The organism is Bacteroides sp. CAG:633 (genome assembly GCF_000435115.1).
Classification (GTDB): domain Bacteria; phylum Bacteroidota; class Bacteroidia; order Bacteroidales; family Bacteroidaceae; genus Bacteroides; species Bacteroides ndongoniae.
The window spans coordinates 1-57,671 of record NZ_FR883080.1 but is presented as its reverse complement, the minus strand read 5'-3'; the positions used below and the strand labels follow the sequence as shown (position 1 = coordinate 57,671).

Sequence of the window (57,671 nt, the reverse complement as noted above, 5' to 3'; positions counted from 1 at the left end):
GGGCTGGCGTCCTTGCCAAACTGGCGCTGATAGACGATGTTGATGGTCGAGGCACCGGTGCGCCCTTCGTGCAGATAGGCTTCTTCGCGACTGAGGTGCAATCCGTGGCGTTCCATCACTTTGTGCCACGCGTCGGCATGGTAGGGCATGGAGTTGAACAGTACACCGTCCATGTCGAACAGGGCGGCTTTCAGTTGCAGGTGGGGATAGCCGTGTTTCTGTAGATAGTCGGATATGGATTTTTCGAACATAATAAGTTTTTAAGTTATACGGAATGAGGAGTTGGTAAACAACAGACAGCGCAGACAAAGGCAGGAGGGGAAATAATGTCTGTTCCGCTTTGCAGGGAACGGTGTTTTCCATCTCGCTGCGCTTGCCTGCGCTGTTGTCAGTATCTGTCTTTTACAGTCTTGCTCGGATAGCCTTCGACTCTTCTTCGTAACCAGGCTTGTTCAGCAGAGCAAACATGTTCTTCTTGTAAGCTTCTACACCCGGTTGGTTGAACGGATTTACACCCAGCAGGATGCCGCTGATACCGCATGCCTTTTCAAAGAAGTACATCAGTCCGCCGATGCTTTCTTCGTCGAGAGCCGGAAGTACGACGCGCATGTTGGGTACACCGCCGTCTACGTGTGCCAGCTGTGTGCCAAGTTCGGCCATCTTGTTGACTTCGTCCACGTGTTTGCCGGCAAGGAAGTTCAGACCATCCAGATTGGCTTCGTCAGTCGGAACAGTCAGTTGGTGCTGAGTCTTTTCGACAGAGATAACGGTTTCGTAGATGGTACGTTCGCCTTCCTGAATCCATTGTCCTATAGAGTGCAGGTCGGTTGAGAAGTCAACGGCTGCGGGGAATATACCCTTTCCGTCTTTACCTTCTGATTCACCGTACAGCTGCTTCCACCATTCGTTGAAGTAGTGAAGTTTGGGATTGAAGTTGACGAGTATCTCGATTTTCTTACCGTTCTTGTACAGTTCGTTGCGGGTAGCAGCGTACAAGGCGGCAGGGTTCTCAGCAAACGGAACGTTAAGGCCGCAAGCCTTTTCCATAGCAGCTGCTCCGGCTACCAGTTTTTCGATGTCGAATCCGGCAACGGCGATAGGCAGCAGACCTACCGGTGTCAGTACCGAGAAACGTCCTCCTACATTGTCGGGGATGATGAATGATTTGTAACCTTCGCGGTCGGCTGTGACGCGGGCAGCACCTTTCTTGGCATCGGTGATGGCTACAATTACTTTCTTAGCCATTTCTTTACCGAGCTGGTCCTCGCATTGCTTCTTCAGCAGGCGGAAAGCAAGAGCCGTTTCGGTAGTAGTACCCGACTTGGAGATGTTGATAACACCGAATTTCTTTCCTTTCAGGTATTCGGTCAGTTCGTATAGATAATCTTCACCGATGTTGTGTCCGGCAAAAAGAATAACGGGGCCGTTCTTCTTTTCCTGCAACCAGGCGAAGCTGTTTGACATGGCCTCGATGACAGCACGTGCACCAAGGTAGCTTCCGCCAATACCGGCTACTACCACTACTTCGCAATTGTCGCGCAAAACTTGTGCGGTAGCTTTCAGGTCGGCCAAGTGTTCCGGCGTGATGGAAGAAGGCAGATGCAGCCAGCCAAGGAAGTCGTTACCCTTGCAGGTACCGTTTTCCAATGCTTCTTGTGCAGCCTTTACTTGGGCTTCGTAAGCGGAAATGCTTTCTTTGGAAACAAATCCAAAAGTTTTTTCAATGTTCAAACTAATCATAATATTCTAATTTTTAAGTTCGTAGGTTCTTTATTAGCCTTTACAGACGTTGTGCATGGTCTGTCTGTCGGGTATGAATATTACCGGAAAGAGTCTGTCAGCAGTTTGATCTCGATAGTTGGCGAAATGCGTTCGTACAGGATATTGTAGACGGCATCGAGGATAGGCATATTGACGTGATAGTGCCTGTTGATTTCCTTGATACACTTGGTGCCGTAATATCCTTCGGCTATCATTTCCATTTCTATCTGGGCGCTTTTGACGGAATATCCTTTACCAATCATGGTACCGAACGTGCGGTTACGGCTGAAGTTGGAGTAGCCGGTGACGAGCAAGTCGCCCAGATAGGCGGAGTCGTACACGTTTCTGTTCAGGGGATATACCGTTTGCAGGAAGCGGTTCATCTCTTGTACGGCATTCGACATAAGCACGGCCTGGAAGTTGTCGCCATATTTAAGTCCGCTGCATATACCGGCGGCAATGGCGTATACATTCTTCAACACCGAACTGTATTCGATGCCGGCTACATCGTTGCTGACGGAGGTCTTGATGAAACTGTTGGCCAGTTGCCGGGCAATGACGCAGGCTTTGGCTGTGTCGGGACAGGCTATGGTCAGGTACGAAAGACGTTCCAAAGCCACTTCTTCGGCATGGCAAGGTCCTGCCAGTACGGCAATGTTCTCGGCGGGCACGTTATACTCCTTGGTGAAGTATTCAGACACGATGAGGTTGTCGTCGGGGACAATACCTTTGATGGCGGTAATGATGAACTTGTCTTTGATTTTGGTCTTCAGTTTCTTCAGATGCGACTTCAGGTAGGGTGAAGGAGTCACGAAGATAAGGGTATCCGACTCTTTCACTACTTCATTAATATTGGAACTGAAGTTGATACGTTTGATATCAAACTTGACGCCAGTCAGGTAGGCAGGATTATGGCCGAGTCGTTTGAAATCGGCAATGCGGTCGTCGCGCCGCATGTACCAATTGATTGACTCGGCTTGGGCTAACACCATCTTGGCGATGGCGGTAGCCCAACTTCCTCCGCCCATAATGGCTATCTTTCCGGGTAGTTTCATTATTAATTCTTAATTCTGCCAATCCATTCCGTTACGTCGTTGACGGTCGGGTTGTTCAGCTCAAGTTTATATTTCTTGTTGATGCCACAGATGTCCATATGTAACTTTTGCGGGTTGACGTTGGCCATGTCGGCAATCTGGTTATAGCCGGCTTTCTGGATAACGGGTACCCATTCCTCGGGAATGCCGAGTTCGATGTACTTGGCTGGTGCATCCTTCGGAGTAACCTTTTCGGGACGCATCTGCGGGAAGAACAATACTTCCTGTATGAAGGCTTTTCCTGTCATCAACATAGTCAGACGGTCGATACCGATACCGATACCCGACGTAGGAGGCATACCATACTGCAGGGCTTTCAGGAAGTCCTGATCGATGAACATGGCTTCGTCGTCTCCCTTCTCGCTCAGGCGAAGCTGGTCTTTGAAACGCTCTTCCTGATCTATCGGGTCGTTCAGCTCGCTGTATGCGTTGGCCAGTTCCTTTCCGTTTACCATCAGTTCGAAGCGTTCGGTCAGGCCGGGTTTGCTGCGGTGCATCTTGGTGAGCGGGCTCATTTCGACGGGATAGTCGGTGATGAAAGTAGGCTGTATGAAGGTGCCTTCGCAGAATTCGCCGAAGATTTCGTCAATCAGCTTGCCCTTGCCCATGGTATCGTCGATCTCCATCTTCAGCTCACGGCAGATCTGACGGATTTCGTCTTCACTCTTGCCTTCGAGGTCATATCCAGTCTTTTCCTTGATGGCTTCGAGGATAGGCAGACGGCGGTAAGGAGCTTTGAAGCTGATGGTCTTACCGTCAATCTGTGTTTCGGTGCAACCGTTTACAGCAATACAGATGCGCTCCAGTAACTTCTCGGTGAAGCTCATCATCCAGTTATAGTCTTTATATTGTACGTACAGCTCCATGCAGGTGAATTCGGGGTTGTGGTTTTTGTCCATACCTTCGTTGCGGAAGTTCTTACCGATTTCGTACACACCTTCGAAACCGCCTACGATGAGGCGTTTCAGATAGAGCTCTGTTGCAATACGCAGATACAGGTCGATATCGAGCGAGTTGTGGTGGGTGATGAACGGACGGGCACTTGCTCCTCCGGGGATAGATTGCAGGATGGGAGTCTCGACTTCGGTATAGCCGGCTTTGTCGAGCACGGCACGCATGGTCGATATGACTTTCGAGCGCTTCAGGAATGTTTCCTTCACACCGTCGTTCACGATGAGGTCGACATAGCGTTGGCGATAACGCAATTCGGGGTCTTCGAACGAGTCGTAGGCTACTCCATCTTTATATTTTACGATAGGCAGCGGCTTGAGGCTTTTGGCCAGTACAGTCAGCTTTTTGGCATGTACGCTGATTTCGCCCATTTGGGTACGGAATACGAAGCCTTCGATGCCGATAAAGTCGCCCAAGTCGAGCAAACGTTTGAACACGGTGTTGTACATGTCTTTGTTTTCATCAGGGCAGATGTCATCGCGGGTGATGTATACCTGGATACGTCCTTTGGAATCCTGTAGTTCGATGAAGGATGCTTTTCCCATAACGCGACGGCTCATCATACGTCCGGCAATGCTTACCTGACGCGGTTCGTCATCGTCTTTGAATTCAGCTTTTATGTCGGTCGAGAAAGCGTTGGTTACATACTCTGCTGCGGGATAGGGCTCGATGCCCATCGCGCGAAGTTCATTCATACTGTTGCGGCGAATGATTTCCTGTTCACTTAGTTCTAAAACGTTCATATCGTTAAATTTCACTCTATTTGGGTACAAAAGTACGAAACATTTTTTTAATAATACTATTTTTTGTCTCGAAATGACGCCAAAGGGACGCCTTATCTATGCTCTTTGTTTTTTTATTCTCTATTTTTAACCATTTGTTTACACTTCTACCCGATGAAAAAGAAGTAACTTTGCGCCCGGATTGAATAAATGAGAAAGATATGACAGGACAACAAAAGACACCCACGGCGTTGGGTACTGAAAACATTGGTAAACTTCTGATGCAGTATGCCGTTCCGGCTATCATCGCAATGACTGCTTCTTCACTGTACAACATGGTAGATAGTATCTTTATCGGACACGGAGTTGGGCCGATGGCCATTTCCGGTCTGGCTCTTACCTTCCCGTTGATGAACCTGGCTGCGGCTTTCGGGGCGCTGGTGGGTGTGGGAGCGTCTACACTGATATCGGTCAAGCTCGGACAGAGAGACTATCAGACGGCGCAGCGGGTGCTGGGCAATGTGCTGGTGCTGAATATTCTGCTGGGTGTAGGATTTACGTTGGTGGTGATGCCGTTTCTGGACCCGATACTTTACTTCTTTGGCGGCAGTGACGAGACGGTGCCTTATGCTCGCGATTATATGGAGATTATTTTGCTGGGCAATGCCGTGACGCATTTGTATCTCGGACTGAATTCGGTGCTGCGTTCGGCCGGCCATCCGCAGAAGGCTATGTATGCTACCATAGCTACGGTGGTGATTAATACGATTCTCGACCCGTTGTTCATTTACGGTTTGGACATGGGTATCCGTGGAGCGGCTGTGGCTACTATTCTGGCTCAGATCATTGCCCTTATGTGGCAGTTCAGGCTGTTCAGCAATCGTGACGAACTGCTTCATTTCCATCGGGGGATTTTCCGGTTGAAACGTAAGATTGTGTTCGATTCACTGGCCATCGGTATGTCGCCGTTTCTGATGAATGTGGCTGCTTGCTTTATCGTTATCCTTATCAACCAGGGACTGAAACGGTATGGGGGCGACTTGGCTATCGGTGCTTTCGGCATTGTGAACCGTTTGGTATATATTGTGGTGATGATTGTGATGGGACTGAATCAGGGCATGCAGCCGATAGCCGGATATAACTACGGTGCCCGACTTTATCCGCGTGTGACAAAGGTGCTGAAGCTGACTATCGTTTACGCCACGGCAGTTACGACGTTCGGCTTTGTGGTGGGCATGGCGGTACCCCGGTTGGTGGTAAGCATTTTTACGTCCGATGCTGAACTGATCGATCTGTCGGCTCGCGGATTGCGCATCATTGTGATGTTCTTCCCTATAATCGGTTTTCAGATGGTGACTGCCAACTTTTTCCAAAGTATCGGGATGGCGGGGAACGCCATTTTCCTGTCTTTGTCGCGTCAGTTGCTGATTTTGCTTCCCTGCCTGCTGATTTTGCCCCGCTTCTGGGGGGCCGACGGAGTGTGGTTTAGTATGCCGGTTTCTGATTTTCTGGCCAGTCTGGTGGCGGCTTTCATGCTGATTTGGCAATTCCGCAAGTTCAAGTCGGCTGCAGCTGCGTCAGATGCAACAATGGGGTGAGCAACCTTTTTCTTACTTTTTGATGGTGTTTTCCTTCAGAATATATATATTTGCTAGTGCAATAAAACTGAAAATAGATTATGGATAAATTTGTAGTCAATATAGGGCGTCAGTTGGGTAGCGGCGGACGCGAAATCGGCGAGAAACTGGCCCGGCGTTTAGGTATCGATTTTTATGACAAAGAGCTTATCAACCTGGCTTCGGAGGAGAGTGGCCTGTGCCGTGAGTTTTTCGAAAAGGCTGATGAGAAAGCGTCGCAAGGCATGGTGGGAGGCATATTCGGGATGCGTTTCCCGTTCTTTAGCGATGGTGTGCTTCCGTCGATGAACTGTTTAAGCAACGATGCCCTGTTCAAGGTGCAGAGCGACGTCATCAGGAAGCTGGCTGCGGAGAAATCGTGCCTTTTCGTGGGACGCTGTGCCGACTACATCCTGCGCGACAATCCGCGTTGTGTCAACGTGTTTGTATCGGCTTCGCGCGAGGACCGCATCGCGCGTCTGTGCCGTTTGCATGGCATTTCTGAAAACGAAGCCGAGGAAATGATGAACCGTGCCGATAAGAAGCGTTCGGAGTATTATAATTATTATAGTTATAAGACGTGGGGAATGGCTTCGACTTATCATCTGTGCATCGACTCTTCCGTACTTGGCATCGAGAAGACGGTGGACTTTATCGAAGAGTTTGTCCGCCTGAAACTGAAGTGATGCCGAAAGCGCTGGCATGCGCTGTGCGAAGGTTTCGTATAATAACTGTAAGTAAGTCTTTTTCTTACGCTCACAGATTCTTCGGATGAAATTGCAATCTGCTGATTCTGAGGATTCTGTGTCCTCTGTTCGATGCTATACGACTTAGAGTGCCTCAGTATACGACTGAGACCCCCTAAGTATACGACTGAGGGTATCTCGGTATACGACTGTGATACCCTCAGTCTTTTACTTTCTTTGGGTGTAAAAGGTTATGAATGCTCCGGATGATACGGAGCGTAAAAAGAGGGTGCCAAACTCAAAAATGGCTGGTATATTATAGATTTTAGGCACGGACTACACAGAAAAACACAGGGAAAGGAATAAGAATAATCCGTGAAATTCAGTGTAATCCGTGCCAAAAGAAATTTATTCCCTTATGGGGCACGCCTTCTGCCGTTGGCGAATATTGTCTTTTGCCGTTACATCATTGCCAGTAATATCATCTGTCCGGCCAGAATACGCAGAAACATAGTCAGCGGGTAGACGGTAGAATAGCCTACCGACGGTGCATCGTTACCCGAAATCTGGTTAGCGTAGGCCAGTGCAGGTGGGTCGGTAGTACTTCCGGCAATAAGACCCATCAGCGTAAAGTAATTGACCTTGCAATATAGTCGGGCAATGATTCCGATAATCAGTAGCGGGATGACGGTAATCAGGAATCCATATCCTACGTAGTACAGTCCGTTTCCGTCGACCACTGTTTGCACGAAGTGTTCACCGGCTTCGATACCCACGCTGGCAAGGAACAGTACGATACCTATTTCGCGCAACATCAGGTTGGCACTCATTGTGGTATAGGTGACAAGTTTCAGCTTATGTCCAAACCGTCCGATAAGGATGGCTACTACAAGCGGACCGCCAGCCAAACCCAGCTTGACCGGAGTAGGCATGCCGGGGAATGCAATGGGGAGACTTCCCAGCAGGATTCCAAGGAAGATGCCGACGAAAATGGTGATGATGTTGGGTGTGTCGAGACGTTTCAGCTGATTGCCAAGCACGCCGGCCACACGTTCTACGGCATCCTGCTGACCTACCACCATGACACGGTCGCCCACCTGTAGAATCAGATTCGGGTCGGCAAACAGGTCCATACCCGAACGGTTGACACGTGTCACATTCACGCCGTACATGCTGCGGAAGTGCATGCTTCCCAGCTTTTTACCATTGATTTCTGATTTGGTCACAAGGATACGTCGCGAAACCATAGGCATGTCCTGCTTTTCCCAGTCTACCTGGATTTCGCGTCCGATGAATGCAGTGACGGCTGCAGCGTCTTCTTCCGAACATACGATGAAGAGCTGGTCGCCGATGTGGAATTCTGTATCTTGGTTAGGGATGCTGACGTGTCCTTCGTGGCGAATGCGCGAGCAGACAAACGGACGGCCCAGGAAGTCTTTTACCTGCAACAGCTTTTTACCGTCGATCGATTCGTTACGAACCTCCAGGTGAAGCATGTGGGGCTGGTGCTTCATGTCCGATTCCTGACTCTGAAGCTCTTTTTCTTCCTTCGAAAGGTTGATGCGGAAGATATATCGTATGGCGATGATCGAAGCGATAATGCCGACAACACCGAGCGGGTAAGCACAAGCATAACCCAATGCGATGGGATCGCCCGTGTAATGCAGCTGGTTCAAAGCTTCCTGAGCAGCACCCAAACCGGGAGTGTTGGTCACGGCACCATATAGAATACCGATCATCATGGGCAGTTCCACTTGCCCGTTGGCTATGAAATAGATGGAAAGTGCTACTACAATGTTGAGCACGACAATACCCACAGCTAGCATGTTCAGTGTCATTCCCCCTTTCTTGAACGAAGAGAAGAAAGACGGTCCTACCTGCAGACCGATACAAAATACAAACAGAATCAGACCGAATTCGCGGATGAAGTGCAGGATGTGCGTTTCACCTGTGAAACCGAAATGTCCCATCAGGATGCCGGTGAAGAGGACAAACGTCACTCCCAACGATACACCGAAAACCTTAATCTTACCCAACAGCACACCCACCGAAATAACGAATGCATACAAGCAGACGATATGGGCGACTGATGTGGAATCCCATAACAAACTTTCTAACCAATCCATACTCCTTAATTAATGTGCTTTTTGAAATTTCGCGCAAAAATACTTAATCAAAAGGAGTTAACAAAAGTTTTTCTTACTTTTTATTTTGCTGTGTCGCGCGAGTGTAGAAAAAGAACTTCTTTTTCCTATTATCGGCTATTGTCGTGATATCTTCTTATCTTACCAGCTGGATGGATTCACGTCAGCTGTTCGGGGAATGTAGCTCTGTCTGGCAGAAAAACTATATCATAAAGTAAGTATTGCGTGCGAAAATTCCCTAAAAACTCTTTTTCTTTGAAGTAATTCAGTATATTTGCAAGTCTATTCACGACATTATGAATTGTATTCATCTTTAATTTTTTAAATAAACTATGGCAGACAGTAAAGAAAAACTCTTCTCGGACTTTTCTCCCGTCAGCACTGAACAGTGGATGGAGAAAGTGACAGCCGACCTGAAAGGTGCGGATTTTGAGAAGAAACTCGTTTGGAGAACAAACGAAGGATTCAAAGTGAAACCTTTCTACCGTAAGGAAGATCTTGAAGGACTGAAGACTACTGACGCTCTTCCGGGTGAGTTCCCTTATCTGAGAGGTAACAAAAAAGACAACAACGAGTGGCTGGTTCGTCAGGAAATCAAGGTGGATGATGTAAAGGAAGCCAATGCCAAGGCACTGGACATCCTGAACAAAGGTATCGACTCCTTGTCTTTCCATGTAAAGGCCAAGGAACTGAACGCCGCATACGTGGAGGCGTTACTCGAAGGCATTTGTGCCGATTGTGTAGAATTGAACTTCTCCACTTGTCAGGGACACGTTGTAGAACTGGCCAATCTGCTGGTGGAATACTTCCAGAAGAAAGGATATGATCTGGCTAAGTTGCAGGGTTCTATTAACTTCGATTACCTGAACAAAATGTTGTCCAAGGGTAAGGAGAAAGGCAGCCTGGTAGATACAGCCAAGGCTTTGATTGCCGCTACTGCTGCTTTGCCTCAATATCGCGTAATCAATGTAAACGCACTGACCCTGAACAATGCAGGAGCCTATATCTATCAGGAATTGGGTTACGCACTGGCTTGGGGTAATGAATATATGAATCTGCTGACTGAAGCCGGAGTACCCGCTGAAACCGTAGCCAAGAAGATTAAGTTTAACTTCGGTATCAGCTCTAACTACTTCCTGGAAATAGCCAAGTTCCGTGCCGGACGTATGCTGTGGGCCGACATCGTAGATTCTTATCTGGCCGAAGGCGACTGCAAATGTGCCGCTAAGATGAAGGTACATGCCGAAACATCTTCATTCAATCTGACAGTATTCGACTCTTATGTAAACCTGCTCCGTACACAGACCGAGGCCATGAGTGCTGCTTTGGCAGGCGTTGACTCAATGACAGTAGTACCCTTTGATAAGGCTTACGAGACTCCGAACGACTTCTCTGAGCGTCTGGCCCGTAACCAGCAACTGTTGCTGAAGGAGGAATCTCATTTCGATAAAGTAATCGACCCGGCTGCCGGTTCTTATTACATCGAGAATCTGACCGTTTCTATCGCTAAGCAGGCATGGGATCTGTTCCTCGCCGTTGAGGAAGAAGGCGGTTTCTATGCTGCTGTAAAAGCCGGTAAGGTACAGGAAGCAGTCAATGCAAGCAACAAGGCACGCCATGAAGCTGTAGCCAAACGTAAAGAAATCCTGCTGGGTACTAACCAGTATCCTAACTTTACAGAGTTGGCTGGTGATAAGCGTCCTTTGGAAGCTGTTTGCTGCTGTGGCGGACAAGATACTTGCGAGAAAGATGTTCCTTCATTGAACTTTGACCGTGCAGCAAGCGAGTTCGAAGCTTTGCGTCTGCAGACCGAAACTTCCGGCAAACGTCCGAAAGCCTTCATGCTGACTATCGGAAATCTGGCTATGCGTCAGGCACGTGCTCAGTTCTCTTGCAACTTCTTGGCTTGTGCCGGATACGAAGTAGTAGATAATTTAGGCTTTGCTACGGTTGAGGAAGGAGTAGAAGCTGCTTTGGCTGCCAAGGCTGATATCGTAGTACTTTGCTCAAGCGATGATGAATATGCTGAATACGCTGTTCCTGCTTTCAAGGCTTTGGACGGTCGTGCCATGTTTATCGTAGCGGGTGCACCTGCTTGTATGGACGAGTTGAAAGCTGCCGGTATCGAGAATTTCATCCATGTCCGTGTCAACGTATTGGAAACCCTGAAAGAATACAATGCTAAATTATTAAGTTAACAAGGGGACAAGGACACAAGCTGCAAGGAACAAATCCCTGGCAACTTGTCGGCTGAATCCTCGTCAACTACCAAAGAAGATGAGAAAAGATTTTAAAAATATAGATATATATGCCAATTTCAAGCCCGTTAACGGTGCTGAATGGCAGAAAGCCAACGGTATTCAGGCCGACTGGAAAACTCCGGAACACATCAATGTGAAGCCTGTTTATACCAAAGAGGACCTCGAAGGTATGGAACACCTTGATTTTGCTGCAGGTATTCCGCCATATTTGCGTGGTCCGTATTCTGTAATGTATACGCTGCGTCCCTGGACCATCCGTCAATATGCAGGTTTCTCTACAGCCGAAGAGTCAAATGCCTTCTATCGTCGCAACTTGGCTTCCGGTCAGAAAGGTCTGTCGGTAGCTTTCGACTTGGCTACACACCGTGGTTACGACCCTGATAACGAACGTGTAGTAGGCGATGTGGGTAAGGCTGGTGTATCTATCTGCTCGCTGGAGAACATGAAGGTTTTGTTCGACGGTATTCCTTTGAACAAGATGTCCGTATCAATGACGATGAACGGTGCCGTTCTGCCGATTATGGCATTCTACATCAATGCCGGACTGGAGCAGGGTGCCAAGTTGGAAGAAATGGCTGGTACTATCCAGAACGATATCCTGAAAGAGTTCATGGTGCGTAATACCTATATCTATCCGCCTTCGTTCTCGATGAAGATTATCTCTGATATCTTCGAATATACATCACAGAAGATGCCTAAGTTCAACTCTATCTCCATTTCCGGTTACCACATGCAGGAAGCCGGTGCAACGGCAGACATCGAGTTGGCTTACACCTTGGCCGACGGTCTGGAATATCTTCGTGCAGGTGTAGGAGCCGGACTGGACATTGACGCTTTTGCTCCGCGTCTGTCATTCTTCTGGGCTATCGGAACCAACCACTTCATGGAGATCGCCAAGATGCGTGCTGCACGTATGCTTTGGGCAAAGATTGTGAAACAGTTCAATCCGAAGAATCCGAAATCACTGGCATTGCGTACACACTCGCAGACATCTGGTTGGTCACTGACCGAGCAGGATCCGTTCAACAACGTAGGCCGTACTTGTATCGAAGCCATGGCTGCTGCACTGGGACATACACAGTCGCTGCATACCAATGCGCTTGATGAGGCCATCGCCTTGCCGACCGACTTCTCTGCACGTATTGCACGTAATACGCAGATCTATATCCAGGAAGAGACCAACATCTGCAAGAACGTTGACCCATGGGGCGGTTCTTACTATGTAGAGTCTTTGACTAACGAAATTGCTCACAAGGCTTGGGAACACATCCAAGAAATCGAAAAGCTGGGCGGTATGGCCAAGGCTATCGAAACCGGTATTCCTAAGATGCGTATCGAAGAAGCTGCCGCACGTACACAGGCACGTATCGATAGCGGTGCGCAGACCATTGTAGGTGTGAACAAGTATCGTCTGGAGAAGGAAGCTCCGATTGATATTCTTGAAATCGATAATACTGCCGTTCGTCAGGAGCAGCTGGAGAACCTGAAGCGTCTGAAAGAAGGACGTAACGAGGAAGAAGTTCAGAAGGCTCTGGACGCCATCACCAAGTGTGTGGAAACCAAGCAAGGCAACTTGCTGGAGTTGGCTGTAGAAGCAGCTCGTGTTCGTGCCACTTTGGGCGAAATCTCTTATGCTTGTGAAAAGGTAGTAGGACGTTATAAAGCAATAATCAGAACTATTTCAGGCGTGTATTCATCAGAAAGTAAAAATGATGCCGACTTCAAGCATGCTTGCGAGTTGTGCGAGAAGTTTGCTAAGAAAGAAGGTCGTCAGCCGCGTATTATGATTGCTAAGATGGGTCAGGACGGACACGACCGTGGTGCTAAGGTTGTAGCAACCGGTTATGCCGATTGTGGTTTCGACGTGGATATGGGACCGTTGTTCCAGACTCCGGCCGAGGCTGCCCGCGAAGCTGTTGAGAACGACGTTCACGTAGTGGGCGTATCTTCATTGGCTGCCGGACATAAGACTTTGATTCCGCAAATCATTGCCGAATTGAAGAAATTGGGTCGTGAGGATATTGTAGTGATTGCCGGTGGTGTAATCCCCGCACAAGACTATGACTTCCTGTACAAGGCTGGTGTAGCTGCTATCTTTGGCCCCGGTACTTCGGTTGCCAAGGCTGCTTGCCAGATTCTGGAGATCTTGATGGATGAAGAATAATCTTCTAAAAAGAGGATGAATAAAGGAAGGGATGGGAAGTAATTTTCCTATCCCTTTTTTGTTGGCTTTTAAAAAATATTGTACCTTAGCTCCGAAATGTCAAGAATGTATACTATGAAAAAAATAGTTTATGCCATTTGTTTGTTGGTTATGTTGATTGTGACAAAGGCACAGGCACAGTTCAATTCGGAGCTGAGTTTTGCCCGTATAGGTTTGGAGGAGGGTTTGTCGCAGAGTGCGGTACTAGACATTGTACAGGATAGTCAGGGGTGTTTGTGGCTCGCTACGCAGGATGGGTTGAATAAGTACAATGGTTATGATTTTACAGTATATCGTCACGATAGTCGGGATACGACTACACTTGCTAACGATTTTCTGTATGCACTGGACATAGATGTGCATGACCGATTGTGGATAGGTACCGAGTCTGGCCTTTCTTGCTATGATGCCAATCGGGATGCTTTCCGTAATTACAGTTTGAAAGACAGTTTGAACAAAAGACTTGCCGTTACTCATGTGGCTATTGTTGATTCATTGAGCCTGTTGTTTTTGGCTGGGAACCGATTGTATATGTTCGATGTTCATGAGGGCTTATCGAAACCTGCAGAACTTACTGGATTTGTCGATGTAGAGCAATGTTATTCGCTCACTCGTCGCGATTCTCTTATTTATATAGGTACAGATAAGGGCTTGTACATATATTCTGGTGGTAAAAAAGAGGTCAGAAAGTATTCATTCAAAGAATTAGAAAATTGTCGGATTTTGACCGCACTTATGCAGGCTCCTTCTTACTTGTGGGTGGCTACGGAAGGGCAAGGACTGTATCGTTTTGACCTAAGCGATGCCACAGTACGGCATTATACAGCCAGAGGAGAGCGCTGTATCGGATCAGACTATGTACGTTCGTTGGCTTTGGATCATTGGAACCGTTTGTGGGTAGGCACGTTTACTTCTTTGAATATTTACCGTCAGGAGGATGACACGTTCGAACAGTATGTGAACGATCCCTCCAATCCAGCTAGTTTGTCTCAAACATCGGTACGCAGTTTGTATTGTGATCGGCAGGGAGGCATGTGGATGGGAACTTATTTCGGCGGATTGAACTATTATCATGAACAGAAGAATCGGTTTCGTTATATTAGTCGGATGCCCGGTCGTAATTCGTTGAACAATAATGTGATTAGTTGTATCGTTGAGGATAAGAAACAGAATCTGTGGATAGGTACCAACGGTGGATTAAACCTATATGATAAGCAAAAGGGACTGTTTAGGGCTTTTACGACAGCGGATGGCCTTCCCTCGAATGACATCAAGGCTTTGCAGGTGGATGAAGAACGACAGGAGGTGTACATTGGCAGCCATGCCGGTGAATTCAGTATCCTGCATGTGCCAAGTGGGCGAATAGAGAACTTTATGCCGTCGGATAGGGTGACTGATGGTCGTAGTGTGTATACTCTTACTCCTAAAGGGAAAGACGAATTGTGGGTAAGTACGGTACGGACTATCAAATGTTTCGACAAACGGAGCCGGACCTTTACGGATTTTCCGATGATAGCCGATGGAAAGCCCATAGAACTATCCGAAATTCAATTGTTCTTTGAAGACAGCAAGCAGCGTATTTGGATTAGTGATAAAGAAAGTATTCATGTCTTTCGTATAGTGGGGAACACTTTGGAGCAGGTGTCTTTACTTCCTGCTGGGCATGAACTGGAGAGAAAAAAAATACAGTGTATACGTGAGCAGGCTAACCACGTATTCTGGTTGGGCACCCGTGACGGACTGTACCGTTTCGATGAGAACAAAGGGGAAGTGGTACGTTATTCTACGGCGGATGGTCTGCCTAACAATGTGATATATGGTATTCTGGAAGACGGTTATGGTAATCTGTGGCTTAGTACGAACGGAGGATTAAGTCGTTTCGTGCCTCGTATGGGAACATGTCGTAACTATACGGCAGCGGATGGTTTGCAAAGTAATCAGTTTACTCCTTATGCGTATTGTCTTACAGCAAACGGACAGATATATTTTGGCGGTGTCAATGGACTGACGGCGTTTTATCCTGACCAGCTAATAGATAATCCTTATACTCCCTCAGTGATTTTCACAGAATTGCGTCTATTTAATAAAACTGTGCATCCGGGTGACACGACTGGTATCTTGGAACGACATATCGGACGTACAAGGCGTATTACGCTCAAGGCGGAGCAGAGCATGTTTTCGCTGGATTTTGTAGTTCCCAACTATATAGCGGGTAATCACAACATCTTTGCTTACAAGTTGGAAGGGTATGATGCTGACTGGACTGTGACCCATACTATGCGTACGGTGTCTTATTCCCATTTGCCGCAAGGACACTATCGTTTTTTGGTGAAGGCTGCCAATAACGACGGTATTTGGAGTGATCATCCTACAGAACTCGAAATAGTGGTCTTGCCAGTTTGGTACAAGACCTGGTGGGCCAGTATACTGTTTTTTCTAGCGTTTGCAGGTAGCATCGCGTTTGTTGTTCGCTACTTTTGGACACGTAAAATCATGAAGGCACGGCTTGAAATGGAACGTATTGACAAAGAACGGTTAAAGGAGGTAAATGAAATGAAACTGCGCTTTTTTATCAATATATCTCACGAACTTCGCACTCCGTTGACGTTGATTATGGCTCCTTTGCAAGATTTGCTGGTTAAGGTACAAGACCGTTGGATGGGTAGACAGTTGGAGCACATCCGGCGCAATGCAGATCGTCTGCTGTATCTGGTCAATCAGTTGATGGACTACCGCCGTGCCGAGTTGGGTGTATTTCACTTAAAAGTAAGGTTTGTACCCATTCGACAGATAATGGAGAAGAATTTTCTTTTCTATGAACGTCTGGCGCAGCAAAAGCAGATTGTTTACCGTTTTGACTCTGATTTGGAGGACCGGAAGATTCTTTGCGATCCGGAATATTTGGAGTTGATAGAAAATAATCTACTTTCCAATGCTTTCAAGTACACTGGTAGGGGCAAAAGTATAACTGTGACATTGAGGCAGGAAGGTGATGAGTTGATGTTACAGGTTAAGGATACGGGGATTGGTATTCCTCTTGGTAAACAAGACAGAATATTCGAACGTTTCTATCAGGCGGATAGTGAACATTTGGGTAGTGGTATTGGTCTCTCGTTGGTACAACGTCTGGTGGAGTTACATCACGGTGTCGTCAAGATGGAAAGTCAAGAAGGCGAGGGGAGTACGTTCACTGTTTTAGTACCAGTGGTTGAATCTGCTTACACTTTGGAAGAAAAACAGTGTACTACAGAAGAGATAGAAGAAGTACACACAACCAATCGGCAGGAGATGTACATGGTGGACACAGAAGACGAACCGGTCGATGCTTCTTTGTCGGATGAGGACGGAACATCTACACAGGAAGACAAAATTCGGAAAGAAACTGTTTTGGTGGTGGAAGATCATGCAGATATTCGTTGTTATCTAGCTGAAAAATTGGGTACTATGTATCAGGTGGTGCAGGCGAGTAACGGAGAAGAAGCATTGAAGCGGCTAAAGGAACTGCCGGTAGACCTTGTCTTGACAGATGTAATGATGCCTGTCATGGACGGTTTGCACTTGTGTCGCGCTATTAAGCAGAATATGAATACTTGTCACATTCCGGTTATCATCCTTTCGGCCAAGGCCGATGTTAAGGAACAGCTGGAAGGCTTACAGGTGGGAGCTGATGATTATATTCCAAAGCCTTTTGTGTTGAATATTGTGGTGACTAAGATACGAAATCTGTTTCGTACGCGTTATCGGGCCATCGAATACTATTCCAAGTCGATGGAGATAGAACCGGAGAAGATTGCCTTGAATCCGTTAGACGAAAAACTGTTGAAGCAAGCTATGGATATTATGGAGCGACACTTGGACGATGTAGATTTTACTACTGATGAATTTGCTCGTGAAATGTGTATGAGTAGATCTAGCTTGCATGCTAAGATGAAAGCCTTGACGGGAGAGTCGACCAACGATTTTATCCGTAAAGTACGTTTCAATCGGGCTTGTAAATTGTTGAAAGAGGGACGGTATACTGTGGCCGAGATCAGTGTAATGGTAGGATACAATACACCTTCTTATTTCACTACCAGTTTTAAAAAGTATTTTGGTTGTTTGCCCTCAGAATACGGAAAGTAGACTGATAAATAGTGCATTTGTACAAAAATGAAAGGAGACTGGACAAAACTGAAAGTATTTTCAACAGGACAAAAATAGAGAAAGCGTATTTTGAAAGCGTATGTATATGACACGCTTTATCTTTGCAACGTCGGACGATAGAAAGAGTTGTCCGGCGTTGTTTGTTAATAATATGAATTCTAAAGACCATGAACATGAAGAAAAAAGTTTTGTTTGCAGGAGCCGCTTTGTTTTTTGGATTGACAGCTTGTCGTTATCAGACTTCTACTACCGCTGGAACATGGATAGACAGTGTGGAAGAGGTAGCTGTTTATCAGTTATTATCTACTGCTAGCGAATTGGCCGATTCTACGAAGATGCCGCGTACTGCATGGGCGGGTTACGAGTTACCGTTTCTGGAAGAACAGTTGGAACACAAAGTGAACATTGATTCTATCCACCCTAATCCGGCAAAAGAGCTGTTAGGCAAAAGGAGGCTTTGTACTATCTCCGATTGGACCAGCGGTTTCTTTCCTGGTACATTGTGGTATGCTTACGAGTTGACAGGTAATGATTCTTTGAAGATGCAGGCTATTCGCTTCACCAATAAATTAAACAATGTGCGTTATATGAAAGGTACACACGATGTTGGTTTTATGGTCAATTGCAGTTATGGCAACGCGTTGCGTCTGGCACCGAACGATACTATCAAGCCATTGTTGGTGGAGACAGCAAATAATTTATGTAGTCGTTTTGATTCCATCATCGGATGTATTCGCTCTTGGGATTTTGGCACGTGGCATTTTCCTGTCATCATTGACAATATGATGAACTTGGAATTGCTTTTTAATGTAAGTAAACTGACAGGTGACCCGAAATATGCAGACATCGCCGTCCGCCATGCCCGTACAACCATGGCTAATCACTTCCGTCCCGACCATACCTGTTATCACGTAGTGAGTTACAATGCCGATGGTACCGTGGAACGTAAACAGACGTTTCAGGGTAAGAACGATGAGTCGGCTTGGTCGCGCGGACAGGGGTGGGCAGTCTATGGTTATACCTTATGTTATAAAGAAACGAAGGATACCGCTTTTTTGCAACAGGCTGTCCAAGTGGCCGATATGATTATACGACGTACCACAACCTCCGATGCCATTCCTTACTGGGATTTTGATGCGCCTGCTATGTCCAATACGCCGCGCGATGCCTCGGCTGCTGCTGTCATAGCTTCTGCTTTCCTCGATTTGAGTACCTTGGTTCCCGATAGTTCCAAATACTTCATTCATGCTGAAAAGATACTCAAAAGTCTGTCAGGCAAGGACTATCTGGCCGTTAAAGGAAATAATGCCGGTTTCATACTGAAGCATTCTACTGGCTCTCTACCTCATGGCTCCGAGATTGACGTGCCATTGAACTATGCCGATTATTATTATTTGGAGGCATTGCTCAAGTACCTGAGAATAAGGAATGACGAATGAGAGATTATAAGAAGTTTAAGGAATTTGTCATTCTGTTTCGTTTCGTTGGGAGGATTGTTAACCATTAATAGTATTCAGTTAACTCCCGATAATCCCTGAAAACAGTCTTAATCAGTATGAAACCTTTGAAAATTGCTTGGGTAGCCGGGCTGATGTTTCCAGCTTCCCTTTGGGCACAGCAGCGTCCCAATATTATCTACATTATGACCGATCAGCAAACAGCTACGGCTATGAGTTGTGCTGGAAACGTTGATTTGCATACGCCAAACATGGATCGTCTTGCTGCACACGGTTTGCGTTTCACCAACGCTTACTGTTCGTTACCATTGAGTGGTCCGTCGCGGGCATCTATGTTTACCGGTCATACGCCTGCCGAAATAGGTATGGCCGAGAACGAGACACCCATGCCCGACTCCCTGCGCAGCCGTACACTGGGCACATTGTTGAAGCAGGCAGGCTATGAAACAGCCTATGCGGGCAAGTGGCACGTCAATACTAATTCTCTGCCTGCCGCGCATGCTTTCGGTTTTGAGAATCTGCATGGTCATAACGATAACGGACTTGCCGAGTCAGCGGTAAGTTTTCTGCAACGAAAACACACCAGACCGTTCTTCCTTGTGGCTTCGTTCGACAATCCGCATAACATTTGTGAGTATGCCCGTTGTCAGAATACCCCGTTTGCCAACCTTGAAGAATTCCAGCTGGACGACTGCCCTAACCTGCCTGCTAACTTTCCTATAGCCCCTTATGATGCAGATGTGCTGAGCTACGAGCGTGAGCAGAGCTATCGTCTGTATCCGACCCGACACTATACTCCCGATGACTGGCGATGTTATCTCAATGCCTACTATCGGTTGATAGAACATGTGGATGTCGAAATCGGTAAAATTGTGGACGAGATAGAGCGACAGAACCTGTGGAAAAATACCCTCATTATTTTTACCTCCGACCATGGAGATGGAGCTTCTGCTCACCAGTGGAATCAGAAAACGGCTCTTTACGAAGAAGTGGTTAACGTGCCTTTCATTGTCTGTCTGCCCGGTACAAAGCATGCTGGAACCGTGATGCCTCAGCTTATTAATAATGGTGTGGACCTGATGCCCAGCCTTTGCGATTGGTCGGGAACCAAGTTGCCCGACGGCGCACAGGGAGTCAGTTTCCGTGCGTTGACAGAAAGTGGAGACACAGCCCTCAGTCATCGTTCCTATGTGGTGACGGAAACCTTGTTTGCCCAGACCGGTGGTACGTGTGGCTGGATGGTACGTACACCCCGTTACAAATATGTATTGTATGAAGCCGGGAAGAACCGCGAATTGCTTTACGACATGACATGCGATCGGGGAGAGATGCGCAATTTAGCTGTGGAACGTCGATATACAGAGCTGTTGAAGCAGCATCGTGTTCTGCTGTTAGAGTGGATGAAGCAACATCCTACGCCGGGTCCCTATTCTCCTATGCGTTTCATTCCCAGGTGATTGAATAAATGCTTGTACAGAATTGAAAGCTTGATATACAAAAATGAAACAGAAATCGCCAAAATTGAAAGGAAGAATATACAAAAACGATACATCTTTTTCGGGCAAATACGGATATTTGCCAACAGAAAATCCGATGAGGCGAATTATTTAAATAAACATACATACCATGAAGAATTTGATTCTCATTTCTCTGTTTTCTGCTGCAGCCATCAATCCGGTCTGCGCTCAGAAAGCTCCGGCTAACATCCGGTTGACGGAGCAAAGTATGATGCACGAATCGCGTGTTACCCCTTCGCCGCTCAATGGTGCGATGGTCGACGATCGCTTCGTGTCTTTTCAGTGGCCGTTGCTGGCCGAAGCCCAGTCTGATGGTGCTCCCATGGACGGTTTTGAACATTTGGTCAAAAAGATAGATAAGAGTAAGTTGGCTTACAAGATACGTTATGCCCAAGATAGTACATTTAAAAAAGGTTGTTTTCAGGCAGATACCCGCTGGCCTTTCTACAACCCAGAGAAACCGTTGTCGCCTGGTACGTGGTACTGGCAGTATGCCTATGTCAAGGACGGTCAACCACAGTGGAGCGAGACTTTACAGGTAGAGGTAAAAGACAACGGACATCGTTTCTGCCCGCCTTCATTGAAAGAAGTATTGGCGTGTGTGCCCCTGTCGCATCCTCGCGTTTGGATTATTAAGGATGAATGGGACAAGTTCAGAAAAGAAAGTCTGGGTAAGGTAGAAAGAGCCTGGTATCTGGAACGTGCTGATAAAGTGTTGATCACACCCATGAAGGATGTGAAGGACATCAATACCAGTCAGGTGAAGAACCTTACCAACCAGATGCAGATCAATTCATACCTCACTCGTGAAAGCCGCCGCATTATCGATGCCGAAGAAGGAAACACCGAAGCCTTGATACGTGCTTATCTTCTGACCAAAGACCGTAAGTATGCCGATGAAGCTATCCGTCGGGTGATGATCATGTCCGATTGGAATAAGAACGCGAACGTGAAGGGCGATTTTAACGATGCCACCCTTCTATCACTCTGTTCTATGGCCTACGATTCTTTCTACGACTTGCTGACTTCTGCTCAGAAGAAAGAATTGTTGGATGACATCCGAGAGAAGGGCAACGGCATGTATAATCATTTCAATAACTATATGGAGAATCATATTGCCGAGAATCATATCTGGCAAATGACACTTCGTATTTTAACCATGGCTGCTTTTGCCACTTATGGTGACTTGCCCGAGGCCGATACATGGACTGACTACTGTTATAACGTATGGTTGGCACGCTTTCCTGGTTTGAACAAAGATGGAGGTTGGCACAATGGTGATTCCTATTTCACGGTTAATACGCGTACTCTTATTGAAGTGCCTTATTATTATACAAAACTTACAGGTTTTGATTTCTTCAGTGATCCATGGTATACCAATAATGTAATGTATACCATCTTCCAGCAGCCTCCTTTTTCCAAATCGGGTGGTAATGGTAGTTCACATCAGAATGTTGCACGTCCTAATAGCATACGTATCGGTTATTTGGATGCTTTGGCCCGTCTTACTGGCAATACTTATGCAGCCGACTTTGTACGCCGTACCCTTAAAGTTGACCCCCTTTACTTGAAGAAGGCTTTGCTGGCTAAGCCTGGTGATTTGGCCTGGTTCCGTCTACAGTGTGATAAACCTTTGCCCGAGGGTCCCGGTCTGACAGCTTTGCCTTGGGGATATGTTTTTCCTGAAACGGGACTCGCTTCTTTCCAGACCAACTGGGATCGTGTGGGCAGCAACGCCATGTGGAGTTTCCGAAGTAGCCCTTATGGTTCGACCTCCCATGCTTTGGCCAACCAGAATGCTTTCAATACCTTCTTCGGAGGTAAGTCCATTTTCTACAGTAGTGGCCACCACATCGAATTTACTGATGTGCATAGCATGCTTTGTCATCGTGCTACTCGTGCCCACAATACAATTCTTGTCAATGGCATGGGGCAACGCATAGGTGTGGAAGGTTATGGATGGATTCCCCGCTATTATGTAGGAGAGAAAATAGGCTATGTGCTGGGTGATGCATCCAATGCTTATGGTAAGGTAATTTCTCCACTGTGGTTGAAACGTGGTGAGCAGAGTGATGTACATTATACACCGGAGAATGGTTGGGATGATGTGCCTCTTACGAAATTTCGTCGCCACATCGTTAACTTGGGTAATACTGGTTATATTTTTATTTACGATGAGTTGGAAGCATCCGAACCGGCTGATTATACCTTTATGTTGCATACGGTGACTCAACCAATGAGCGTGGATAAAACAGATAAACGTTATATTCATGTACAGGGTCTCTCGGGACGAGGGGGAGCTTCAGATGCTTACATTTTCTCTACAGGTGCTTTGCAGACCGATACTACCAGCCAATTCTTTGTACCAGCCCATAACTGGTTGCGTGCCGATGATAAAGGTAACTTTAAAAAGTATCCTAACCATTATCATTTTACGGCCAAGTCGGAGAAAGCCAAAGTCTATCGTTTTGGCACCATTATTAACACTCATGCTGTGAAGTATCCTGCCAAGGCACCCGAAATTCTGGAGGACGGCCGTATTAAGGCCGGTGGTTGGCTTATCAGTGTTAACCTCAAGGCCGAAGGCGCACCTTCGTTTTTCATACGTAGTACCAAGGACAAGGTGAGCATTACCTACAAGGGGCAGGAAACCATCGTAGATGAGAATGGCTACGTCACTACCATGCGCGACAAAGTTCCCGAGTTGGAAATCTGAATTGTACCACTTATTCATAAACTGATTCATCATGAAAACATTCATATTACGTATTCTTCTGTCGGCTTTTTGCTTGGCTGCCGCGCTGACTGTTGGGGCACAGGTTCCTGTGAAGCCTCTGATACAGACTTCGGCCGAGCCCGAAGAAACGGCAGTGTGGAAACCTTCGGGCAAACCGACGTCCAAGCCTGTTGCCCACAAGCAGAAAAACACTTTGGTGAAACAGTCTGCCGGAAAGAAGTCTGCTGGTAAGAATCCTGTCGTTGAGAAAGCAAAGAAGACAGCTGTGCCCGTTACGGGTAATCGATATCATGCTCTGAAAACGAACGTGGCTTTCGATGCCATCGGTGTGCTCAACTTGGCTTACGAAGTGCAGCTACACCGCAAGATGACTCTCGACTTGCCTGTGATGTGGAGTCTGTGGGATGCGCAGCGTGAACATGCCCTTCGCGTCGTTGCCTTGCAGCCCGAGTTGCGCTGGTGGACAGGAAGCGAGGTCGGACGGGGACACTTCTTTGGGTTGCACGCCCATACTGCCTGGTTCAACTTTAAGTGGGAAGACAATCGCTATCAGGACGTCGGTCGTCCACTATTGGGAGCCGGACTGAGCTATGGTTACAAACTACCCTTGGGGCAACACTGGGGAGCCGAGTTCAATGTAGGTGTGGGGTATGCCAACCTGAAATACAATACCTATTATAATATAGAGAACGGCGCATTGATTAATACCCGCATCCGTCACTATTGGGGACTGACCCGTTTGGGACTTTCGCTGGTCTATCGCCTTTAATCTTAAATATATGAAGACAATGAAAAAGATATTCAAACATATTTTCAGCCTCTTGGGCAGTTGCACCTTCTTGTTGGCCTCTTGCCAGTTGCACGAAGAACCCGAAATGACAGCTACAGGAGAGTGGGGGGTAGACCCTACAGAGGTGACGGTTAAGGCACAGTTGTCACTCCGTCTAACTGTTTCCGATGCCGCGTCGAAAGCTTTCTCTACCCGCGCAGAGGGCGATGCTGCCTACTTGCACCGTTTTATTGTGGATGCCTATCTGAGCGACGCCACTTCCGTACGGCAGGTTGTTTACGAAGAAGTAGTGGACGGACGTACCCTGCTCACTGTGCCCGTATCCCTGAAACTTCACGCACGCCCTTACCGACTGGCTGTTTGGGCCGACTATGTGCAGGCTGACCAGAGGGCTGACTGGTTCTACGATACCACTACCCTGACTCCTGTCATCGGCAATGGACGCTACCAAGGCAACACCGACTGGAAAGACGCCTTTTATGCCATGCAGGAAGTGGACTTGAGCAGTTATCGCAACGACTGGAACGTGCAGGTGCCTCTTGAATTGACACTCAGCCGTCCTGTGGCACGCTATCGCCTGCTGGCTACCGACCTCGACAAGCTGATAGACAAGGTTTCAGCAGGCGAAGTAAGTGGCAACAAGTTCACCGTGCGTGTGAAGTACAGCGATTATTTACCTATGGGTTTTGATGTGCTTACCGGGCAGTTGCGCAATTCTCTGCTTTACATGAGCTATAGTAAGGAGTTTACCCTGCCCGAAACATCTGTCAAGGACTTTGAGATAGGCTTTGATTATGTACTGTGCAACGAGGCCGACACCGTTGTGCCCGTAGAGGTGGAAGTGGTGGATGGTCAGAACAAGACCGTGGCACGCTCCATCATACGCCTACGCTGTACTCCAGGCATGCTTACCACCGTTCGTGACAACTTCCTTACGGCCGATCCAGCCCTGGCTGAGGATGGTGTGGGCATTGATCCCGACTTCGACGACGAGATAGACATGGAGGTAGAGGTCATTTAAATGAAAACAAGCATAATTAAGTAACTATATTTATATACAAATAAAACTTTTAAGTAACCATGAAAAAGAACTTTTTCTATTCAGTGATGGCTGTGTTCACCCTGCTCTTTATGGCAGCGTGCAGTCAGGAGGAAATCATTTCCAGCAATGAAACCAACGGCGGTAAAGTCGTTCTCTCAGTGAATGTAAGCGGTGCCACACCCGATACGCGTGCAGTGGCTGATGTACAGGGATATGTGATGCGTTGCATCATGGAAGCAGTGGACAGCGAAGGGACAGTCATCGAAGGCACCCGCATGGTGCAGCCCGTGACCGCCGGAAAGGCTACCTTTGAGTTTGAAAAGAATGCCGATGCTGCCCAATATCTGTTCTGGGCCGACTATGTGGCCGGTGACGACTATACGTCTACTTCGACCACCATCTATAAGGCCGATGCTTTGACCAACATTACCTATCGTTTGAACAAAACCAACGACTTGTTTAACAATCCTGCCGCCGATGCCTTCTGCGCAGCCGTGGAAACCGGCGATTTGTCAGGTAGCGTTACCTTGAAGCGTCCCTTCACTCGCATTGCCGTGAAGACTGCTGACGTGGAAGCATTGGGCCTGACGGGTCTTACTCGCATCAATCCTAATCTCTATGCAGGAGCCGGATTCAACGTTGCTACGGGAAAGGCTACTACAAAGGGACAGCTTCAGGCTACTGTCGATAGCTACGTGCCTGTGTTGACTGATGGTGAGTTCGCTTTCTATTGCTATGTGCTGGCTACTGTAGCCGAAGAAGACCGTACTTCTACTATCACTTTCAGCAATGAAGACGGAACCTCTACCAAGAGTATCCAGCTTACTTCTGACCAAATGAAGAGCCTTCAAAGTAACACTAGTGTCAGCCTGAAGCTGAGTGAAGAACCAGGCGATGACAAAATTAAGGTGGAAGTTGTGATAGATGATGCCTTCGAGGGTGAAGAAACTGACCCCGAAGAACCCCAGCCGGCAGGCGAACTGAAGGTCGGCGCCTATATCAATGCTCAGGGCGAAGTGGTGGCTGAGGCAACAGATGCTGTGGCTGTGGTGTTCTCCATGGCAATATCAGGTACCGATGATACTTCTGCCAGCTATGGCGAAAGCTATGCGACCAAGACTATCAAGGCTTATGCAGTGGCATTGGGCAATGCAACGCCTCGCATGAATCTGACGGCCTCCGATGCAGAAGCATTTCCGACTCTGACCGCGTCGGCCACTACTTTCCAAGGTTTCACTGCCACGGATTATCTGCTGAATTCCGCCACAGGCGTTTGCAAGGACTTTACAGGTGGTGTTTATACCAAATACAATGAATGGCTGGCGAGCAACCCCGTTGCAGGTGCTAACATCAGTTCCTGGTATATCCCAACCTATAAGCAGCTGGAGGTGTTGACTGGAAAAATCTTTGGTGAAGAGGCCGATGCCGAACTTGCCAAAATCGTGACTCCACAAAGCTTCTTGACCAATCCTGGCAGTGATGCAGCCGTTGCTTCAAACGGATGGTATCTGTTGTCGAGTACCATCAACTCGGGTCTTAAATTCTCTGTATTTACCATTGGAAATGGCAATGATGCAGCAGCCGAGGCTTCAGCATATACGTGTCAGGCTGGCCAGGCCGATGCAGCCTATAGCACCAGAGGCTTTATCCGCCCGATGCTGACCATCTTCGAATAACTCCCCCCCCTCGAAGTCTTGCCGACGACACGGCGTCTTGTATCCTACGGACCGCCGTCTGGCGCCTAACGGGTCGCCGTCTGGTGTACAGCGGGCCGCCGTGTCGTACCCTACGGGTCGCCGTGTCGTCGATTACTATAGAATGACACAGAAAACCAAATGTTTAACTGCCTCTTCTGCAAGAGGTGAAAATCTGAAAGACTATGGCATATTTCAAACCCAAACAATTGAAATCCAACGGCAAGTACTATCCTTACGCCGTTATTACCGACCGTCCTATGGAGACGGATGAACTGGTGGAACAAATCATGGAAATGTCTACCGTACACAAGGCCGACGTGCTGGCTGTGCTGTCGGTGCTGCCCAGTGTCATGGCGCGTGGCATGAACGCCGGTCGCAGCGTCCATCTGCAGGACATCGGTTTCTTCCGCTACACCATTGCCGCACGCAAGGGCGGGCAGGACACGCCCGACAAGGTGACCGCCGAGGACATCGAATTGACTCGCATCCGTTTTACCCCCGAAACCCATTATACGCAGGGCCGTGCTGTGACGCGTAACCTGGCTCCCGCCAGCGTGCGTTGGACGCGTTGGAATGGCGAAGAAAAAAGCGCAACAGGCGGAACCGGCAGTGGCGGAAGCGAAGAGGAGGGCGGAAGTCCGCTCGGATAGCCGCAATTCCTGACCTGAACCATTCTATTTCTCTATATTCCAGTATTTCCATTCACTACAGAATTATACGGATTTTTACAGATGCTTGTTTATAATAACGGAACTTCGATTGGATAATCTGTGTTAATTCGTGTAATCTCTGTAGTGATTGGGTACATTTTTTCTTATAGTATTATCATGAAACATGTCTTCCTCATAGCCCTTCTTTTCTCTTTGGCCGCTTGTACGTCTGATTCGCTTCCTCCGACCGACGAACCACAGGAAGTACCCGCTGTCGAGGTTCCTGATGCCTATCGCGACAAGATACGCACACAGCCTTATCCGAAGGCCGATAACGAGCTGATGATTAACCCGGCTCCCCTCATAGTGCCCCAAAGCCAGAAGACGGGCGAGATGCTGGAGTTTGCCCTTTCGTCTAGCGCATCGTTCAATACGTCTGAGACCCTTGTTTCCACTTTGCAGACGGGATGCTTCTTCAATCCCCACCGCGTTCTAAAGGCGGGCACATGGTACTGGCGCTTTCGCTCTTGTGCCGCCGATGGGACAGTCGCAAGTGAATGGAGTGAGGCCATCGCTTTCGAGGTAACAGGTGACGAAGCTGTGTTTGTCACCCCTTCCTTTGCCGATTTTGTTTGCAACGCGCCGCGTGATTATCCGCGTCTATATTGTTTTCTGGCTCCTCGTATTGACGAGGCGCGTCGTAAAGTGGCTTCCCATTCCGAATATAAGGCATTGTTGACACGCGCGGCAACAGCTTTAGACACTAATTATCAGGCTTTGGGCGATCTTTGTTCCCAGGCATCTGTCTTGAAGGCACAGGCTTTTTGGCTCTATCAGGCAGCCTACCTCACGCTCCAGTCGTGCTATGCGGACAAGCTGCACGAAATGTTGGAGGCATTTTGCATGGCTTCTCCATCCGACGGGCAATTGTTTGCCGACAATTTCACCTCGTCCGATGTGGCTATATGTTGCCTTTTGGCTTACGACTTGCTTCACGACAGACTTGACCCGGCAGAACGTTCGGCAGCCGAAGAGTTGCTGATGCGTGTCTTGCGCCGTTATTATAAAGAAAACTTGGGTTATCAGGAAAATCATATATTTGACAATCATTTTTGGCAGCAGAACATGCGTACTTACTTCCAGATAGCCTTCTTGCTTTACGACCATCCGGTTTATGGCAGTGAAGTGTTACCTATGCTGGAATACTATTATGAGCTGTGGACGGCCCGTGCTCCGGCCGGTGGTTTCAATCTTGATGGTCTGTGGCACAACGGAACGGGCTATTTCCCGGCCAATGTTCATACACTGGCTTATATGCCGGCTTTGCTTTCCTATGTGGCTCGTTTCGACTTCCTGCAACATCCTTGGTATCGTGCTTCCGGCCAGGCCTTGGTTTATAGCTTCCCGCCTCATTCGGCCAGCAATGGTTTTGGCGATGCCAGCGAGCAGGGCGACACCCCTAACCGGCTAACAGCTGCCTTTGCCGATTATTTGGCTCGCGAAACTGGCGATGCTTATGCGGGCTGGTATGCCGCCGAGTGTGCCGACCTGGTGGCTCAGGACTATGAGCTGCGCCTTTACCGCATGTGTGCCGACCGCACTTACGATACGGTTTTCCCCGCCGATGCGTCCAAAATGTTGTGGTATGAGGATACGGGCGAAGTGGCCATGCACAGTCATCCGGGGAGTACGGATGATGATTTGGCTTTGTCGTTCCGTTCCAGCACATTCGGTTCGGGTAGTCATACAACGGCCAGCCAGAATGCGTTCAATCTGCTCTATGAGGGGCAGCCCGTTTATCGCAGTACTGGTTATTATCAGAATTTCAGCGATGCCCACAACCTGATGTCCTATCGTCATAGCCGTGCGCACAATACGCTGTTGGTCAATGGTATAGGACAGCCCTATTCCACGAAAGGATATGGCAGCGTAGTCCGTGCCTTGGGAGGCAGTCATATCAGTTATTGCTTGGGCGATGCTTCACATGCTTATTGTGGCGTGTCCGATGACCCCATGTGGGTCTCTGCTTTCGAGCAGGCTGGTATTAGCCAGACACCGGAAAATGGTTTCGGTGACACTCCGTTGAATTGCTATCGGAGGCATGTATTGATGTTGCATCCAGACATATTGCTTGTTTACGATGAGTTGGAGGCTTCCGAGCCTGTGCGTTGGGAGTGGTTGTTGCATAGCCCGGTGCGTTTCAGCATCGACGAAGAACAACAGATGCTCACTACAGCTGGAGCCGATGGCAGTTATGTGGCGGTGACGCAGTTGTTTTGTGGAGAGCCGTTCAGTTTGAGTCAGACGGACCGGTTCCGAGTGCCGCCCGCACAGATTACGACCGCTACGCCCAATCAGTGGCACCTCACTGCTACGGTGGAAGGCAGTAGTGCAGCGCGTTTTCTGGCTGTCGTTCGGGTGGGGCATACGGGCGCCGATATACCTTTGTTGCGCAGCACTGGCAATCACATCTTTGAGGTGGGCGACTGGAACATACGCGCCGTGCTCGATGCCTCGCAACCGGCCGCGCTGGAGGTGACTCACGATGCCGTTCCCGTGGTGTTCAGCCTGGGGGCAGACAATCCGCAGATTGGTGGCACACCTTACATGCGTCGCTATGCCTCTTCTTCCGTACTCTACGATGAAATCGACGGTGTGTGGCAGGTGCAGGAAGCGGTAGACAAAACGCCTGTCATGACACGGAACAGGTGATGGGGGATGAAACAAATGACACGGATGAAATAATGTGATGAACTTATAAATAAATGATAGTAATTATTGTAACTTTAAATTAATGAAACGTATATATGCTTTACTGCTTGCTTTGCCGTTAACCTTTATGGTTCTTCAGGCTCAGTCGTTGAACAAGGAAGCTTTTGCACTGCTCAACTTGGATTATCCGGGGTTGGAGCAGGTGAAGGAAGCTTACGGTCGCGGAAACTGGAAGAAAGCCGCTCAAGCTCTGTTGGACTATTTTCGGCAACGTGCTGGTGTGGTTTATCCGGCTTTGGATTTGAATAAAGTGACTCTCAGTCCCACCGAGCGGAAGTGGGCTGATGAGGCCCTGGAGCACACATTCTTTGTGCATACCGGTTATCAACCGTCCTTCAACTACGGCAAGGATATTGATTGGAAATACTGGCCGGTGCGCGACAACGAATTGCGCTGGCAGCTTCATCGTCATAAATGGTTCATTCCCATGGGTAAGGCTTACCGGGTGACGGGTGATGAGAAGTATGCTCGCGAATGGGTATTGCAGTACGTGGACTGGATTCGTAAGAACCCGTTGGTGAAGATAAATCCCGATTTGTATGAGCTGGCCGATGTGGACAGTGTGAAGGGCGAAGTCGAAAACGTGCGTTTTGCTTGGCGTCCGCTGGAGACGGGTATTCGCTTGAAAGACCAGATAGATCAGTTCTTGCTGTTCCTTCCTTCCCGGTATTTCACGCCTGCATTCCTTACGGAGTTTTTGGTGAACTATCACAAGCATGCCGTGCACGTTCAGGAAAACTATTCTGCCGAGGGCAATCATTTGTTGTTCGAGGCCCAGTACGTGCTCAATGCAGGTATCTTCTTTCCCGAATTTGCCGAAGCCTCCCGGTGGCGTCAGAGTGGCATAGATGTTCTGAACCGTGAAATCAGGAAGCAGGTCTATGCCGACGGTGGACAGTATGAACTTGATTTGGGATACCATGCTGCGGCTATTGACATATTTAGCCAGGCACTATCCATGGCCGATGCTAATGGCTTTCGTGAGGATTTTCCCGACTCATATGTTGAGACCATTCACCAGATGATGCACTTCTACCTGAACACCCTGTTTCCCGACTATACTGTTCCCTGTTTTAGCGACGGAAGGCGGTCGGCTCCCTACAGTTTTGTCAAGAGTTTTAAGAGATGGTCTGCCCAGTTCCCTGATGATGAGCAGTTGCGCTACTTTGCTACGCAGGGCAAGGAAGGGCGGTGTCCCATTCATCTGTCGTATGCTTCGCCTGTCACTGGTTTCTTCACTTTACGCAACGGGTGGAAGGAAGATGCTACGGTGATGGTGCTCAAGGCTGGTCCGAAGGGAGAATGGCATTGTCAGCCGGACAACGGTACCTTTGAATTGTGGTCGGGCGGAAAGAACCTCTTTCCCGACTCGGGCTGCTATGTGTTCGGAGGCGATGAGGAAGTGTGGAAACAGCGTAACTGGTTTCGGCAGACTGCTGTACACAACACGCTGACGCTCGACAACCGCAATCTGGAGACAACCCAATCTGTCACCCGCCTGTGGAAGGCGGAGGGTGATACTCGGATATTGGTAACAGAGAATCCAGGATATTCCGGTTTGCTTCACCGACGTTCGGTGTTCTTTGTCAGAGGCAGTTACTTCGTGTTGGTGGACGAGGCTATCGGTCCGGCAACAGGTACGGTAAACCTGCACTATCAGTTGTGCGACGGGGCAGTGGAGGTCAGTCGCGAACAAAACCGCCTGACTACCCACTACGATGGTGAGAGCAACGTGCGGTTGCAGTGCTTCTCGGCTCATCCGATGGAGATGGTAGAGGAGGAAGGATGGTACTCTGTGGCTTATCGCGAACGCATTCGCCGTCCGGCATTCTCTTTCAATGTAAAGAAGAACGATGAAAACCCTGTTCGTTATGTCACCGTTATCTGCCCGCGCAAGCAGGCGGATAACACAACCATTCATGCTTCACTTGCTGAAGCTGGTGATGGCCGCATCGTAGTAGAAGTTGAGGTGGATGGGCAGAAAGATAGACTGTATTACAATCTTGCTGGTGCCGAACAATATTAAACAAAGCATATTTATAAAAGCATTCAAAAGAAATAGAGGGCGTTTGTCGGGCTTTTCTTTAATCTTTTTTGAATGTCAGCATGGAAATAATTCATTTAAAATTCTATTAATATTTAAACAACAATGAGAAATCTTATCTTAGCTTTGCTGTTGGTGGTAGGCATCACCGGCCTTCGTGCGCAAAGCCTGACCGTCACCGGTAGAGTGATGGACAATGAAAATCTGGAAGTGATAGGCGGAAACGTCAGCCTCAAAGGTGCGGCGGGCGTGGGCACCATCACCGATATGAACGGAAACTACACCATAACCGTCAATGATGCCAAGAAAGACGTATTGGTGTTTTCTTACATCGGTATGAAAACCATAGAAGTGCCCGTGAAGGGACGTAGTAAGATTGATGTGACGCTGGAGGCTGACAACCAGCTGCTTGAAGAAGTAGTTGTTGTGGGCTATGCTACCGTGAAGCGCAAGGACCTGACCGGTTCCGTAGCCTCTATCAAGAGTGAGGATCTAATGAAAGTGCCCACTTCGGATGCCACACAGGCATTGGCCGGACGCATGGCGGGTGTGCAGATTGTACAGACCGACGGTCAGCCGGGTGCAGAGGCTTCCATTCGTGTGCGTGGCGGTATCTCCATTACTCAGAGCAATGAGCCTCTTTATGTGATAGATGGTTTCCCCACAGAGGACGGTATGTCCAGCCTCGACCCCGCCGACATTGAGAGCATCGACGTGCTGAAGGACGCTTCTGCCACCGCCATCTACGGTGCCCGGGGTGCCAACGGTGTGGTACTCATCACGACCAAGAGTGGCAAGAGCATGGAGGGCAAAGGACAGGTGACGTTTGACGCCTATGTGGGCTTCCGCAAGCTTGCCAACAAGCTCGACGTGCTGAGTACCGAAGAGTTTGTGCTGGCCGACTATGAACGCACCGTGGGGCTGACCTCCACCCCCGAAGAAACCATGACCGCCTGGCAGAACCGCTACGGCAGCTTCCTGGAACTGCACGAAAACTATGGCAACCGTCCCGGCATTGACTGGCTGGACGAAACCATGGGACGCACCACGCTGACGCAGAACTACCGTGTAGGCGTGAACGGTGGCAGCGAAGCGGTGAAGTACAACCTGGCCTATAGCTACAACAAGGATGAGGGAGCCATGGTATACAGCGGCAGCGAGCGCCACAACATTACTCTGGGTGTGAACGGCAAGGTGAACGACAAACTCAGCGTTACTGCACGCATCAACTTCGACTATCGTAGTATTTACGGAGCAGGCGTGGCAGGCAACGGTACTAACGAAGGCGGCAGCAACACGGATGCCCGCTTCAACAAGATGGCACAGATTCTGCAATACCGTCCTACCATCGGCATTAAGGGCAGCGACGACGAACTGCTGATGGGTGAAGACCCGCTGCTGACCGATGAGGCCGGCAATGTGATGCAGAATCCGTTGATAAACGCAGCTGAAGAAAAAGACGACCGCGAAATCCGCACGCTACAGGCTAATGGCGGATTGACCTACAAGATAATGAAGGGGTTGACTTTTCGCAACAACACCGGTATGCGTTACCGTACGCAACGCCGCGAGCTGTTTTATGGCGACCAGTCCATCATGGGACGCCGTAACGGTACTTATGGCTCTATCCGTAATACGGAAGATGGCAGTTTTCAGACCTCGAACGTGCTGACTTACGAAACCCGTTTCCAGAAAGCGCATAAGCTGACCGCTCAGTTAGGTCAGGAGTATGTGCATCGTTGGGAACGTTATGTTCATACTGAGGTTAGTAATTTGCCTACCGATGACTTTCAGTTGGATGACATGGGTATCGGTACACCTTCGGCGTCTGATTCTTATCTGAACGATGATGATAACCTGCTCTCTTTCTTCGCCCGTGTCAACTACGACTATAAGGACAAGTACCTGCTGAGTGCTACTCTGCGTGCCGACGGCTCGTCCAAGTTCAGTGCCGACAACAAGTGGGGCATTTTCCCTGCCGTATCTGCCGCCTGGCGTCTGGGTGAGGAGGAATTCATTAAGAAGCTCAATATCTTCTCCGACCTGAAGTTCCGCATCGGTTACGGTTTGGCAGGAAACAACCGCATAGGCAGCTATAACAGTCTGGCACTGTTCAGTTCCGTGCTTACTGCCATGGGCGATGCTCTGGTGCCGGGTTATGCTTCGAGTGTCATTCCGAATAAAGACCTGAAGTGGGAGGCCAACAAGACGTTCAACATGGGTTTCGACTTCGGTTTCTTGGAACAGCGCATTACCGTTTCGCCCGAGTTCTATATCAACCGTAGTAGCGACTTGTTGCTGAGCACCCGTCTGCCCATGTCGTCGGGCTATGAAACGATGATGGTCAATGCCGGCGAGACAAAGAATATGGGTATCGACCTGACAGTCAATACGCAGAATATCGTTACGAAGGACTTCTCGTGGAATACTACGCTGACCTTCTCGCACAACAAGAACACCGTTGAGGCATTGACCGGTGAGGAGCTGCAGCTGTTCGAGGCTAAGTTCGGCTACAATCAGAATACTCACCGCTTGGCTGTGGGCGAACCCATCGGCCAGTTCTATGGCTTTATCACCGATGGACTCTATCAGGTAGACGACTTCGACTACGACCCCGCCACCAAAACCTACACCCTGAAGGACGGTGTGGCATGCTATGGCAACCGCAACACAGTGCAGCCGGGCGACTGGAAGTTCCGCAACATGGACGGAAACGACGTGATAGACGAGAACGACAAGACGGTCATAGGCAATGCCTCGCCCAAGTTCTACGGCGGTTTGAACAACAACTTCACCTACAAGGGTTTCGACCTGAGTGTGTTCTTCACTTTCAGCTATGGCAATGAAGTACTGAATGCTACTAAGTTGGTGACAAGCAAGGTGGGACGCGAAAATTATAATGCCCTGAATGTGATGAACAGCCACAACCGCTGGATGACCATCAACGACCGAGGCGAACGGGTGACCGACCCTGCCGAACTGGCTGCTATGAACCAGGGCAAGAGTGTTGCTTCCTGGCATGACAATCAGGAGGGTAACAAATACATTCATTCGTGGGCAGTGGAAGATGCCTCTTTCCTGCGCCTGAGCAACGTGACTTTGGGCTATACGTTCCCCAAACAGTTGATAAAGAAAATAAAGCTGAGCAATCTGCGTGTGTATGCCACCGGCAACAATCTCTTCACATGGACACCCTACACAGGCTTCGACCCCGAAGTGAGCAACATGCGTAGCCCGCTGACTCCCGGTGTGGACTTCGGTTCCTATCCACGTAGCCGTTCTTTCATTTTCGGTGTAAACATCGCATTCTAACCTCAATAAACAAATGATAGCAATGAAAAAATACACATTATTATATATAGCATTTGCTCTGCTGGCTGTTTCGTTCACATCGTGCGAGGATATGCTGACAGAGACCCCAAATTCGAGTTATGACAAGGACGGCTTCTTCAGTACGGAGGCCAAGGCCGAAATGGCCGTCTTGGGTATCTACAATTCTATTTCAGACTATCGCCACTATGGCTGGTACGAAATGGCATCCATGGCATCGGACGATACATATTATTTGGCCCGCACTGGTTCGGATAATCAGATTAAGGATATGGTGCACTACACAGTAAATTCCACCAACGAATGGGTCAGAATGCTTTGGCTGTTGAAGTACCAGGGCATTGACCGGGCTAATATGGCTATTGACGGCATAGAGAACATGTCCGCCTATGCCGACAGTCAGAAACTGAAAGCACTCGATGCCGAAGCTCGTTTCCTGCGTGCCTTCCTAGCTTTCGATTTGGTAAAGAGTTGGGGTGATGTGCCTTTCAAGACTTCCTACTCGGCCAGTTACGATGAGGCATTCGGTGCCCGAGTGAGCCGTGAGGAAATTTACGATCAGATTATTGCTGACTTGGACTTTGCTAAGAATAACCTGGACTGGGCTACGGCTTCGTCCAGTCCAGAACGGGTGACGCAAGGTGCCGCTCGTGCTCTGCTGATGCGTGTTTATTTGCAACGTGCCGGCTATAGCTTACAGTTAGATGGAAAACTGTCGTGTCCCGATGAAAGTACCCGTAAAACGTATTTTGAAGCAGCCCTTACAGAGTGGGATGCTTTTCAGGCAAATGGTTACCATGGCTTCTATGAAGGTGGTTATGAAGCTCTTTTCAAAGGCTTTTCTGAAGGTGTGCTTAATAGTAAGGAGAGTCTGTTCGAAATTTCGTTCTATCACCAGCAAGGCAGTCGTAACGGGGGTGCATGGGGCATTTACAACGGTCCGCTGGTGGCCGAACCTACGGGGATTGCTTCTTCTGAATCAGCCAACTATATGGGGAGAGCCAACGGTTTTTTTATTACTGTGCCTGAGTGGAAGAACTTTTTTGAGGAAGGCGATGTGCGTCGCGATGTGAGTATCTGTACTTATCGTTTTGCTTGGAAAAACAAGCAGCATGTAAAGGAAGAACGCGGTGCCGGTTCTTGGTATCCAGGTAAGTGGCGTAGAGAATGGATGGCTCCTGAAAGCCGTAACAAAAATATGAACTATGGTGACGTGAACTATTGTGTCTTGCGCTATGCCGATGTAGTGTTGATGGCAGCGGAAGCCTACAACGAAGTGGGAAAGACAGAACAGGCTTGGATGTTGTTAAATAGTGTACGTCAACGTGCTGGAGCCACTTCTTATACATCGGCCAACTACGATCAACTGATGGCTGTCCGCAAAAAAACACATGATCTGCCTTTCATTACTGACGGTGATGAACAGGGACGTTTTCGCACGGCTCTTTATTTGGAGCGTGGCTTTGAATTATCTTTTGAAGGACAGCGTAAATTTGACCTCATTCGCTGGGGGGTGTTGGCCGATGCTCTGAAACTTTTCGGTGAGAATAGTTCGGTGAACAAAAAGGAAAACAAACCTTATCCTGCTTACCAAAACTTTGTCAGCGGCAAACATGAGTTGTTGCCCATTCCTTTGGTCGAATTGCAGAGTAATCCGAAGTTAGAGGCTAAAAATAATCCGGGGTATTGATCGAATTACCTAATTTAATGCCTTGCTATCTTTAGCCCCGGTACTTCGGTTGCCAAGGCTGCTTGCCAGATTCTGGAGATCTTGATGGATGAAGAATAATTCATTGATTTAATCGTTAAAGAAGGGCGGGATGTATTTACATTTCCGCCCTTTTTCTTAATCAATGTTATTCTGGATATTTTTTAGGTATTATATTTGCAAATACCAAAGATATTATTATCTTTGCAGCATGTTTTTCATAGTATTAGATTTAAAATTAACAAAGGTTGGGCTCGGCGGAGCCCTTTTTTTATGCAGGTAAACGGGCATTAAAATTTATGCGTTTGTGGGGGAATGGTGATAATACGTTTGTTTCATTATCAGATAGCTGTAATTTATTTCCCAGTTGGAGAAATATTTTTCCCCAGTTGGGTAAAAATATTCCCTCAGTTGGAGGCTACGAATTTTCCAGTTCTTCGTTTTTTCATTCCTTATTAAATCTGTATCTTTGCCCGACTAAAAAACAACTGAAGAAGTAATGATAGTTTGCATAGCCGAAAAACCTTCTGTGGCACGTGACATTGCCGACGTGCTGGGAGCAAGGGATAAAAAAGACGGATATATCGAAGGAAACGGATATCAGGTGACGTGGACATTCGGCCATCTTTGTACCTTGAAAGAGCCGCACGAATACACGCCCGACTGGAAATCGTGGAGATTGGAGTATCTGCCTATGATTCCTCCCCGTTTTGGCATCAAGCTTATCAGTAATCCTACTTACGAACGTCAGTTTCATGTCATTGAAGGCTTGATGCAGAAGGCCGATATGATCATCAATTGTGGTGATGCCGGCCAGGAAGGTGAACTTATCCAACGCTGGGTGATGCAGAAGGCTGGTGCCCGGTGCCCGGTGAAACGCCTTTGGATATCGTCGCTTACCGAGGAGGCCATCCGTGAAGGATTTGCCAAACTACGCGATGCTGCCGATTTTCAACCGTTGTACGAAGCCGGACTGAGTCGTGCTATTGGCGACTGGCTGTTGGGCATGAATGCTACACGCCTGTATACGATGAAGTACGGTCAGAATGGTCAGGTCCTCTCCATCGGGCGGGTACAGACTCCTACGCTGGCGCTTATTGTGAATCGTCAGCTCGAAATCCAACATTTTGTCCCCAAACAGTATTGGGTTCTCAATACCGTTTATCGCGACACGTCCTTTTCTGCTCTTATCCGCAAGAGTGATGAAGAACTGGCTTTGGAGGCCGAAAAGCAGCAAGAAGCCATTGCGGCCGGTAAGAAGCCTAAGAAAGAGGAAGAAAACCGTGGCATTGACCCCATTACCGACCGTGTACGGGGTGAGGAATTACTGGCACGTATTAAGGACGAGCCTTTTACTGTCACTTCTGTCACCAAGAAAGAAGGTCGGGAAGCTCCGCTTCGTCTGTTCGATTTGACTTCGCTGCAAGTAGAGTGTAACAAGAAGTTCGCTTACTCGGCCGATGACACCCTGAAGACTATCCAGTCTCTTTACGAGAAAAAGATAACGACTTATCCTCGTGTAGATACGACCTTCCTGAGTGACGATATTTATCCCAAATGTCCTTCTATCCTGAAAGGTTTACGAGGTTATGAAACACTGACGGCGCCGCTGGAAGGTACCACTCTGATCAAGTCGAAAAAAGTATTCGACAATTCGAAAGTAACGGACCACCATGCCATTATTCCCACCGGTCAGCCGCCTGTCAACCTGACTGACCTGGAGCGGCGTGTGTTCGATCTCATTGCCCGTCGGTTTATTGCTGTCTTCTATCCCGATTGTCGTTTTTCTACTACTACAGTCATGGGCGAGACAGGAGGTATTGAGTTCAAGACTTCGGGTAAACAGATATTGGATCCAGGGTGGAGGGTGGTATTCAATTACAACGCTTCGGCACAGGACAATAATGATGAAGGAACGAAGGATAGCGGCGACGAAGACCGGGTACTTCCGGCTTTTGTCAAAGGAGAAAGTGGACCTCATGTACCCGAATTGGTCGAGAAGTGGACACAGCCTCCACGTCCGTATACCGAAGCTACGTTGCTGCGGGCTATGGAGACTGCCGGAAAACTGGTGGATAACGATGAACTGCGCGATGCTCTGAAGGAGAATGGCATAGGACGTCCTTCTACACGTGCAGCCATCATCGAGACTTTGTTCAAACGCAACTATATCCGGAAAGAAAAGAAAAATCTGATTGCTACTCCTACGGGGGTAGAGCTGATACAGACCATTCACGAGGAACTGCTGAAAAGTGCCGAACTGACTGGTATCTGGGAAAAGAAACTGCGCGAGATAGAACGTCGTACCTATAATGCGGCTCAATTCTTGGAAGAACTGAAGCAGATGGTTGCCGAGATTGTGGCCAGCGTCTTGGCCGATCGCAGTAATCGGCGTATTACCGTGCAGACTCCTTCTGTGGAAAAAGCGGGACGTACGGCGAAGTCTTCTGCTGCTGATGCTTCCGAGGCGAAGCCGAAAAAGGAAACCGGAAAGCGAGCTCCTCGCAAGAAGAAGGCAGATGCTGTGGCTGCCGTTTCTCCTGTAGCAGCTACTACGACTGTGGCTATACCTGTTGCTACTGCTACCGACGAATTGGTGGGCACTCCTTGTCCGCTCTGTGGCAAAGGAACTGTTATAAAAGGAAAGACTGCTTATGGCTGTTCGGAATGGCGTAACGGATGCAGTTTCCGAAAACCTTTCTAACACTGTGCCTGTCTGTTGACAAGTAGTTGCGATGAGGCAGATAAAGACTGCGAACAGCTTGTCTGAAACAAATAACCCGGACAAACACTGATATTGTTTTTGGTGTTGTCCGGGTCTGTTGTTTTGTACTAGCCGATCATTCTTTGGGTGAACAACAGCTTTAATGGAAGTTCAGGTGGAACTCTACTACAGCTTCGATACCTTTGCGAATGATGTCGAGCGGTATATTTTCATTGGGCGAGTGGATGGCATTGCTTTCCAGTCCGAATCCCATCAGAACGGTCTTAATGCCTAATACCTGTTCGAAAGTGGAAATAATAGGGATGCTTCCGCCACGGCGTACGGCCAGCGGCTTCTTGCCGAAAGCTTTCTCAAAACCTTTCTCCGCTGCCTGATAGGCCGGCAGGCTGATGGGGCAAACATAACCCTGGCCGCCATGCATGGGAGTGACTTTTACCTGTACGGTGGCAGGAGCAATGCTTTGGATATAGTCGGCAAATAGCTGGGAGATTTTGTGGTGGTCCTGATGCGGAACAAGTCGGCAGGATACTTTAGCGTAAGCCTTGGAAGGGAGTACCGTCTTTGAACCTTCTCCGGTGTATCCGCCCCAGATGCCGCAGATGTCGAACGATGGCCGGCAGCTGTTACGTTCCAGTGTGCTGTATCCTTTTTCGCCAAACAGTTCACGAACGCCTATGGCAGCCTTATATTTTTCTTCATCAAAAGGAATGTGGGCAATCATGTCGCGCTCGGCCTGAGGAACTTCTTCTACATCGTCGTAGAAACCGGGGACAGTGATACGGCCGTCGGCATCAACGACGCGGCTCATCATCTGGCACAACACGTTGATGGGGTTGGCTACTGCACCGCCAAAGTGTCCAGAATGCAGGTCGCGGTTAGGACCGGTTACTTCAATTTCCCAATAAGCCAGTCCGCGCAGACCTGTAGTCAATGAAGGAAGGTCGGCACCCAGCATGCTGGTGTCGGATACAAGGATGATGTCAGCCTTGAGCAGTTCGCGGTGGTCTTTACAGAAAGCTTCGAGACTGGGAGAACCAATCTCTTCTTCGCCTTCGAAGATGAATTTTACGTTGTGAGTCAGCAGGTTGTTCTTTACAAGATATTCGAATGCTTTCACCTGGATGAACGATTGACCTTTGTCGTCATCGGCACCACGTGCCCATATATGCCCGTCACGTACTTCGGGTTCGAAGGGGGCGCTTTTCCACAGTTCCAGCGGTTCGGCCGGCATTACGTCGTAGTGGGCATAGATGAGGATGGTTGGAGCTTCGGGATTGACATTCTTTTGAGCAAAAACCATCGGATTACCTTGTGAAGGCATCACCATGGCTTCGTCGGCACCAGCTTCCAGCAGCAACTGACGCCAGCGTTCGGCACAGGCCAGCATGTCGTCGTGATGTTCCGGCTGGGCGCTGATACTTGGAATACGGATGAGGCTGAACAATTCGTCCAGCATGCGGGATTCGTTTTCAGAGATGTAGGTCTTGATCATAAGTGAGGGAAACTCTTTTTCCGCTCCCTGATCCGTCGGAGGGGGAGCGGGTGGATTAAAAGTAATACATTATATAATAGGTAAGCCGTTTCCTTTCTCCCATTTCTTTGGGGCGGAGGAGAGGCCTCTTACAATTGCGTTGTCCGGTCTATCAGGTAGAAGTCCAGAATGGTCAGTGCGGCCATGGCTTCTACGATGGGTACTGCCCGGGGCAGTACGCAAGGGTCGTGGCGTCCGCGGGCTTTCAGGGTAGTATCCCGTCCGTCGATGTTGACGGTATGCTGCTCCATAAGCACAGTGGCTACAGGTTTGAAGGCTACGCGGAAGTAGATGTCTTGTCCGTTACTGATGCCACCCTGTATGCCTCCTGAGTGATTGGTATGGGTGGTGATGCGGCCGGCATCGTTGTAGAAGACATCGTTCTGTTCCGATCCTTTCATTTTCAGTCCTTTGAATCCGTCGCCGTATTCGAAAGCTTTGGCTGCATTAATACTTAGCATACCCGATGCCAATGCAGCTTGCAGTTTGCCGAAAACGGGCTGTCCGAGTCCGACAGGGCAACCTGTGATGACACAGGTGATGACTCCGCCTATGGTATCGCCTTCGGCTTTCACTTGGGTGATGAGTTGCTCCATTTCTTTAGCCTTGTCCGGATCGGGGCAACGTACGGGGTTGGTTTCTGTCAGATCCAGATTGTAAGCGGTGTAGTTTTCTTCCAGACGGATAGGGCCTACTTGCGAGGTATATGCGGTAATACGTATGCCAAGTTGGCGTAATGCCAGTTTAGCCAATGCTCCTGCTACGACGCGCGAAATGGTTTCGCGGGCCGATGACCGTCCGCCTCCCCGATGATCCCGAATGCCATATTTCACCCGGTAGGTGTAGTCGGCGTGCGAGGGACGGTATACTTCTTTCAGATTGTCGTAGTCGTTCGAGTGTTGGTTTTCGTTCCATACGATGAAACCAATGGGGCAGCCGGTAGATTTTCCTTCAAAGATGCCGGAAAGAAACTCCACTTTGTCGGCCTCTTTGCGTGGAGTAGTAAGGTCCGATTGTCCGGGACGACGACGGTCAAGTTCTTTCTGTACGAAATCCATGTCAATGGTGATACCGGCGGGAAATCCGTCAATAACACCTCCGATGCCTTTGCCATGCGATTCGCCAAAGCTGGTCAGGCGCAGGATGTTTCCAAATGAGTTGAACATAGTCGATATGCTTTAAATAGGTTATATATAACTATAGTGTACTTTGATGCCTCTATTAGGTTTTATTTTTCTATAAAGATAATGCTTTTTTGTGAAATCTGAACGTAAGTCTTGAAAAGTTTTGCAGAATGTTGAAGGATGGTACAAAGTAAACAGTCTTTTTGTTTGGGGACTATTTAGTTAAAAGGCTAGGTATTAGTTACTCTTTAATTCTTTTAAAACATAGAACTCTTTAGGCCTCTTATAACAAAATGGTAAAAATGGAACAACTTTTTTGTGGAAAAGAACTTGTGGAAGTCATGCAAAAAGTGTTATTTTGCACCCTTAATGCAAAATAGAAGAATTAAGGTCTCCGTTGTGGAGATATTATTAACTAAAATCAAGTAGGTTAGAAAGTATGAAAAAAAGATTATTTTATTTATTCGCATTGATTTGTTCAATGAGTTTGTTCGTTGCTTGTAGTGACGATGATTCTACTCCGGCCGATTATTCACAGGTAATTCAGGATGAGATTGCCGGTGGATACAAGGGAGAACTGAAAGTGAACGTTATGGGACAGGATATGCCTTCTGCTTATCAGAAAATAATGGTAGAAAAGGCTAGTACTACTGCTATCAACTTGTTTATTACGGATTTTGCTTTTATGGGTATTCCGGTAGGTGATGTTGAATTATTGAATTGTGAACTTACTCCGAACGGTAATGCATATACATTTACTGGTACTACTACTGTTAAGGTAGAAGTAGCTGGCTTGGACGCAGATGTTGAAGCTCAGGGTTCTGTTGCAAACGGCACTCTTTCTTTAAATCTGAACATAAAGGCTATGCTTGGTTCGATGGAGCAGGATGTTAAAGTTACGTTTGCCGGTACTAAATTGACAGGTACGGAGAAGACTGAGGCTGATATTTTGACTTTTACGTTCGATAATACTGATGTTGTGACCGAGCAGCCTGTTATCAATGATGATAATACAATTACTTTTAAGGTTGTCGAAGGTGCTGATATCACAGCTTTGGTTCCAACTATTACAGTTTCCGAAGGTGCTACAGTGACTCCAGCTACAGGTGTGGCTCAAGACTTCTCTGGAGGTCCTGTGACTTACACTGTTGTTTCCGAGGATTATGGAAAGACGAAGACATATCAGGTTTCTGTATCTGGATTGCAGAATGTTTTGAGTTTCTCTTTCGATGAATGGGAGATGGTTGATCTTGGTGAAGATTATGAATCATATTATTCTCCACTTCCTCTTAATTTATTGGCTACTCCTAATGAAGGAGCACAGTTATTGAATTATAAAGCTAATCCATTAGTCGGTTATCCTGTTGTTATCGAAGAAAATGGTTACGAAGGGAAAGCAGCTAAGCTAGTAACGCGTGATGCTCGTAATACTATGGCTGCCTGGGCCAAGGCCTATATTACCGCAGGTTCAGTATTTACTGGTTCTTTTGAATATGATCCGCTGGCTGCTTTGCTTCCCGGTGGTGCTCTTAAAATGACTCACTTCGGTGTCGTTTATGATAAGAAACCATTAAGATTTAAAGGTGTATATAAATATGCTCCCGGAACTCCTTTTATCAGAACCGTTGAAGGTGTAGCAACAGAAACGGAAGAGGTAGATGAATGTGCTATTCAGGCAGTTCTTTATACGATAACTACTGCTGATGAAACACTGGATGGAAGTAACATTGACAGTGATGATGAGCGTATTGTTGCAAGAGCCAGATTGGAAGATGGTACAGCTAAGAGTGAATGGACTGAATTTGACTTGAACTTTACTTGGAAAGATGGCTCTACTTATGATGCAGAGAAAACATATAAACTGGCTATTATATGTTCTTCAAGTAAAGATGGTGCAAACTTTAATGGTGCGGCTAATAGTACTTTGATCGTAGACAATTTGGAAGTCATCGGTGAATAAAATATACTAAAATATAATCTGGAAAGCTGTCTCTTGCTTTGCTTTGAGGCAGCTTTTTTTATATCATATTCTCCCTTCCTTTTCATCATGAAATGTGGCATGTGACTTCTCTTTCTTTTTCTGATTTTATTCAGGAAAGTATTAAATGGCATCAGATGTTTTACTTTTATTCATCTGAAAATTCAGACTGAATGTAAAAGAGAAGGCGATACAAAAACGGCAGAGTCTTTCGGATGGGTTAGCTGATAATAGAAATTCTATATTTTCAGCTTCTGCTCGAATGGCTCTGCCGTTATTTCCAGTATGTTTACTTAGAACCAATATCCGAATCCTACATTCAGATAAATGGGATACATAGCAAAGGTAATTGTATCAAAGTCTTTTTGGAAGATGTCATTCAGTCCCCACGTCAGGTCGGCATAAACATTCAAATGCTTGAATGCGCGCCATTCGCCACCCAGCTGCAATCCCCATTGGAATTTCCGCAGGTCGTTGCTGAAGTCGTAGGTAGCAATGCTTTCGCCTTCGAAGTTGACGCGTGAGCCTGTAGCATCAGGGGTGCGGAGGTGCCCTTCGTATACATTTCCAGAGAAATTGCCTTCAAGTAAGTACGAAAAGTAAGGGCCGGCTACCAGTTTCCAGCGTGGACTGATACGGTAATTGGCAAGAACAGGTATACTAAGGTAGTTGTTCTTTACTTTGGTTTTTACACCTCCGGTCCAAAGCCCTTTCAATTCGCCTCCATTGGTATTGATAATCTTCATGTTATAGTTCTTCACCGTAGCTTCGGTTGTCATACTCTTGTTCTCCAGGCGTAGTCCGATGGTAAGTCCCCATATTTTTTTCGCATCCAGCCATTTGGTCGTGTTGCCTTCAATAGAGATAGCCATACTGGGGGAATATCCGTCTATACTACGTATCTCTACAGGAAGGGGAAGGGGAGAGGTTCCTCCGATGCTGAAACCTGCTTTCAGTGAATATTCCCAACCGTGCAGATAGGACTGGATAATGCTTTGAGTTCGTTCTTGCTGTGCCCATGCAGGTATGGTGGCCACACTTGACAACAGAGCTATTATGAGGAGATAATATTTTTTCATATGAATTGTAATTTAGTTAACTGTTTGATTAAAAGTTGTTTTCCTGACAGATTACTTCTACTTCGTCAACATAAAGTGTGCTACCGACGGCTCCGTTGAAATAAGCACCGTCAACACTCGATGAGAATACGACGCCCAGTTTGTATTTACCTTGAGCAAGCTTTTCTTCATCAATACTTTTGCCTTCTTTTAATTCGAAGGGAAGGTCAAACTTAGTCCAGGTGTTGGTTTCGATGGCTTCTTCTTCAGGAATTCTAGCTACGGCAACCAGTGAAGGATGAGTCAATGCGTTGGAACCATTCAGCATAAAGGAGTTATCCGATGCTTCGTAGAAGATGGCGTAAATGTCGAAACGGTCCTTTCTGTTTTCGTTTGCCTGTCCTGATTCTGTGAAAACGCTTCCTGCTTTATATTTGAAGTAACCGGTCAGCCGTACAGGATGTTTGAAGAACTTGAATCCGAACTTTGTGGCTGCAGGAGCATCTTTCAGTGCATCACCCAGTTCAAAATTGCCTATAAACAGATTACCGGCGGCAATGTACATTTTTACCATAGCGCCAAAGCTACCGGTATCTTTGGTTTCCAGTTTGACGCATTTACCCATGTAGCCGTCAGTCGAGAGCATGGTGGGATAGCCGGTACGATCTTTAGCCATGCTGGTCAATTCGTATCCAGGATTTCCACTGGACCATTCCAGAATCTTCTTTGAATCACCTATTGTTGTTGGTTCGCTTTCCTCGTAAAGGATGTCGTAATTGCTGGTTGAACCTTCGAGCAATTGTTCGAAGCGATAAGTGGTAGGAAGTTCGGTCAGGATGATGTAGATGGTGTATACAGCTGTGTATTCTCCGTCTTCGGAAGTGACCGTGAAGGAGCGTGCATGTTCGCCTTCGCTGAAGTCGTATATGTTGCCGTTATCACCTTGCTTCTTTTCATTAGCTTCGATGGTTGCACCATCAGGTAAGGTAAATATCAGTTCCTGCTTTGAAAGATCAGCTCCTTTTTGTACGTAGAGCAATACTCTCTTTTCAGTATTGCTTATGTTGGTCAGTTGTATATCCGGTCCTGTACAGCCGTCTATTGCCGCTTCCATGTTCAGTGCTTCGTTCTGTATGCACGACATTGCGGTTATACCTATGCAGAGCGTAAGTATCCATTTTTTTAGATTCATAATTCTTTTCTTTTTTACGATTAATATTACCTATTATTTAGCAAGTTACAAAAATACTCCATTATTTCGGAATATTGGTTTTAAAAGGCCTCATTCTGCAAAAAAAGCCGCTGAATCTTATTGTTTTCTCTTCTATTACCTTTAAATTTGTATGATTATTGAATAATGATAGGATTTTTGTATGGACGAGATAGAAAGAAAAAAGATTATCAGGTTGGTAAAACAGGAAGTTGTTCCGGCTATCGGATGTACCGAACCTATTGCGGTTGCTCTTTGCGTGGCTCGTGCCACCGAGTTATTGGGTAAACGTCCGGAGAAAATTTCGCTGTGGCTTAGTGCCAATATTCTGAAGAATGCGATGGGAGTGGGTATACCTGGTACGGGCATGATAGGATTGCCAATTGCAGTGGCTCTGGGAGCCCTGATAGGGAAATCTGCTTACCAGTTGGAAGTGCTGAAGGATAGTACTCCCGAAGCTGTAGAGGAAGGCAAGCAGTTTATTGCCGATAAGCGGATATCGATTGCTTTGAAAAAAGATATTGCCGAGAAACTGTACATAGAAGCTGTCTGTCAGGCAGGAGACGATGAAGCTACGGCCATTATTGCTGGTGGGCATACCAATTTTGTGTATGAAGCCTGTAACGGACAGATACAGCTTGACAAACGTACAGCTTCGGGCACAACCGAGCAGGAAGAAGAAAAGCTTAGCCTGACTTTCCGTAAGGTCTACGATTTTGCAATGACAGCTCCATTGGATGAAATTCGATTCATTCAGGAGACGGCCCGTCTGAACAAGGCTGCTGCCGAGCAGTCGTTTGCAGGAGATTATGGTCACGGCTTGGGTAAGATGCTTCGTGGAAATTACGAGCATAAGATCATGGGCGACAGTGTCTTTTCACATATTCTTTCGTATACGTCAGGTGCCTGCGATGCCCGTATGGCAGGAGCTATGATACCGGTAATGAGTAATTCAGGCAGTGGAAACCAAGGTATCTCGGCCACGCTTCCGGTAGTGGTTTATGCCGAAGAGAATGGAAAGTCGGAAGAGGAACTGATACGCGCTCTGATGTTGAGCCATCTGACGGTGATTTATATAAAGGAAAGTCTGGGACGTCTTTCTGCTTTATGTGGTTGCGTGGTGGCAGCTACAGGTTCCAGCTGTGGCATCACCTGGCTAATGGGAGGCACGTACGAGCAGATAACCTATGCTGTGCAGAACATGATTGCCAATCTGACAGGAATGATATGCGATGGAGCCAAGCCGAGTTGTGCATTGAAGGTGACGACCGGTGTGTCGACTGCTGTTCTTTCCGCCATCATGGCGATGGAAAACCGGTGCGTTACTTCGGTGGAAGGAATCATTGACGAGGACGTTGACCAGAGTATCCGTAACTTGACGAAGATTGGTTCGCAGGGAATGAACGAGACGGACCGACTGGTGCTTGATATTATGACAAGCAAGTAAATGAAGAATTAAAAATGAAGAATGAAGAATTTCTTTGTGTTCCCTTATTGGGCAGATACACATCAAACGAAAATTCTTCATTCTTCATTTTTAGTTCTTCATTCTTTTAGTGGCAGCATCCGCCTTCGCATCCGCAGTCGTCGCCACATTCGTGATCGCCGCAACCACCGCCACAGCTTCCACATCCGCCGCCACAACCGCCGCTCATCATGCGGGCTACTTCAGCCAACTCTTCATTGGTTGCCAGACGGCTGGTTACTACTTCGCCTACGAAGTTCAGGTCGCATCCGGCCAGGGGATGGTTCATATCCATTACTACCACATCGTCCTTTACTTCTACCACACTGCCGTTGATGCGTTGTCCTTCGGCTGTCATCAGCGGAATAACGGCTCCTTCTACTACACGTTCGCTGTCGAATTTTCCATCTATCAGGAAAATGTTTTTCGGCAAATCAATAACGTGATCTTCGTCGTATTCGCCATAAGCGTCGGTCGCTCCGATGGTGAAGTCGAATTTGTCTCCAACATTCAGGCCGGTCAGTTGGCTTTCGAAGGCGTCGAGTGTCATGCCCAATCCCGAAATGAACTGGAAAGGGTGTTCTGCAGGGGCTTCTTCAACGAAATCTCTTTCGCCGTCCTCTATTGAATACAGTTTATAGGCTACGGTGATGTATTTGTTTTCCATTTTTATAAAGATGATTTTAGTGAATAATCTTTTGTTTTACCGGGCAAAGATAGGAAACTTTTGGCTTATGTTGCAAAAAATGCCTACCTTTGACATACATTTCGTACAATGAAAAGGAAAAGAACAGACTGACGGCCAGTATATGATAAAGACTGCATTTATAGGTGTTGGGTATCGGGGGATGCAACTGCTCCAGCTGTTGCGTTGCATTTCCGGCTTTCGGGTAGTGGCAGTTGCCGATCCGGCTTTAACGGATATCGGGATGCCCGATGTATGTTGTTACAATAGCGGCGAGGATGACTACCTGAATATGCTGGATGAGCAACATCCCGACTTGGTATTTGTGGCCTCGCCTTGGCAGTGTCATGTGCAACACGCGCTGCACTGTGTGGAACATGGAGCCGATGTGGCTTTGGAAATAAAAGGCGGGTTGTATCTGGATGAATACCGGCCACTGATAGAATGTGCCCGACGTGCAGGACGTAAAGTCTATCCGTTGGAAAATACACTCTTCATTCGCGAGAATCTGTCAGTCTATACATTGGTGCGTGCCGGCCTGTTGGGCGAGATAGTTTATATGCGTGGCGGCTACCGCCACGATTTGCGTCGTTTGCTACTGGACGATGACGGCACGCTGGGCAACCGTGACAAGACGGAAAGCGTTTGGCGTAGCCGTTTTTATCAGGAGGAAAATGGCGATTTGTATCCTACGCATGGTCTGGCTCCGCTTTGCCTGATAGCAGGCATCGGGCGTACCGATCGTTTTAAGAGTCTTACTTCCTTTGCCTCAAAACCGGCTGGTCTGTTGCAGCGTATTCGTGATTTGGGCGGACCGTCGGATCAGAAAATTACCATGGGGGATGTCGTAGTAACCCAGTTGCAGACCGAAAAAGGTATTCTGGTTACTTTGACTCATGATACGACTTTGCCTCGTCCGCGTAGCCTTGATTTTGAGATACAAGGAACCAAAGGCATCTGGCAGGGCGACCGTCGGCAGATTTATATTGAGGGATACAGCCCTAATGAAACCTGGGAGTCCGATGAGTCCTATATCAGCCGTTACGAACATCGTTATTGGCAGCAGTGGGGACAGGAAGCATTGAGGGTAGATACCCATCACCAGGGGATGGACTATGTGATGCTGAAGGCACTGCAGGAAGATCTGAACGGTGGAGAAACTTATCCGGCAGACATTACCGACCTGGCTTTGTGGACTTCGGTCACTCCATGGTCAAAGCTGTCCATTGCCGAGCGGCGGACAATATACCTGAACGATAACAACTGATTATTTATCAAAACCAATCTATGATATGAAAAAAAGTACCAGTTTGTCAGCATTATGCCTGGCTTCGATGTTGGCCGTAGGCCTGTCTTCCTGTTCTTCAACCCATGTTGAGGCTCCGGCTCCTCTGTTGCCTGTTCCTGAACCTAAGCAAGTGGAATGGCAAAAGATGGAAACCTATGCTTTTATCCATTTCGGCCTGAATACGTTCAACGACCGGGAATGGGGATATGGTGACACACCGGCAGAGGTGTTCAATCCTGCCCGTTTGGATTGTGAACAATGGGCACGTACGTTAGTGGCTGCCGGAATGAAAGGCGTGATACTGACGGCCAAACATCACGATGGCTTCTGTCTGTGGCCTTTTGCCGGGACCGATTACAGTGTAGCCAACAGTCCTTATAAAGATGGTAAGGGAGATATCGTACGTGAATTGTCGGAAGCCTGTAAGAAGTATGGGCTGAAATTTGCTGTCTATCTGTCGCCATGGGATCGCCATCAGGCCAATTATGGAACACCTGAATATCTGGACTATTTTTATGCTCAGTTGCGTGACTTGCTGACGAATTATGGTGAAGTTTTCGAAGTATGGTTTGATGGTGCCAATGGAGGTGACGGATGGTACGGCGGAGCGAAGGAAACGAGGACCATCGACCGGCGCAACTATTACAACTATCCTCGTATATATGAAATGCTGGACAGCATCCAGCCTCAGGCTGTTATCTTTTCCGACGGTGGTCCCGGATGCCGTTGGGTGGGCAATGAACGTGGCTTTGCGGGGGCAACCAATTGGTCTTTCCTTCGTAAGGGCGAGGTTTATCCCGGATATGACAAAAGCTATGAGCTTCAGTATGGTCATGCCGATGGCGATCAATGGGTAGCTGCCGAGTGCGATGTGTCCATCCGTCCGGGTTGGTTCTATCATCCCGAACAGGACAGTCTGGTGAAAACACCCGAACAACTGGTCGACCTGTACTATCGCAGTGTTGGTCATAACGGCACTTTGTTGCTCAACTTCCCGGTAGACAGAAACGGTCTGATTCATCCGATTGATTCGGCTAATGCTGTCCGTTTCCATCAGATCATACAGGAAGAGTTGAAAACAAATCTGGTAGCTGGCCTTACTCCACAGGTGAGCGACGAGCGGGGCGGCGCTTATGTGGCTTCAGCCTTGACAGACAACGATTACGATACATTCTGGGCTACAACAGACAGTGTAGTGACGGCCGATATTACTTTTGCTTTTCCATCGGCTTTGCGGATGAACCGCATGCTTTTGCAGGAGTACATTCCGTTGGGTCAGCGTGTGAAGGCTTTTACGGTAGAGTATCGTGACGCATCGGGCAACTGGCAGCCTGTTGTGCTGAATGAAGAAACTACGACCATTGGTTATAAGCGTCTCTTGCGCTTTTCTTCTGTAGTTTCCGATGGTATCCGTATCCGGATTACCGACGCCCGTGGCCCGCTTTGTCTCAATAATATCGGGGTATATGATGCTGGCGAGCGGGCAGACAAGCTTTTTGAAGAAGTACAGGCTTCCAAAATGCAGAGTTTTCCTTTCACCCTCTCCGGTGTGAACGCGGAATCGGCTGCTGCAGCGTCCGACTGTGACGAAAAGACTACTTGTTTTGTTGATGGCGATCTGTTGACTGTCGATTTGGGCAGCGAACGTTTTGTTTCATCCTTCCATTTCCTGCCCGACCAGGGTGAACCTAATCGGGGGCTTATTTCCCATTATGAACTGTCTGTGGCGGATGCCGACGGGCAGCATGTTCGCAAGGTTAAAGCAGGTGAGTTTTCTAATATCCGTAACAATCCGGTTATGCAATCGGTCTATTTTACTCCGGTCAAGGCTCGTTATCTCTACCTGAAGGCTGTCCGTATGGTTACGGAAAATGAGCCGATGGGCTTTGCCGAAATAGCAGTGCGCTGACCTGAAAAAACAACGGAAAACGCTCGGAAAACAACAGAAAATGATGAAAATCTTTCCAGTTTCGACAAGGTTTTGATGAAAAAACGATGAAAATCCAGCAAAAAACATCAGAAAAACTGCAAAAAAAAGCGGAAAAACATCGAAAAATAAAGAAAAATTGGTCGAAAATAGGGGGTAATAATTACTAAAACAGTTGTTTTGTAGTAGATAATCATTTGATAATAAGGAAAATGATGAAGAATTGCATAAAATAAGCGCAATTTTCTCCTTTATATATATAAAGAAAGAAATAAAGAAAAAAAGAAAGATGTTGTTGTTATAAATGTGGCATGGAATGACAACGACAACGTCCCTGCCTTCCGGTTGGTTTTAGCGACTGTTCCTGTGGAACGGTTGTCTGGAACACTGGAGGGCAGGTTTGCTTTAGAAACGCGCCGCGTTTGTCGGGAAAATGCCCCGCGTTTGCAGGGAAAACGCCTCGTGTTTGTTCATCAAATGCGGGGCAACAGCCGGACAAACCCCACGGGTTTTGCCTGCAAAGCCGTGGTAGTCTCTTTTTGTTGCTCTTTCGTTAGTTCGACTTTTATGATAAAAGGAGACTTTTATGCGCCTTTTTCTTACGAATCTATAGAAAAATATCTTTTTTTTCTTCAAACTGCTTGTATATTATAAAAAATCACTTACCTTTGCGACACGTTAAGCAATAAAACAGTTGAATCGTTTAAAAAAGAAAGATATGATGCTACATACATCCATTAACCTGGCAGTCCTGCATATTATTCGCGTCGTGGTCTTGAAATCAAGAGCGTGAGAAAGGTTTTGTGTATGTATCCATACCTGATGAAGATATTTTTTTGAAGCCTTTCTCACATACGAGAAAGGCTTTTTTATTGAAAGGAGAATAACGAAGATGAAACATCAGTTACGCAGTTCGTTCAGCACGCAAGGCCGCCGCATGGCGGGAGCACGTGCATTGTGGGTGGCCAATGGCATGAAGCGTGAGCAGATGGGTAAGCCCATTATTGCCATCGTTAATTCGTTTACGCAGTTTGTTCCGGGGCACGTCCACCTGCACGAGATAGGGCAGTTCGTTAAGGAAGAGATTGAAAAGCTGGGTTGCTTTGCTGCCGAATTCAATACCATTGCCATCGACGACGGCATTGCCATGGGACACGACGGCATGCTTTATTCACTGCCTTCGCGCGACATCATTGCCGATAGTGTGGAGTACATGGTCAATGCCCACAAGGCCGATGCCATGGTCTGCATCAGCAATTGCGACAAGATTACGCCGGGCATGCTGATGGCTGCCATGCGTCTGAACATTCCTACCGTCTTCGTTTCGGGCGGACCGATGGAGGCTGGCGAGTGGAAAGGGCAGCACCTCGACCTGATTGATGCCATGATCAAGTCGGCCGATACGACGGTGAGCGACGAGGATGTAGCCAAGATAGAGCAACATGCCTGCCCCACCTGCGGATGCTGTTCGGGTATGTTTACCGCCAATTCGATGAACTGTCTGAATGAAGCCATCGGACTGGCTCTGCCGGGCAATGGAACAATTGTGGCTACGCACGAGAATCGTCGGAAACTGTTCAAGGACGCTGCCAAACTGATTGTGGAGAACGCTTACAAATACTACGAGGAAGGCGACGAGAGCGTACTTCCCCGCAGCATCGCCACCCGCGAGGCTTTCCTCAACGCCATGACGCTGGATATCGCCATGGGAGGTTCTACCAATACGGTGCTTCACCTGCTGGCCGTGGCCCACGAGGCTGGAGCCGACTTCAAGATGGAAGACATCGACATGTTGTCGCGCAAAACGCCCTGCTTGTGTAAGGTTGCTCCGAACACGCAGAAATACCACGTGCAGGACGTGAACCGTGCAGGCGGCATCGTAGCCATCATGGCCGAACTGACTAAAGGGGGACTGGTAGATACCAGTGTGAAACGTGTAGATGGCATGACGCTGGCCGAGGAGATTGACCAGTACTGCATCACCAGTCCCAACGTCTGCAAGAAGGCACAGAAAAAGTATGCCAGTGCCCCCGGCGGTAAGTTCAACTTGAAGCTGGGTTCGCAGGATGCTTATTACAAAGAGTTCGATACTGACCGTGCCAACGGTTGCATCCGCGACTTGGAGCACGCTTACAGCAAGGATGGCGGACTGGCCGTACTGAAGGGGAACATCGCCCAGGACGGTTGTGTAGTGAAGACTGCCGGAGTGGACGAAAGCATCTGGAAGTTTACAGGTCCTGCCAAGGTGTTTGACTCGCAGGAAGCTGCTTGCGAAGGCATCTTGGGCGGTAAAGTACAGAGCGGCGACGTAGTGGTTATCACTCACGAAGGTCCTAAGGGTGGTCCGGGCATGCAAGAGATGCTTTATCCTACCTCTTACATCAAGTCGCGCCACTTGGGCAAGGAATGTGCCCTTATTACCGACGGACGCTTCAGCGGCGGTACTTCGGGTCTGAGCATCGGTCACATCTCGCCCGAAGCGGCTGCCGGCGGTAACATCGGCAAGCTGGTGGATGGCGACATCATCGAAATAGATATTCCCAACCGCACCATTAACGTGAAGCTTACCGATGAAGAACTGGCTGCCCGCCCCATGACGCCTGTCACCCGCAACCGCGAAGTGTCCAAGGCGCTGAAGGCTTACGCCAGTCTGGTAAGCTCGGCAGATAAAGGAGCGGTAAGACTGATAGACTAAATAGAATTGAGAATGGATAATTGATAATTGAGAATTCATCGCTCATTCTCCATTTTCCATTCTCCATTATCCATTATATAGATATGAAAGATACAATTACAGGCGCAGAAGCCCTGATGCGTTCGTTGGAACACGAGGGGGTAAAAACAATATTCGGTTATCCGGGTGGAAGCATCATGCCGGTATTCGATGCCTTATACGATCATCGGAAGACGTTGAACCATATTCTGGTACGCCACGAACAGGGAGCTACCCATGCTGCGCAAGGCTTTGCCCGCGTGTCGGGGGAGGTAGGTGTCTGTCTGGTAACCAGCGGTCCGGGAGCCACCAATACTATTACAGGCATTGCCGATGCCATGATAGACAGTACGCCGATGGTGGTGATAGCCGGACAGGTGGGTACGGGCTTTCTTGGTACGGATGCTTTTCAGGAAGTCGATCTGGTAGGCATCACACAACCTATCACCAAGTGGAGCTATCAGATTCGCCGGGCCGAAGATGTGGCTTGGGCTGTGGCACGCGCCTTCTACATAGCACGCAGCGGACGTCCCGGTCCTGTAGTGCTCGACTTTGCCAAGAATGCCCAAGTGGATAAGACAGAGTATGCGCCGGCAACAGTCGACTTCATCCGCAGCTACCAGCCTGTACCCGACATGGATATGGAGGCTATCCGCCAGGCGGCCGACCTCATCAATGCTGCCCAGCGTCCGTTGGTGCTTGTTGGGCAGGGTGTAGAGTTGGGAAATGCTCAAGCCGAGCTGTTAGCTTTCATTGAAAAGGCTGAACTGCCTGCCGGACGCACCTTGTTGGGACTGTCGGCTTTGCCTTCCGACCATCCGCTGAACAAAGGCATGCTGGGTATGCACGGCAATTTGGGACCGAACATCAATACTAACAAGTGCGATGTGCTGATAGCCGTAGGTATGCGTTTCGACGACCGTGTGACAGGCAACGTTGCAACCTATGCCCCGCAAGCCAAAATCATTCATTTCGATATCGACCCAGCCGAGATAGACAAGAACATCAAGACCGATGTAGCTGTGTTGGGCAACTGTAAAGAGACATTGCCTGCCGTTACCGAACTGCTGAAACCGGCTACCCACCGGGAGTGGCTCGACAGTTTCCGTACCTACGAAGAAGTGGAGGAAGAGAAGGTAATCCGTCCCGAACTGTGCCGCACTACCCGCGAGCTGAGTATGGGTGAAGTGGTACGTGCCGTGAGCGAGGCAACCCATAACGATGCTATTCTGGTGACCGACGTTGGTCAGAATCAGATGATGTCTGCCCGTTACTTCAAGTACACCCGTCCGCGCAGCATTGTCACTTCCGGCGGATTGGGTACGATGGGCTTCGGACTTCCTGCTGCCATCGGTGCTACGTTCGGACGCCCCGACCGCACGGTTTGTGTCTTCATGGGCGACGGCGGCTTGCAGATGAACCTGCAGGAACTGGGCACGGTGATGGAACAGAAAGCCCCTGTCAAGATGATTCTGCTGAACAATAATTATTTGGGCAACGTTCGCCAGTGGCAGGCCATGTTCTTCAACCGCCGTTACTCGTTCACACCTATGCTGAACCCCGACTATATGCAGATAGCTGCTGCTTACGGCATTCCTTCGCGTCGTGTGATGGAGCGTTCGGAACTGGCCGATGCTATCCGCGAGATGCTGGCAACCGACGGTCCGTTCCTGCTCGAAGCCTGTGTGGAAGAAGAAGGCAACGTGATGCCGATGACGCCTCCGGGTGGTTCGGTGAACCAGATGCTGTTGGAATGTTGAAATTGAAAACAAAGAATTATGACTGAAAAGACATTATATACCATTATCGTCCATTCGGAGAACATCGCCGGCTTGCTCAACCAGGTGACGGCTGTGTTCACCCGCAGGCAGATTAATATCGAAAGCCTGAATGTGTCTGCCTCGTCCATCAAGGGGGTGCACAAATATACCATTACCGCATGGACCGACCGTGACACCATTGAAAAGGTGGTGAAACAGATAACCAAGAAGATAGATGTGCTGCAGGCGCACTATTTCACCGATGATGAGATCTACCAGCATGAGATTGCCCTCTATAAGGTGGCAACTCCTGCGTTGGAGCAGACTCCGGAGGTTTCCAAGGTGATACGTAAGTATCATGCCCGTATTGTGGAAGTAAATCCGGTGTTCTCCATTGTCGAGATGAATGGTATGAGCGACGACATCACCTGTCTTTACCAGGAGTTGCAGACTTTCGGTTGTGTGCTTCAGTTTGTCCGTTCGGGCCGTGTAGCCATTACTACCAGTTGTTTCGAACGGGTGAACGAATATCTGGCCGAACGTGAGGCAAAGTATCTGAAGAGTAAAGAAGAAATGAGTAGACAAGTTGACGAGTAGACGAGTAGACAAGTAGACGAGTTAACAAGTAATGAGTCCCTTTTCCCCTCGTGGCCTCGTTAACTTGTCCCCTCGTCAACTAAACTTAAAAACTAAAAAACTTAAAAACTTAAAAACTAAAAATCCTCGACCTATGGACAACAAGATAGGAACCTATAATTTCGTAGCCGAACCTTTCCATGTAGACTTTACAGGAAGGCTGACGTTGGGCGTGCTGGGCAACCACCTGCTGAACTGTGCAGGCTTTCATGCCACCGAACGCGGTTTCGGCATGGCCGAGCTGAA

35 protein-coding genes and 1 pseudogene (1 of these 36 running past the window's edge) are annotated in these 57,671 nt (G+C 48.0%); 26 read left to right on the top strand and 10 right to left on the bottom strand.

Annotated features, from left to right (window positions below; genetic code table 11):
• The 4 genes from QVP67_RS09040 to lysS form a co-directional block, all read right to left on the bottom strand.
• Nucleotides 1-251 carry the 5' portion of an HAD-IA family hydrolase gene (locus tag QVP67_RS09040; RefSeq protein WP_022163243.1) on the bottom strand. Its footprint begins 481 nt before the window's first position, so only the first 251 of its 732 coding nucleotides appear in the window; its start codon is at nucleotides 249-251; its stop codon lies off the left edge, out of view.
• A gap of 151 nt (nucleotides 252-402) precedes the next feature.
• Nucleotides 403-1,740: a glucose-6-phosphate isomerase gene (locus QVP67_RS09035; RefSeq protein ID WP_022163242.1), complete on the bottom strand. Its 1,338-nt coding sequence runs from the start codon at nucleotides 1,738-1,740 to the stop codon at nucleotides 403-405.
• Nucleotides 1,741-1,820: 80 nt separating this feature from the next.
• A complete protein-coding gene (locus tag QVP67_RS09030) occupies nucleotides 1,821-2,816 on the bottom strand; it encodes an NAD(P)H-dependent glycerol-3-phosphate dehydrogenase (protein ID WP_022163241.1) in 996 nt (331 codons plus the stop codon).
• A 2-nt stretch (nucleotides 2,817-2,818) separates the two neighbouring features.
• Complete coding sequence (lysS, locus tag QVP67_RS09025) at nucleotides 2,819-4,549, bottom strand: lysine--tRNA ligase (RefSeq protein WP_288180065.1); 1,731 nt, start codon at nucleotides 4,547-4,549, stop codon at nucleotides 2,819-2,821.
• A gap of 200 nt (nucleotides 4,550-4,749) precedes the next feature.
• On the opposite strand from lysS, the gene QVP67_RS09020 reads away from it, so the two are divergent.
• Both QVP67_RS09020 and QVP67_RS09015 read left to right on the top strand, forming a co-directional pair.
• On the top strand, nucleotides 4,750-6,126 hold the full coding sequence (locus tag QVP67_RS09020) for an MATE family efflux transporter (RefSeq protein ID WP_022163239.1): 1,377 nt from the start codon (nucleotides 4,750-4,752) through the stop codon (nucleotides 6,124-6,126).
• Between the two features lie 80 nt (nucleotides 6,127-6,206).
• Entirely contained in the window at nucleotides 6,207-6,830 is a 624-nt protein-coding gene (locus QVP67_RS09015) for an AAA family ATPase (RefSeq protein ID WP_022163238.1), read from the top strand.
• Between the two features lie 461 nt (nucleotides 6,831-7,291).
• On the opposite strand, the gene QVP67_RS09010 is transcribed toward QVP67_RS09015, so the two are convergent.
• Nucleotides 7,292-8,956, bottom strand: a complete 1,665-nt coding sequence (locus QVP67_RS09010; protein WP_022163237.1) for a putative transporter — start codon at nucleotides 8,954-8,956, stop codon at nucleotides 7,292-7,294.
• 350 nt (nucleotides 8,957-9,306) lie between these two features.
• Between QVP67_RS09010 and mutA the strand changes: the two genes are divergently transcribed.
• The 15 genes from mutA (at nucleotide 9,307) to QVP67_RS08935 (ending at nucleotide 40,029) form a co-directional block, all read left to right on the top strand.
• Complete coding sequence (mutA, locus tag QVP67_RS09005; RefSeq protein ID WP_022163235.1) at nucleotides 9,307-11,172, top strand: methylmalonyl-CoA mutase small subunit; 1,866 nt, start codon at nucleotides 9,307-9,309, stop codon at nucleotides 11,170-11,172.
• 79 nt (nucleotides 11,173-11,251) lie between these two features.
• Complete coding sequence (gene scpA, locus QVP67_RS09000) at nucleotides 11,252-13,399, top strand: methylmalonyl-CoA mutase (protein WP_022163234.1); 2,148 nt, start codon at nucleotides 11,252-11,254, stop codon at nucleotides 13,397-13,399.
• Between the two features lie 114 nt (nucleotides 13,400-13,513).
• Nucleotides 13,514-17,560 carry a hybrid sensor histidine kinase/response regulator transcription factor gene (locus tag QVP67_RS08995; protein ID WP_288180064.1) on the top strand — a complete coding sequence of 1,349 codons (4,047 nt, stop codon included), beginning with the start codon at nucleotides 13,514-13,516 and terminating at the stop codon, nucleotides 17,558-17,560.
• Nucleotides 17,561-17,754: 194 nt separating this feature from the next.
• A complete protein-coding gene (locus QVP67_RS08990; RefSeq protein WP_022163232.1) occupies nucleotides 17,755-19,020 on the top strand; it encodes a DUF4995 domain-containing protein in 1,266 nt (421 codons plus the stop codon).
• Between the two features lie 116 nt (nucleotides 19,021-19,136).
• Nucleotides 19,137-20,495 (top strand): sulfatase family protein, encoded by a 1,359-nt coding sequence (locus QVP67_RS08985; RefSeq protein ID WP_022163231.1) that lies wholly within the window; start codon nucleotides 19,137-19,139, stop codon nucleotides 20,493-20,495.
• Nucleotides 20,496-20,664: 169 nt separating this feature from the next.
• Nucleotides 20,665-23,271 carry a DUF4962 domain-containing protein gene (locus QVP67_RS08980; RefSeq protein ID WP_022163230.1) on the top strand — a complete coding sequence of 869 codons (2,607 nt, stop codon included), beginning with the start codon at nucleotides 20,665-20,667 and terminating at the stop codon, nucleotides 23,269-23,271.
• Between the two features lie 31 nt (nucleotides 23,272-23,302).
• Complete coding sequence (locus tag QVP67_RS08975; RefSeq protein WP_022163229.1) at nucleotides 23,303-24,061, top strand: DUF3575 domain-containing protein; 759 nt, start codon at nucleotides 23,303-23,305, stop codon at nucleotides 24,059-24,061.
• A gap of 10 nt (nucleotides 24,062-24,071) precedes the next feature.
• Nucleotides 24,072-25,103 carry a DUF6562 domain-containing protein gene (locus tag QVP67_RS08970; RefSeq protein ID WP_288180062.1) on the top strand — a complete coding sequence of 344 codons (1,032 nt, stop codon included), beginning with the start codon at nucleotides 24,072-24,074 and terminating at the stop codon, nucleotides 25,101-25,103.
• Nucleotides 25,104-25,162: 59 nt separating this feature from the next.
• Entirely contained in the window at nucleotides 25,163-26,800 is a 1,638-nt protein-coding gene (locus tag QVP67_RS08965; RefSeq protein WP_022163227.1) for a DUF6562 domain-containing protein, read from the top strand.
• A gap of 203 nt (nucleotides 26,801-27,003) precedes the next feature.
• The gene (locus tag QVP67_RS08960) at nucleotides 27,004-27,471 is read left to right on the top strand and encodes an HU family DNA-binding protein (protein ID WP_022163226.1); all 468 of its coding nucleotides are present in this window, start codon (nucleotides 27,004-27,006) and stop codon (nucleotides 27,469-27,471) included.
• Between the two features lie 177 nt (nucleotides 27,472-27,648).
• Nucleotides 27,649-30,183: a DUF4962 domain-containing protein gene (locus tag QVP67_RS08955; protein ID WP_288180061.1), complete on the top strand. Its 2,535-nt coding sequence runs from the start codon at nucleotides 27,649-27,651 to the stop codon at nucleotides 30,181-30,183.
• 82 nt (nucleotides 30,184-30,265) lie between these two features.
• Complete coding sequence (gene hepC, locus QVP67_RS08950; protein ID WP_022163224.1) at nucleotides 30,266-32,269, top strand: heparin-sulfate lyase HepC; 2,004 nt, start codon at nucleotides 30,266-30,268, stop codon at nucleotides 32,267-32,269.
• A 123-nt stretch (nucleotides 32,270-32,392) separates the two neighbouring features.
• On the top strand, nucleotides 32,393-35,599 hold the full coding sequence (locus tag QVP67_RS08945; RefSeq protein ID WP_022163223.1) for a SusC/RagA family TonB-linked outer membrane protein: 3,207 nt from the start codon (nucleotides 32,393-32,395) through the stop codon (nucleotides 35,597-35,599).
• Nucleotides 35,600-35,621: 22 nt separating this feature from the next.
• The gene (locus QVP67_RS08940) at nucleotides 35,622-37,307 is read left to right on the top strand and encodes a RagB/SusD family nutrient uptake outer membrane protein (protein WP_022163222.1); all 1,686 of its coding nucleotides are present in this window, start codon (nucleotides 35,622-35,624) and stop codon (nucleotides 37,305-37,307) included.
• A gap of 517 nt (nucleotides 37,308-37,824) precedes the next feature.
• Nucleotides 37,825-40,029, top strand: a complete 2,205-nt coding sequence (locus QVP67_RS08935) for a DNA topoisomerase 3 (RefSeq protein WP_022163221.1) — start codon at nucleotides 37,825-37,827, stop codon at nucleotides 40,027-40,029.
• Between the two features lie 160 nt (nucleotides 40,030-40,189).
• On the opposite strand, the gene QVP67_RS08930 is transcribed toward QVP67_RS08935, so the two are convergent.
• Together QVP67_RS08930 and aroC are read right to left on the bottom strand one after the other, a co-directional pair.
• Nucleotides 40,190-41,542 (bottom strand): dipeptidase, encoded by a 1,353-nt coding sequence (locus tag QVP67_RS08930; protein ID WP_022163220.1) that lies wholly within the window; start codon nucleotides 41,540-41,542, stop codon nucleotides 40,190-40,192.
• A 128-nt stretch (nucleotides 41,543-41,670) separates the two neighbouring features.
• Nucleotides 41,671-42,747, bottom strand: coding sequence for a chorismate synthase (gene aroC / locus QVP67_RS08925; RefSeq protein WP_022163219.1), 1,077 nt, complete (start codon nucleotides 42,745-42,747; stop codon nucleotides 41,671-41,673).
• 397 nt (nucleotides 42,748-43,144) lie between these two features.
• Between aroC and QVP67_RS08920 the strand changes: the two genes are divergently transcribed.
• Nucleotides 43,145-44,665 carry a PCMD domain-containing protein gene (locus QVP67_RS08920; RefSeq protein WP_022163218.1) on the top strand — a complete coding sequence of 507 codons (1,521 nt, stop codon included), beginning with the start codon at nucleotides 43,145-43,147 and terminating at the stop codon, nucleotides 44,663-44,665.
• A 311-nt stretch (nucleotides 44,666-44,976) separates the two neighbouring features.
• Here the strand turns inward: QVP67_RS08920 and QVP67_RS08915 are convergent, their stop codons facing one another.
• Nucleotides 44,977-45,762, bottom strand: a complete 786-nt coding sequence (locus QVP67_RS08915; protein ID WP_022163217.1) for a porin family protein — start codon at nucleotides 45,760-45,762, stop codon at nucleotides 44,977-44,979.
• Nucleotides 45,763-45,790: 28 nt separating this feature from the next.
• Entirely contained in the window at nucleotides 45,791-46,933 is a 1,143-nt protein-coding gene (locus tag QVP67_RS08910; protein ID WP_022163216.1) for a PCMD domain-containing protein, read from the bottom strand.
• A 181-nt stretch (nucleotides 46,934-47,114) separates the two neighbouring features.
• Between QVP67_RS08910 and QVP67_RS08905 the strand changes: the two genes are divergently transcribed.
• Nucleotides 47,115-48,398: an L-cysteine desulfidase family protein gene (locus tag QVP67_RS08905; RefSeq protein ID WP_022163215.1), complete on the top strand. Its 1,284-nt coding sequence runs from the start codon at nucleotides 47,115-47,117 to the stop codon at nucleotides 48,396-48,398.
• A gap of 106 nt (nucleotides 48,399-48,504) precedes the next feature.
• On the opposite strand, the gene QVP67_RS08900 is transcribed toward QVP67_RS08905, so the two are convergent.
• Nucleotides 48,505-49,083, bottom strand: a complete 579-nt coding sequence (locus QVP67_RS08900; protein WP_022163214.1) for an FKBP-type peptidyl-prolyl cis-trans isomerase — start codon at nucleotides 49,081-49,083, stop codon at nucleotides 48,505-48,507.
• A 142-nt stretch (nucleotides 49,084-49,225) separates the two neighbouring features.
• On the opposite strand from QVP67_RS08900, the gene QVP67_RS08895 reads away from it, so the two are divergent.
• The 7 genes and pseudogenes from QVP67_RS08895 to QVP67_RS08865 form a co-directional block, all read left to right on the top strand.
• On the top strand, nucleotides 49,226-50,368 hold the full coding sequence (locus tag QVP67_RS08895) for a Gfo/Idh/MocA family protein (protein WP_022163213.1): 1,143 nt from the start codon (nucleotides 49,226-49,228) through the stop codon (nucleotides 50,366-50,368).
• Nucleotides 50,369-50,393: 25 nt separating this feature from the next.
• Nucleotides 50,394-52,298, top strand: a complete 1,905-nt coding sequence (locus QVP67_RS08890; RefSeq protein WP_022163212.1) for an alpha-L-fucosidase — start codon at nucleotides 50,394-50,396, stop codon at nucleotides 52,296-52,298.
• 324 nt (nucleotides 52,299-52,622) lie between these two features.
• Entirely contained in the window at nucleotides 52,623-52,970 is a 348-nt protein-coding gene (locus QVP67_RS08885; RefSeq protein WP_288180060.1) for a hypothetical protein, read from the top strand.
• Nucleotides 52,971-53,208: 238 nt separating this feature from the next.
• A complete protein-coding gene (ilvD, locus tag QVP67_RS08880) occupies nucleotides 53,209-55,011 on the top strand; it encodes a dihydroxy-acid dehydratase (RefSeq protein ID WP_022163211.1) in 1,803 nt (600 codons plus the stop codon).
• A gap of 83 nt (nucleotides 55,012-55,094) precedes the next feature.
• Nucleotides 55,095-56,789 (top strand): biosynthetic-type acetolactate synthase large subunit, encoded by a 1,695-nt coding sequence (ilvB, locus tag QVP67_RS08875; protein WP_287641188.1) that lies wholly within the window; start codon nucleotides 55,095-55,097, stop codon nucleotides 56,787-56,789.
• An 18-nt stretch (nucleotides 56,790-56,807) separates the two neighbouring features.
• Nucleotides 56,808-57,386, top strand: coding sequence for an acetolactate synthase small subunit (ilvN, locus tag QVP67_RS08870; RefSeq protein ID WP_022163209.1), 579 nt, complete (start codon nucleotides 56,808-56,810; stop codon nucleotides 57,384-57,386).
• Between the two features lie 133 nt (nucleotides 57,387-57,519).
• Nucleotides 57,520-57,671, top strand: a pseudogene (locus QVP67_RS08865) (acyl-[acyl-carrier-protein] thioesterase); the annotation flags it as partial.

Coding starts and splice junctions, on each gene's coding strand:
- QVP67_RS09035 (WP_022163242.1), bottom strand. CDS start 1,740: ATGATTAGTTTGAACATTGAAAAAACTTTTGGATTTGTTTCCAAAGAA.
- QVP67_RS09030 (WP_022163241.1), bottom strand. CDS start 2,816: ATGAAACTACCCGGAAAGATAGCCATTATGGGCGGAGGAAGTTGGGCT.
- lysS (WP_288180065.1), bottom strand. CDS start 4,549: ATGAACGTTTTAGAACTAAGTGAACAGGAAATCATTCGCCGCAACAGT.
- QVP67_RS09020 (WP_022163239.1), top strand. CDS start 4,750: ATGACAGGACAACAAAAGACACCCACGGCGTTGGGTACTGAAAACATT.
- QVP67_RS09015 (WP_022163238.1), top strand. CDS start 6,207: ATGGATAAATTTGTAGTCAATATAGGGCGTCAGTTGGGTAGCGGCGGA.
- QVP67_RS09010 (WP_022163237.1), bottom strand. CDS start 8,956: ATGGATTGGTTAGAAAGTTTGTTATGGGATTCCACATCAGTCGCCCAT.
- mutA (WP_022163235.1), top strand. CDS start 9,307: ATGGCAGACAGTAAAGAAAAACTCTTCTCGGACTTTTCTCCCGTCAGC.
- scpA (WP_022163234.1), top strand. CDS start 11,252: ATGAGAAAAGATTTTAAAAATATAGATATATATGCCAATTTCAAGCCC.
- QVP67_RS08995 (WP_288180064.1), top strand. CDS start 13,514: ATGAAAAAAATAGTTTATGCCATTTGTTTGTTGGTTATGTTGATTGTG.
- QVP67_RS08990 (WP_022163232.1), top strand. CDS start 17,755: ATGAAGAAAAAAGTTTTGTTTGCAGGAGCCGCTTTGTTTTTTGGATTG.
- QVP67_RS08985 (WP_022163231.1), top strand. CDS start 19,137: ATGAAACCTTTGAAAATTGCTTGGGTAGCCGGGCTGATGTTTCCAGCT.
- QVP67_RS08980 (WP_022163230.1), top strand. CDS start 20,665: ATGAAGAATTTGATTCTCATTTCTCTGTTTTCTGCTGCAGCCATCAAT.
- QVP67_RS08975 (WP_022163229.1), top strand. CDS start 23,303: ATGAAAACATTCATATTACGTATTCTTCTGTCGGCTTTTTGCTTGGCT.
- QVP67_RS08970 (WP_288180062.1), top strand. CDS start 24,072: ATGAAGACAATGAAAAAGATATTCAAACATATTTTCAGCCTCTTGGGC.
- QVP67_RS08965 (WP_022163227.1), top strand. CDS start 25,163: ATGAAAAAGAACTTTTTCTATTCAGTGATGGCTGTGTTCACCCTGCTC.
- QVP67_RS08960 (WP_022163226.1), top strand. CDS start 27,004: ATGGCATATTTCAAACCCAAACAATTGAAATCCAACGGCAAGTACTAT.
- QVP67_RS08955 (WP_288180061.1), top strand. CDS start 27,649: ATGAAACATGTCTTCCTCATAGCCCTTCTTTTCTCTTTGGCCGCTTGT.
- hepC (WP_022163224.1), top strand. CDS start 30,266: ATGAAACGTATATATGCTTTACTGCTTGCTTTGCCGTTAACCTTTATG.
- QVP67_RS08945 (WP_022163223.1), top strand. CDS start 32,393: ATGAGAAATCTTATCTTAGCTTTGCTGTTGGTGGTAGGCATCACCGGC.
- QVP67_RS08940 (WP_022163222.1), top strand. CDS start 35,622: ATGAAAAAATACACATTATTATATATAGCATTTGCTCTGCTGGCTGTT.
- QVP67_RS08935 (WP_022163221.1), top strand. CDS start 37,825: ATGATAGTTTGCATAGCCGAAAAACCTTCTGTGGCACGTGACATTGCC.
- QVP67_RS08930 (WP_022163220.1), bottom strand. CDS start 41,542: ATGATCAAGACCTACATCTCTGAAAACGAATCCCGCATGCTGGACGAA.
- aroC (WP_022163219.1), bottom strand. CDS start 42,747: ATGTTCAACTCATTTGGAAACATCCTGCGCCTGACCAGCTTTGGCGAA.
- QVP67_RS08920 (WP_022163218.1), top strand. CDS start 43,145: ATGAAAAAAAGATTATTTTATTTATTCGCATTGATTTGTTCAATGAGT.
- QVP67_RS08915 (WP_022163217.1), bottom strand. CDS start 45,762: ATGAAAAAATATTATCTCCTCATAATAGCTCTGTTGTCAAGTGTGGCC.
- QVP67_RS08910 (WP_022163216.1), bottom strand. CDS start 46,933: ATGAATCTAAAAAAATGGATACTTACGCTCTGCATAGGTATAACCGCA.
- QVP67_RS08905 (WP_022163215.1), top strand. CDS start 47,115: ATGGACGAGATAGAAAGAAAAAAGATTATCAGGTTGGTAAAACAGGAA.
- QVP67_RS08900 (WP_022163214.1), bottom strand. CDS start 49,083: ATGGAAAACAAATACATCACCGTAGCCTATAAACTGTATTCAATAGAG.
- QVP67_RS08895 (WP_022163213.1), top strand. CDS start 49,226: ATGATAAAGACTGCATTTATAGGTGTTGGGTATCGGGGGATGCAACTG.
- QVP67_RS08890 (WP_022163212.1), top strand. CDS start 50,394: ATGAAAAAAAGTACCAGTTTGTCAGCATTATGCCTGGCTTCGATGTTG.
- ilvD (WP_022163211.1), top strand. CDS start 53,209: ATGAAACATCAGTTACGCAGTTCGTTCAGCACGCAAGGCCGCCGCATG.
- ilvB (WP_287641188.1), top strand. CDS start 55,095: ATGAAAGATACAATTACAGGCGCAGAAGCCCTGATGCGTTCGTTGGAA.
- ilvN (WP_022163209.1), top strand. CDS start 56,808: ATGACTGAAAAGACATTATATACCATTATCGTCCATTCGGAGAACATC.